The following is a 57671-nucleotide window of genomic DNA, read 5'->3' as shown; positions in this document are numbered from 1 at the left end:
GCAGCCGTGTGCGCACCCGTCCCCGCTAGGCGGCCGGGGCGACGAGCCGGTAGCCGACGCCGCGGACGGTCTCGATGAGCGCGGGCAGGCGCAGCTTGGCGCGCAGGGAGGCGACATGCACCTCCAGGGTGCGTCCGGTGCCCTCCCAGCTGGTCTGCCAGACCTCGCTGATGATCTGCTCCCGCCGGAAGACCACACCGGGGCGCTGGGCGAGCAGCGCCAGCAGGTCGAACTCCTTGCGGGTGAGCTGGACGACGGAGCCGTCCACGCTGACCTGGCGGTTGGGCAGTTCGATCCGCATCGGGCCGAGGTGCAGCAGGTCCTCGCCGGTCTGGGCGGACTCCTCGTGGGCGGTGCGTCGGCTGACGGCGTGGATCCGGGCGAGCAGTTCCCCGGTGTCGTACGGCTTCACCACGTAGTCGTCGGCGCCCAGGTTGAGCCCGTGGATGCGGGAGCGGACGTCGGAGCGCGCGGTGACCATGATCACCGGGGTGCTGGTGCGCTTGCGGATCTTGCCGCAGACCTCGTAGCCGTCCTGGTCGGGCAGGCCCAGGTCGAGCAGGACCACGCCGAAGCCGTCGCTCTCGGGGACGAGCGCGCGCAGGGCCTCCTCGCCGTTGCGCGCATGGGTGACATCGAATCCATGCCTGGTCAGGATCGCGGACAGGGCCGCGGCGACATGGTTGTCGTCCTCGACGAGCAGCAGTCTCATTCCGGCCCCCTCCGGTTCAGTGGTCGTACGGACATTGTTTATCCGCCTTGCAGATCATGTGCCCGCGCGCGTGCATCATGGCAGTGACGCCGATGGAGCAGGACGCCGTCAAGAGGGTTCCGGTTGCCCGTCGCTTCCGTTATCCGGCCGATACGCATCCGGGCGGGTACCGCTACGACATGTGTACGGCGGCTACCGGATCGTGATGCTCAGATCTCCCTCAGATGTGATGACGCAGGTCACAGCCCCTCATTACTGTCCTCCGAAACCGAGGAGGACGGAGCCGTGAAGCGATGACCGAAGTATCGGTGGCCAAGGAGGACAAGGCCGCTTCCGACGAACTGGTCGTCCTGAAGAGCGTCAACAAGCACTTCGGCGCGTTGCATGTGCTCCAGGACATCGACCTGACGATCGACCGCGGCGAGGTCGTGGTCGTCATCGGGCCCTCCGGGTCCGGCAAGTCGACCCTGTGCCGCACCATCAACCGCCTGGAGACGATCGACTCGGGCACCATCACGATCGACGGCAAGGCCCTGCCGCACGAGGGCCGGGAGCTGGCGCGGCTGCGCGCCGACGTCGGGATGGTCTTCCAGTCCTTCAACCTCTTCGCGCACAAGACCGTGCTCGAGAACGTGATGCTGGGCCAGATCAAGGTCCGCAAGGCCGACAAGAAGCAGGCCGAGGAGAAGGCGCGGGCCCTGCTGGACCGGGTCGGCGTGGGCACCCAGGCCGACAAGTACCCCGCCCAGCTGTCCGGCGGCCAGCAGCAGCGTGTCGCCATCGCCCGGGCGCTGGCGATGAACCCGAAGGTCATGCTCTTCGACGAGCCGACCTCGGCCCTCGACCCCGAGATGATCAATGAAGTCCTGGACGTCATGCGGCAGCTGGCGCGCGAGGGCATGACGATGATCGTCGTCACTCACGAGATGGGCTTCGCACGGTCGGCCGCCAACCGGGTGGTCTTCATGGCGGACGGCCGGATCGTCGAACAGGCCGCGCCCGAGCAGTTCTTCAGCAACCCGCGCAGCGACCGGGCCAAGGACTTCCTGTCCAAGATCCTGCACCACTGAGGCCGCGGGCGGCCGTCGCAGGCGCCTTGATCGATTTCTCCCGACGGGCCTCGTCCCGCACCACTTCGAAGGATGTTCAGCATGCAGCTCCGCAAGGTCACCGCCGCCTCGGCCGCCGTCCTCGCCCTCAGCCTCGCCGCCACCGCGTGCGGCGGCGGCAAGAAGGACGACAACGGCTCCTCCGGCGGCAAGAAGATCGCCGTCGGCATCAAGTTCGACCAGCCCGGTCTCGGCCAGAAAACGCCGCAGGGCTACGCGGGTTTCGATGTCGACGTGGCCACCTATGTCGCCAAGAAGCTCGGCTACGGCCCGGACCAGATCGAGTGGAAGGAGTCGAAGAGCGCCGACCGCGAGACCATGCTCCAGCGCGGTGACGTCCAGTTCATCGCCGCCACGTACTCGATCACCCCGGAGCGCGAGCAGAAGGTCGACTTCGCCGGCCCGTACCTGCTGGCCCACCAGGACGTGCTGCTGCGCGCCGACGAGACGGCCATCAAGGCGCCGAAGGACCTGAACGGCAAGAAGCTGTGTTCGGTCTCCGGCTCGACCTCGGCCCAGAACCTCAAGGCCAAGCTGAACCTCAAGACCGACCTCGTCACGTACCCGACCTACTCGGCGTGTCTCTCCGGTCTCCAGAGCGGCGCCATCGACGCCCTCACCACGGACGACTCGATCCTCGCCGGTTACGCCGCCCAGGCCCAGTTCAAGGGCAAGTTCAAGCTCGGCGCCTTCAAGATGACCAACGAGAACTACGGCATCGGCGTCAAGAAGGGCAGCGATCTCAAGGCGAAGATCAACAAGGCCCTCGAGTCGATGGTGTCCGACGGCTCCTGGGCCGCGGCCGTGAAGAAGAACTTCGGCCCGGCCGACTACAAGAACGAGCCCGCGCCGAAGATCGGCGACGTCAAGAGCTGAGGCAACGCCCTGCCGGTGCGCCGCCTTTGACGAAGGCGGCGCACCGTGGGCATCCCTACACGCGGAAGCGCGGGAGATCGTGTTCGACTTTCTTGGACATTACGACGTACTGGGCGCCTTCTGGACGACGGTGCAGCTCACCCTGCTGTCGGCCGTGGGCTCCCTGGTCTGGGGCACCCTGCTGGCGGCCATGCGGGTGGGCCCGGTACCGCTGATGCGCGGTTTCGCCACCGCCTATGTGAACATCGTGCGGAACATCCCGCTCACGGTGATCATTCTGTTCTCCTCGCTCGGTCTGAACCAGACGCTGGGCATCAGTCTGGGCGCCAAGGGCTTCGACGCGATCAACTTCCGGCTGGCCGTGCTCGGTCTGATCGTCTACACCTCGGCCTTCGTGTGCGAGGCGATCCGGGCCGGCATCAACACGGTGCCGGTCGGCCAGGCGGAGGCCGCACGGGCCATCGGCCTCAGCTTCTCCCAGGTGCTGGGCCTGGTCGTGCTCCCGCAGGCCTTCCGCGCGACCGTCGGGCCGCTGACCAACGTACTGATCGCGCTGACGAAGAACACGACGGTGGCCGCCGCGATCAACGTGGCGGAGGCGGCCCTGCTGATGAAGAAGATGATCGAGAACGAGGCGCAGCTGATGTCGATCTCGGCGGTCATCGCCTTCGGCTTCGTCTGCCTGACCCTGCCGACCGGCCTGATCCTCGGCTGGGTGGGCAAGAAGGTGGCGGTGAAGCGATGACTTCCGTCCTGTACGACGCTCCGGGACCCCGCGCCAAGCGGCGCAACGTCCTGTACACGGCGGTCTTCCTGGTCGTCCTCGCGGCCCTCGTCTGGTGGGTTTACAGCGCCCTCAGCGACAAAGGCCAGCTGGACTGGGCCCTGTGGAAGCCCTTCTTCTCCGGTTCCGAGGCGTACACCACGTACATCTGGCCGGGCCTGCAGAAGACCCTGGAGGCGGCGGCGCTCGCGATGGTCATCGCGCTTCCGCTGGGCGCGGTCCTCGGCATCGCGCGGCTCTCGGACCACGCCTGGGTACGGGTGATCGCCGCGGTCCTGGTCGAGTTCTTCCGCGCGATCCCCGTGCTGGTCCTGATGATCTTCGGGCTCGCGCTCTTCGCCCAGTACACCGATGTGAGTTCGGACGACCGGCCGTTCTACGCGGTCGTCACCGGGCTGGTGCTGTACAACGCGTCGGTGCTCGCGGAGATCGTCCGCGCGGGCATCCTCTCGCTGCCCAAGGGCCAGTCCGAGGCGGCCCTGGCGATCGGTCTGCGCAAGGGCCAGCTGATGCGGCTCGTGCTGCTGCCGCAGTCGGTCACCGTGATGCTCCCGGCGATCGTCAGCCAGCTGGTGGTCATCGTGAAGGACACCGCCCTCGGTGGCGCGGTCCTCACCTTCCCCGAACTGCTGGCCTCGGCCAACACGATGAGCGGCTACTACGGCAACTTCATCGCCTCGCTCACCGTCGTGGCCGTGATCTACGTGCTCATCAACTTCTCGCTGACCTCCTTCGCGCACTGGCTGGAGGGCCGGCTGCGGCGCGGCAAGAAGTCGACCGGCACGGTGCTGGGCGCGCAGGACGTGGCGGACATCGCGGGCACGGCGGCGACCGGCGCGGATCCGGCCGGCCATCCCTCCGGCATCGGCGACCTCAACCGCACCAAGAAGTGACGATCATTCAAGTCTCATGATTCGGCCGGGGGCGGTGGCGCGACGCCACCGCCCCCGATGGTCACTTGACGCATACTCTGCCAATGGGTTGCATACGTTCTGTGATCGTGCACCCGGCCTCACCTTGCTGTTCACCCACCGCCGTCGAGGCATCGCCGCGGACAGGGGGCGCCGCGCCGTGGACCCGGTGATCATCGTCGGAGCGGGGCCCGTCGGGCTCACGCTCGCCCTGGCGCTGGCCCGCCAGGAGGTGCCCTCCGTCGTCCTGGACGAGGGCCCCGGCAAGGAGGAACCCCGCCCGGCGCGCACCGCCGTACTGCGCGAGGACACGGCCGCGCTGCTGGCACGGCTGACCGGGACGGCCCTCGACCAGCACGGCGTGCGCTGGACCGGCTGGCGCTCGATGCGCCGCCGCCAGGTGGTGAGCGAGATCGCCTTCGCCCCGGACGAGCCCGCCCCGGTGCACATCGCCCAGCATGTGATCTCGGGCCTGCTGCGGGCGGCCGCCGCCGATCAGCCGCTGGTGGAGCTCGCCGCCGACAGCCGCCTGGACTCGATCGAGCAGGAGCCCTCCGGCGTCACCGCCCACACCCGGGGCCCCAACGGCACCTACTGGCGCGGGAGTTACCTGGTGGGCTGCGACGGCACCCGCTCGACCGTGCGCAAGCTCCAGGACATCCGCTTCCCCGGCCGTACGGCGGTGGAGCGGCACGCGGTCGCCGCGCTGCGCACGGAACTCCCCTGGGAGGGGCAGGCGTTGCTGCACCGGATGCCGCCGTGGCGGTCGTCCGGACCCTTCGCCGGGGAGGTGACCGCCCGCCCCCTGCCGGACGGCGCCTGGCGCCTGGACTGGCTGCTGCCGCCCGGCAAGGACCTCGTCACGCCCGAACTGCTGGTGGCCCGGATCCGCGAGACCCTCGCGGGCTGGACCGACGGCTCGACACCGCCGTACGACCTGCTCGACACCGGCGTCCACACGGTGCACCACCGGCTGGCCCGGCGGTGGCGCGACGGCCGTGTCTTCCTCGCCGGTGACGCGGCGCATCTGCTGGGCGCGCTGGGCACACAGGGGCTTGACGAGGGGCTGCGGGACGCCGACAACCTCTCCTGGAAGCTGGCGTCCGTCTGGCACCACGGGCCGCACGAGGCGCTGCTCGACAGCTACCAGACGGAGCGGCGCGCGGTGGTCGCCGCCCGGCTGCGCGCCACCGATCAGGCGCTGCCGGGGCTGCGCGGCGGGGGCGGGCTGCGGCACATCGTCCCGGGCACGGCCCGCGGCCGGCGGGCTGCGGCACATCGTCCCGGGCACGGCCCGCGGCCATGACGCCCTGCTCACCGACGGCCATCTGGGCCGCGGGGCGCTCGGCGCGCCGGGCGCGTACACCGCCTCCCCGCTCGCGCCCCGCCGCCTCCAGGGCGAGATCCCCGTCGACACCCCGCCCGGCGCCCCGGTGACCGATGTCCGGGTCACGGCGGAGGACGGCTCCTTCGTCCGCCTGCGCGACCGCCTCGGCCGCGGCAGGCTGCTCGTCCTGCTGATCGCCCCCGGCACCGGCGTCTGGGACCGCAAGCACTGGGTCTCCGCGGGCGTGATGCCCCGCCTGGCCGCCGCGGTGACGGCCCTGCCGCACCCCGCCGAACTCCTCGTCGCCGAGAGCTACCCGGGCGCTCCGGCCCACAGCGTCCTTCTCGTACGCCCCGACGGCCACCTGGTCACCGCCCTGACCGGCGTCCGCCCCGCCGACCTGTACGCGGCGGCGGAGGCGACCGTGGGGGGAGCGGTGGAGGAGGGGGCGGGGGTGGAGGCGGGGGTGCGTTGACGGGGTGCGCTGACGGGGGTGCGTTGATGGGGGCGGCAAGGGTCGGTAGGGCGCGGGGCGCGTTCACCGTCCGGCCCCTTGCTCCTCCGACGCTCCCTCTCACTCCCCCGTGCGCCGTCACCCTCCGTCCACATCGTGACCGTCTGTTGACCGCCTTTTCGCCCGCGTGCTGTACTCCCGTCGTGACCGACACCTGTGTGCGCCTGTGGCGGAGGGTCCATATGGACCTCCTCCGCTATGCGGGCTGTGTGTGTCGGCCGTCCTGCTGAATTCGCATCCCTTTTTTCTCCGGGCGCCGTCGTGCGCCCGTTCCGCGAACCCTCTTCAGGACGGTGCACGTGTCCCTCTCGTCCCCTTCGACGTCTCCTACGGCGTCCCCTGCCACCGGCTCCGCGCCGACCCAGGCGGACCTTCTCGCATTCGTACGGCGCACCGCGGCCGACGCCGGGCTGCTCGCCTCTCTCCCGCTGGATCCGGAGGGCCGCACCTGGGTACGGCTGGAGGGTCCCGGCGGCAGCGAGGCCTGGCTGATCGGCTGGCCGCCCGGCACCGGCACCGGATGGCACGACCACGCCGAGTCCGTCGGCGCCTTCCTCACCGCCTCCGGCGAGCTCAAGGAGCACTCGCTCGCCGCCCGGCTGCCCACCGACGGCTGGCGGACCCTGGAACTCACCGAGGGCGTGGACCGCGAGCGCGCCCTGCCCGCGGGACAGGGCCGCGCCTTCGGCCGCCACCATGTGCACGAGGTCCTCAACGAGTCCCCCGACCGACACGCGATCTCCGTCCACGCCTACCACCCACCGCTCCCCCGCATCCGCCGCTACAGTCGCTCGGGCCAGATGCTGCGCCTGGAGCAGGTCGAACGCCCGGAGGACTGGCAGTGAGCGCCGCCCCGCACCAACACCCGGTCGGCATCGACGAGTTGCTGGAGCGGGTCCGCACCGGCTACCGGCGCGTCGAGGCGCGGGAGGCGTACGACACGGCGCGCACCGGTGAGGCCCTGCTGGTCGACATCCGGTACGCGGCCCTGCGCGAGCGGGACGGGCTGATCCCCGGCGCCGTCGTCGTCGAACGCAACGAGCTGGAGTGGCGCCTGGACCCCCGGGGCAGCCACCGCCTCCCCGAGGCCACCGGCCACGATCTGCGCGTCGTGCTGATCTGCAACGAGGGCTACGCCTCCTCCCTTGCCGCCGCCTCCCTCCACCAACTCGGCCTGCACCGGGCCACCGACCTGGTCGGCGGCTTCCAGTCCTGGCGCTCGGCCGGCCTGCCGGTGACCCCGGCGGGAACCTGACCGCGCGGTCGCGACGACGACGCCCGGGAGCGGCGCGACGGCGACCGCCGCCCGCCCGGTCATCCCGGCGCGGGACGGGTTCTCTTCCGGTGGACGGCGGCAGGGCCGCGCGGACCGCCCCGATCGGTCTGCGCGGTGCTCCGGGGGCGTGCCTCCAGGCTCCTGGATCCAGGGGTGTCGGCACAGTGCGGCGACCCGGTGTCCTGGACCGGGGGTGATCCCCCCGTCGCCGTCCCAGCCGGCCCGTCCCGCCGCCACGGCCTCTCGTCGGCGCCCCCATCAGCACGTCCCGCCGCGGCATCTCACCGGCACACCTCGCCGAGCCAGGGCCAGAGCCGGGCCGGGTGCCCGACGGCCCGCCCCCGCCGTCCCTCAGCCCGCCCGACAGCCCGTCGACTCGCCCTCCGGGCCCTTGTCACACCCCTCGCACCACCGGCTCGTCCGTCGGCCCGACGGAACGCCCCGGCGCCCCTCGTCCCACGCGTCGCCCCCATCGAGGCTCCCCCGCAGACGCCCCGTCAGAAGTCGGACTCGGACTCCCCGAGAAAGTCCGCGTCCTCGCCCTCCTCCTCCAGAGCCCGGCGGACGACGCGCAGGGACATCCCCTCGGGATACCCCTTGCGGGCGAGCATCCCGGCGAGGCGGCGGATGCGCTTGTCGCGGTCGAGCCCCCGGGTGGCCCGCAGCCTGCGGGCGACGAGTTCCCGGGCGGTCTCCTCCTCCTGGTCGGAGTCGAGTTGTCCGACGGCCTCCTCGATCAGCGTCGAGTCGACCCCCTTGGTACGCAGCTCCCGGGCGAGGGCCCGCCGGGCCAGCCCCCGGCCGTGGTGCCGGGACTCCACCCAGGCGTCCGCGAACGCGCCGTCGTCGATCAGTCCGACCTCCTCGAACCGCGACAGCACCTCCTCGGCCACCTCCTCGGGGATCTCCCGCTTGCGCAGGGCGTCCGCGAGCTGCTTGCGGGTGCGCGGGGTCCCAGTGAGCAGGCGCAGGCAGATCCCCCGTGCCCGCTCAGCCGGGTCCCCCGAAGACTCCCCCCGCTCGGCCCTCGACGAGGAGGGAGCGCCTTCGTCCTCACCGGCACCGGACGGCTCCCCGAAGCCGCGCCGTCGACGCCCCCGCCGCCGGCCGCCCCGGGAGCCGGGACCGAACGAGTCGCCCCCGTACGGCTCACCGCTCCCGTCGCCCGGCGGGGTGCCGCCCCCGTATGCGTCGTCTCCACCGGCCGCGTACCCGTCGTCACCGCCCGGGGCATACGCCGGGTGGTCCCCGGTGCCCCTCCCCCGTGAGGCACCGGGGGTGGCGTACTCGTACTCGGACCAGTCGGTTCGTCGTGTCACGGTCAGCTCTTGGCAGCGGCGGCCTTGGGCTTGGTGGCCTTGACGGCCGGGGCGGCGGCCGTCTTGGCGGTGTCGGCGGCCGCCTTGGCGGCGTCCTCGGCCGGGGCGGCACCCGCGGCGTCCGCACCGGGCTCGGCCGACGGCTCCTCCGGCCGGACACCCACGCCCAGCTTCTCCTTGATCTTCTTCTCGATCTCGTTGGCCAGGTCGGGGTTGTCCTTGAGGAAGTTGCGCGCGTTCTCCTTGCCCTGGCCGAGCTGGTCGCCCTCGTACGTGTACCAGGCACCGGCCTTGCGCACGAAGCCGTGCTCCACGCCCATGTCGATCAGACCGCCCTCGCGGCTGATGCCCTGGCCGTAGAGGATGTCGAACTCGGCCTGCTTGAAGGGGGGCGCGACCTTGTTCTTGACGACCTTGCAGCGGGTGCGGTTGCCGACCGCCTCGGTGCCGTCCTTCAGGGTCTCGATGCGGCGGATGTCGATACGCACCGAGGCGTAGAACTTCAGCGCCCGGCCACCGGTCGTGGTCTCCGGGGAGCCGAACATGACGCCGATCTTCTCGCGGAGCTGGTTGATGAAGATGGCGGTGGTCTTGGACTGGTTGAGCGCGCTGGTGATCTTCCGCAGCGCCTGGCTCATCAGACGGGCCTGGAGACCGACGTGGCTGTCACCCATCTCGCCCTCGATCTCCGCGCGCGGCACGAGCGCGGCGACGGAGTCGATGACGATCAGGTCGAGCGCGCCGGAGCGGACCAGCATGTCCACGATCTCCAGCGCCTGCTCGCCGTTGTCCGGCTGCGACAGGATCAGGTTGTCGATGTCGACGCCCAGCTTGCGCGCGTACTCGGGGTCGAGGGCGTGCTCGGCGTCCACGAACGCGACCTGGCCGCCGGCCTTCTGCGCGTTCGCCACGGCGTGCAGCGTCAGGGTCGTCTTACCGGAGGACTCCGGTCCGTAGATCTCCACGACACGGCCGCGCGGCAGGCCGCCGACGCCGAGAGCCACGTCGAGGGCGGTCGAGCCGGTCGGGATGACCTCGATGGGCTCCCTCGACCGCTCGCCCATGCGCATGACCGCGCCCTTGCCGAATTGTCGTTCAATCTGTGCGAGTGCGGCGTCGAGCGCCTTCTCGCGGTCGGTTCCTGCCATGGGTTCCACCCGGTTTGCTTGAGTCGATCGCTTCACGTCAAAGACGCTAACGCCTGCCACTGACAATGCGCCCCGACGCCGGTCCGGCCTGTGGATAACCGGGGTGCATATCTACCCGAACCATGACCAAACCCCCGGTCCACAGCCCCGCCGGAGCCTTCATGGGAATGGATGTTCGATTTTCGTGTCAAGCGACACCCCGTCGTGTCGGGGTGCTGCTTCAAAGCCGCAGTGCGGGAGAGCCGCTACCGTCGAGCGCGCGCGGCCCTGAGTCGCGCGAGCACGCCGGAGCCGCCCTGCGCCCGCACCCGATGCCCGTTCACGCGGGGGTCGTCGGTGACGTCGTACCGCTTGACGTAGGCACCCAGGAACGCCTGGAGGGTGGCCACGGCGGGGATGGAGATCAGCGCGCCGACGGCGCCCAGCAGGGCCGTGCCCACGATGACCGAGCCGAAGGCGACGGCGGGGTGGATGTCGACGCTCTTGGCGGTCAGCTTGGGCTGGAGCATGTAGTTCTCGAACTGCTGGTAGATCACGACGAAGACCAGCACCCACACCGCGTACCAGGGGGCGACGGTGAACGCGATCAGCATCGGCAGCGCGCCCGCGAGATAGGTGCCGATGGTCGGGATGAACTGCGAGACCAGCCCCACCCAGACGCCGAGCACGGGTGCGTACGGCACGCCCAGGGCTTGCAGCAGGATGTAGTGCGCGACGCCGGAGACGAGCGCCATGAGGCCGCGCGAGTAGAGGTAGCCGCCCGTCTTGTCGACGGCTATCTCCCAGGCGCGCAGCACCTCGGACTGGCGCGCGGGCGGCAGTACCGAGCACAGGGCGCGGCGCAGCCGGGGGCCGTCGGCGGCGAAGTAGAACGAGAACAGCGCCACGGTCAGCAGCTGGAAGAGGCCGCCGAGCACCTGCTGGGACACGTCGAGGACACCGGCGGCGCTGTTCTGCGCGTACTTGCGCAGCCAGTCGGAGTGCAGCAGTCCCTCCTGGACGTCGACCCGTCTGAGGTTGGCGTGGAAGGTCTGGTTGATCCAGTGGATGAGCGAGTCCAGGTAGTCCGGGAAGCCCTCGATCATCCTGATGATCTGACCGGCCAGCATCGACCCGAGCAGGGTGACGAACCCCGCGGCGGCGACGGTCAGGAGGAAGAAGACCAGGAAGGTGGCGAGCCCCCTGCGCATGCCGCGGGCGGCCATCCGGCTCACGGCGGGCTCGACCGCCAGGGCCAGGAAGAACGCGATCAGGATGTTGATCAGCAGCCCGGTGAGCTGATGGAAGGCCCAGCTGCCCAGCTGGAAGGCGGCGATCAGCGTGAGCGCGAGCACCATGGCGCGCGGCAGCCAGCGCGGCATGCGGCCGTCCGGCGTGCGAGTCTCCGGCATAACACCGTCCTGGGTGACGGCGCCCGGCGTGACGGCGTCGGCGACCGGTGGCCGGTCGGTCGTCGCCGTCGGGCCGGTCGGTTCCGCGGGCCGGGTCAGCTGCTCGGTGTCCTCGTCAGTGCGTGCCACGCGCCAAGTCTCGCCCACTCCACCGACAAGCGGCGCCCACCTGCGGCTTTCGTGACCGATCGGTGCCGTAGCGTCGACTTCACATCGGGCGTACGGGGCATTTCGCCCCATGGAGCGAGTCGACCCGGGGCGTCTTCAGCGCCGTTCCCCCGGCACGTCCATGACCGTGCACACCACGCGCCACACATCCTTGGCCGCCCAGCCGGCGTCCAGCGCCTCGTTCACCGTGCGCCCGCCCAGCTCCGACATCACGTGATCGCGCGCGAAGGTCTCGGCGTACCCCGGACCGAAGTGCTCCGCCATCCGCTGCCAGAAGACCGTCAACCGCATGAATCCCGCTCCATACCCGCTATGACCTGCACGTTTTCCGCCTCTCGCACCCCGCCTGCCCGCGTCGGGCAGGAAGCGCGCGTACGTACGCAGCGTAGAACCAGAGCGGGCACGCCCAGGCGGGTGGGCGAGAGGGAGGCGGTGCAGACGGCCGATCAGCGTGCCGGGGACGAGCGGGGCACCAGGAGCGGTTCCGGGGAGGAGCGGACCTCGCGGCGGACATGGCTCGCCGGGCCCAGGCCGTTCATGATCCGGCCGATCTCCCGCCGCCCGCGGCCGTCGGGCGTGGCGTCCACGAGGGTGATCGTCGCCGCGTCGATGTCCTGCGGGCGCAGGCTCGTCGGCGTCGTGACGTCATGGACCCGCAGCTTGGCCTCGGCGGCCTGGGAGACGGCCGTACGGACGGCGGGGGCCGAGCGGCGTCCGGCGACCAGCAGGGCGTCGGACTGGCTCAGCGCCGCGGCGACCGCCGTGTGGAGGTCCTCCATGGTGTAGCACCACTCCGACGGGTGCTGGCCGCGCAGCCGGGGGTAGCGGCGGCGCAGCACCTTGAGGACGGCCGCCACCTCGGAGACCACGGACCCGGGCGTCACCACGAACGCGAGGCGGTCCGGATCGCCGACGGCGACGGACTCCGCCTCCTGCCGTGAGCGCACCGCGACCGGCGCGGCGCCGGTGGTCCGCGCCTCCCAGGGCGGCGGTCCCGCGGCCTGGGAACCCACGACGACGACTTCGTCCCCCCGGTCCGTGAACCGGTGCAGCGCGCTGTTCGCGTTCCGGGTCGCGGGGCACGCGCGGGTCGCCGGGCATCCGCACGACTCCCAGGAGGGGGCGGCGGCCGTCTGCGCGGGCACGGAGCCCGCGGGCACCCGGCCGTCGGCGATGGCCGTCGGCGCCATGACGTACAGCAGCCGGCGCGTGCGCAGCACGGCCCGGAAGGAGTCGATCTGCCGGCCCGCGAAAGCCAGCGCCGCCGCGTCCTTCGCGTCCGCCGCCAGGGCCAGTCCGTGATGGCCGCCCTCGGGTCTCTCATAGGTGACGGCGAAGACCGTGGTCGCCGCGTCGGGCAGGTGCTCGTGCAGACACGCGGCGGGCAGGGCCCGGCTCCGCGGCACGAGCCCGCTGTTGCGGGTCAGTGCCGCGAGCAGGCCGTGGGCGGGGCAGTCGACCCGGCCACGCGCGGGGTGGGTGAAGGACGTGGCGACCGTGAGGGTGCCGGGAGGGACGCGCAGGGTGGCGCGGAACACTTCGGACAGGACGCTGCGGTTCATTTTCCTGCTGTCATACGAAGGGAATGAGTGACCGGGGTACGGCGCTGCCATCCAACCGGCGAGATCGTCCGTCCCTCCACCGCCGATCCCGTTTTCACTCTGCTGGAGCAGTCGGGCCGGGACGCGGGCGGGTTCTCGTGCTATGGGATCAACGATCGTTCCCAGACGGGTCGTTGCCATTGCTATTGCTATTGCTATTGCCATTGCTGTTGCTGTTGCTGTTGCCGTGCCGGTGGTCGTGGGCGGCCCGGGAGTGCATCACGCGGGCGCGGGCCAGGACCGCCGCCGCGGCGGGGTGGGCCGAGTGCGGCCGGAGCGCGGCGTGCAGTCCGCGCAGCCGGTCGTCGGCGCGGGCGCTGCGGATGTGCGGGTAGACGTCGAGGAAGTCCTGCCAGGTGTGGCACGCCTGGTCGAGGTGGCCGGCCGAGAGCTGGGTCTCGGCCAGTTCGGCGGCCCCCAGCGCCGCGGCCCGCCACTCCTCGGCGGGCCGGTACCGCCGGGACAGCTGGAGGGCCCGGACGGCGCCGCTGAGGTCGCCGGAACTCCTGGCCACCACGGCCTGCTGGAGCGCGAGCGAGCCCTGGTGGAAGGCGCCGACGGAGGTGGCGCCGCTCGCCGATCTCTCCAGGCACCGTTCGGCCGAGGTGAGCAGGCCGACGGCGCCGGACCCGCCGGCCGCCGCGCGCGCCACCGCCAACTGGCCGTAGAGGAAGGCCTGCTGGTGCGGTGGCGTGTACCGGGCGCCGACGCGTACGGCGTCCTCGGCCAGGTCCTGGGCCTGCGCGAACCGCCCCAGGGCGTGCGCCTGCACACTCAGACCGCGCAGTCCGAGCGCCTGCCCTATCGGATCGCCCGCCTCCTGGGCCAGCTGAATGCTCGTCAGGTAGAGGCGTTGGGCGGCGGCATGGTGGTTCATGTCGAAGTGGGCGAACGCGCACAGGTAGGCGAGCTGTGCGGCCACGGTGAACAACTCCCGTCGTACGGCGGGTTTCATGTCGCATCTCAGCCAAGGCAGCAGCGTGGTCGACAGGTACTGGCGCAGGGGGACGCGGACCGAGCCGGAGCCGAAGGTGCTGTCCGTCCGTGAGAAGAGGGTCAGAAGTTCCTGGGCGGAGGCCACCTGGCTCATGCCGACACGGGTCGGCGGGCCGGGCGCGGGGGCGGGGGGCCGCGATTCGGTGAGCGGGGAGTCGTACGGTCCGCCCGCCGCCAGCAGGGCGTAGGGGTCGGCCAGGGCGAGACCGCATCGGCAGGTGCCGTGCAGTATCCGGTCCAGGCGTGCCACGGCGCCTCCTTCGCCCGTGCTCTCCCCGTCGGGGCTCGGCCGGCCGGGGGCGAGGAGCCCAGTGTCCTCCGCGCGTATCCGCCTGTCGAGGCGTCGCGAGAGGGCCTGCGCGACGAGCTGGGGCACGGGAGGGCGCGGCCGGCTGCCCGTCAGCCAGTGGGCGACCGTGGTGCGGTCGTAGTGATACGGGGTTCCCTGGGCGGCACCCAGGGCGTTGACCTCGCGGGCGAGCCGGGCGCCGCTCCAGTCTGCCTCGGCCAGCAGGATCCGCAGGGCCTGGTTCGGAGTACGGGGCGATCGCACGTTGCTCTTCCTGTCCCGAGCGACCGGTCGTCAGTACGAACGTTCAACGCCATTTCGGGTTCAACAAATCCGCCCCCTTGCGGAGCCATATTCACGCGTTCGGTTCCGGCAGGCTCGGAACGCGCCAAGAGCCGCGGCGACCACAGCCCCGCGGGACCCCCACCACTCGTCCCGCGCGCATCGCCCCCTTGATCGAAGGAAAGTGCCCGATGTCCACCCGTTCCACCCACGGACTTCCTTCCCGGCCCTCAGGGAAGCGTCCCGTTCATCTGTTCCCCGGGCAAGGTGACTTCTCCGTCACTTCTCTGGTCCGCGCCGTACGAACCGCCGACGTCGTGCGTGACGCCGTGGGCGAGGTTTTCGGACAGCTCGACGACATAGCCGCCGAACACGATCTGCCCCTTCTCGCGACACGTTTACTGGGCTCCCGGCCGCCAAGCACGCGCGAACTCGCCGAGGCACCCGCCGGAACCCTCCAACTCGCCGGGTACGGCGCCTCGCTGGCCGTCCACCACGCCCTGAGCCGCGTCTACGGACCACCGGCCGCGGTCGTCGGCGTCAGCTTCGGGGAGATCGCGGCGGTCGCCGCCGCCGGTGTGCTCACGGTGGCGGACGGGGCACGCGCGGCCCTCGATCTCACGCGGGTCCTGGCCCTCTGCCCGGGCGGGCTGACCGTGCTCGGCTGCGCGGCGGACCACGCCGCCCGGCTGCTCGCGACGGCCGGCGCCGCGGACACCGTGGTGGCGGTGCTCAACGACGACCGCACGGTGGTGGTATCCGGCCCCTCGGCCGACCTGATCCGGGTGGAGAAGACGGCCGGGGAACGGGGCATGTCCGCCGTCCGGCTGCGGCTGCCGTTCTCCTCGCACCACCCCGCGCTCGCCCCGCAGGCCGAGGCGTTCGCCGCCCTGCTGCGCGCCCGTTCCTGGTCCAGGGCCCGCTGCCCGGTGTTCTCCGCCGTGGCCCAGCGCTGCTACCGCCCGGACGACGATCTGCGCCTCGGCCTGGCCGACTGCCTGGTCAAACCCGCCGTCGTACCCACCGTGCTGCACCAACTGCACACCTGCCGCCCGGGCGTGCTCCTCGAAGCGGGCACGGGCGACGCGTTGGCGACCGCGGCGCGCCGGGTGCTGGACCCGTGCGGCGGGCCGCCCGTGCACGCGCCGCTCACGGATCCCGACTTCTCCTGGTGACACCCCCCTTCCTCCAGCAACACCCTCTCCCCCGGTGACCCCCCTCTTCCCCCGGAGGCCCACCCATGCTCACCGACACGCTGCCCGTCACCGCGTGCGCCGAACTGCACCGGATCCTGCACGGCCCGTGCCCTCCCGAAAGCCTCTCCAGGCCACGCACCGGCACCGGCACCGGCCCGTCCGGCGGCGCCCAACTGCTCCGCGACCTCGGCCTGATGGGCCAGGCCCTCCCCGCCCCGGAAAAGATCTTCGAGGACCCGGCGCGGCTCGCGGCCGTCCATGCCTGGGCCGCCGTCACCGATCCGCCGCTGTGCCTGGCCGCGCTGGTGCACCACACGCTCTGCCTCGGCTCCATGACCCAACTCGGTCCCGATCCGGCTTATCTGGCGGAGCGCATGGCCGCCCTGACCGCCGGCCGCGCCAAGGGCGTCTACCTGATCACCGAGGCAGGCCAGGCGAACAGCCATCTGGCGACCCGGACCCGTGCCACATGCGACCTGGCGACCGGGGAGTTCGTCCTGGACACGCCGGACGCCGAGGCCGCCAAGTTCGGCAGCGCGGGCACGCTGGACGTCCCCCAGACGGCGGTGGTGCTCGCCCGCCTGTTCACGGACGGCACCGACCGGGGGGTCTTCGGCTTCGTGGTCGACCTGACCGACCGCACGGGTCCGCTGCCCGGCGTCGAGCTGTCGTCGCCGATCGGCCTGGGCGCGCTGCCCCTGGACTACGTCCTCGTACGGTTCCGGCGGCTGCGGGTGCCCGCCGCCCACTGGCTGGCCGACGGGGCGGTCATCGGCGCGGACGGCGCCTTCCACGACCCGGCCGGATCGACCGAGCGCCGGCTCCAGCGCACCCTGCGGGTGGGCCAGGGGCTGTGGGCGCTCATGCCGGCCGTGGCCGCCGCGACCGCCCGCCAGTCCGCCGTACAGGCGGTCAACTACGCGCGGCAGCGCCGTACCCAGAGCCGACTGGCGCCGGGCGCCCCGCTGCTGTCGTACCGGACCCAGCAGCGCGCGGTGCTCGGCGCGCTGGCCGATGCCTTCGCGCTGACCTGCGCCGCGCACGGGGCGCGCGCCCTGTGGACGAAATCCCTCGCCGCGCCCTCGGGCGGCGACGACACCGACGCGATGGGGTTTACCCCGTGGACGGCCGTCAACCGGCCGCTCGCCGCCTACAAGGCGGCCTCCGTACGGCTCGCCACCGAGGTCAGCGCGGAATGCCAGCGCAGGTGCGGCTTCTCCGGTCATCTGGACGTCAACCGGCTGGCCGGATATCACGGCTTCCACCACGCCTTCGACGCGGCGGGCGGGGACAGCCAGCTCATCCTGTACGACATCGGGCGCTCCCTGGTCGAGGAGAGCGCGGACACGCCCGCCCCGGCCACCGGCGCGGCGCGACCCCTGGCCACTTCCCCGTCCTGGTGGCCGGAAATCGCCCGCACCCACCGGGCCGGGCTCGCCGCGCACCTCGCGGACCGCCTGCGTGTCCTGAAGCACGGTTCCCCCTTCGACGCCTGGAACCCGCTGCTGGAGGACGCGGGCCTCCTGGGCGAGTTGTACGCCGACGGCTTGATGGCCGAGGACGTCGTACACGTGCTCGGCGAGGTCCGCGACAAGAGCGCGCACACCGTCCTGAGCGCGCTGGCCACCCTGCACGGGGCCATGGCCGCCCGGCGCTGGTCCGCCTCGCTGCTCGCGCACGAGACCCTGCGGCCCGCGGACGTCCAGGCGCTCACCGACGTCATCGACCGCCTCTGCGACGAACTGCGCCCGCATCTGCCCCTGCTCACCGAGGCGTTCGTGCACGGCGACGGGGCGACGGACGCCCCGCTGGCGGCGGCCGACTACAACGCCGCGCTGCGGGCCACGCTCACCTGGACCCGAGGAGCCATCACATGACGTACACCCGCCCCATCGGTGTCCTGGGCATGGGCACCTATCTGCCCTCCACGGTCCGCACCAACGCGGAGGTGGCCGCGGGCGCCGGTGTCACACCGGAATGGATCAGCGAACGCACCGGCGTCCGCGAACGCCATGTCGCCGCCCCGGGCGAGGCCGCCTCCGACCTGGCGGCGCACGCGGTCCGTTCGGCGGTCCGGGCCGCCGGTCTCGACATGGCCGACGTCGGCCTGCTGATCTGCGGCACCTCGACCCCCGACGAGCTGGGCCCGGCCACCGCCTGCCGGATCCAGACGCTGACCGGAGCCGGCCGCGCGGTCGCGCTCGACGTCAGCGCCGCCTGCTCGGGCTGGCTGTTCGCCGCCAAGGTGGCCCACGACTGGCTGCGTACGGCCGAGGAGGGCACCCGGTACGCGGTCGCCGTCGGTGTCGAGGCGTACTCCCGGTTCCTCGATCCGGCCGACCGGGGCACCGCCGTCCTGTTCGCCGACGGAGCGGCGGCCGCCGTACTCGGGCCGGTGGCCGAGCCCGGGGGGTTCGGGCAGTTCAGCCTGGGCTCCGACGGCGCGCTCGCCGACCGGGTGCTCATTCCCGCGGGCGGCAGCCGCCGCCCGGCCAGCGCGGCCACGCTCGCCGGCCGCGACCACTTCATCCGCATGGACGGCCGTGCCATCGGCCGGTTCATCACAGACGTCTTCCCCCGTCTGATCACCGACGCCCTCGACCGGGCGGGACTGGCCCTGGCGGACGTGGACTGTGTCGTCGCCCACCAGCCAAACCCCGTACTGCTGCGGCGGATCGGGGCCGACCTCGGCATCCCCGACGACCGCCTGGTGGTCGTCGGGGACGAGGTGGGCAACATCGGGGCCGCCAGCACGCCCTACGCCCTGGCGCGCGCCGTCGGCACCCGGCCGCTGAAACCCGGCGACCGGATCCTGCTGGCCGCCTTCGGCGCCGGCATGACCTGGGGCAGCGCGCTGCTCACCTGGAGCGGCGCGCCCGCCGTCGCCGCGGACCCCGCGCCCGGCCCGCGATCCGCACCGTCCGCCGACCGGCCGGCCGGACGGCCCACCTCACAAGGAGCCGCTCGATGAACGTCATGGACCTGTTCCGCCTGGACGACGCGCGCGCGTTGGTGACCGGCGCCTCCCGGGGCATCGGCAAGGCGGTCGCCGAGGCACTCGCCGACGCCGGATGCGATCTGGCACTGACCGCGCGGACCCTGCCCGCCCTGGAGGACACCGTGCGCGCCGTACAGGAACGTGGCCGCAAGGCCGTCGCCCTGGACGGTGACCTCGCCCGGCCACATGTCGCCGAGGCGCTGGTCGACCGGGCGAGCGCGGCGCTGGGCGGCCTGGACATCGTCGTCCACAACGCGGGCACCCTGCCGACCGCGGCGGACGGCAGCCCCTTGATGGCCCCGCTCCAGCACGCCCGCCAGGAGGACTGGGAGGCGGTCGTCGCCGTCAATCTCAACGCCACGGCGGCCCTGTGCCGGGCGGCGCACCCGCACCTGGCCGAGTCCGCGCGCGCCAGTCTGATCCTGATGTCCTCGGCCGCCGGGATCGTCGGCGCCCCGATGATGGAGGCGTACGCCGCGACCAAGGCGGCCCAGATATCGCTCACGCGGAGTCTCGCGGTCGGCTGGGCACGGCAGGGCATCCGCGTCAACGCGCTGTGCCCCGGCTGGACCCGCACCGACATGACCGCCTTCGCCAGCGCGCCCGGCCCGGTGTCCGACTGGCTCACCAGCCATGTGCCGATGGGCCGTTGGGCCGATGCGGACGAGGTGGTCGGCGCCGCGCTGTTCCTCGCCGCCCCCGCCTCCTCCATCGTCACCGGGCACGCGCTCGTCGTGGACGGCGGACTGTCCGTCGCCGACGGCGGCCTGGCCGGCCACCCCAAGCCCCCCTCGCCCTTCGCCGCGAAGTGAGTGACCACCCTTGGACGAAACCCTCAGCACCCCCGTGCGCCCCCCGGTCACCGGTTCGCCGGACGGCACCACCGCCGTCACCACCGCCGTCATCACCGGCATCGGCGCCTGCCTCCCGCCGCGGGTGGTCGACAACGACACCGTGATCGCGCGCGGCGGGCTGCGCACGGACGACACCTGGATCAGGGAACGCACCGGCATCGCCCGCAGGCGCCACGCGGACGCCGGTACCAGCACCGGGGACCTCGCCGTCGGCGCCGGACGGGCGGCCCTCGCCTCCGCCGGGGACCGGCGCCCCCAGATGCTGCTGCTGGCCACCGGCACACCCGACCACCCCTGCCCGGCCACCGCGCCCACCGTGGCACACCGGCTCGGCCTGGACGGCATACCGGCCTTCGACCTCTCCGCGGTGTGCTCCGGCTTCCTGTACGCCCTGGCCATGGCGACCGCGCTGATCCGCGCCGGTACCTGCGCCACGGTGCTGGTGATCGCCTCGGACACCTACACCACCATCGTCAACCCGCTCGACCGGGAGACCGCGCCGATCTTCGGCGACGGCGCGGGCGCGGTCCTCGTCACCGCGGGCCACACGGCCGAACCCGGTGCCGTGGGCGCCCTCGACCTGGGCTCCGACGGCAGCGGCGGCGATCTCATCACCATCCCCTACGGCGGCTCCCGGCACCCCCGCGAGCTGCCCGGCACCGACCCGGCCGGGCACTACTTCCGTATGCGGGGCCGCGCGGTCTACGCGCACGCGGTCCGCCGGATGACCCGGTCCGCCGACTCCGCGCTACGAGGGGCCGGTTGGGCACCGGAGACCGTACGGGCCTTCGTCGGCCACCAGGCCAATCAACGCATCCTGGACTCGGTCGCGGACCGGCTGGGGATCGCGCCCGCCCACCGGTTCGGCAACATCGGCGAACTCGGCAACACGGCCGCCGCCTCCATCCCGCTGGTGCTGGCTGACCCCTCGGTCCACGCCCGCGTCGAACCCGGTGAGCGTGCGCTGCTGACCGCGTTCGGCGGCGGACTCACCTGGGCCTCCGCCGCCCTCAACTGGCCCGACGTCACCCCTTTGTCGGAACAACCGCCGTCCGCCGACCATCCCTTCGCCTCTTCGAGGAGCGTCTTGTGAACCGTGTCCACAGCCGTCTCGCGTCCCTGCTGCGCAACAAGTTCGAGGTCCCCGCCGACCGCATCGTGCCCACCGCCACTCTCGGCGAACTCGACCTGGACTCCCTTGCCGTGGTGGAGCTCTACGTCACCCTCCAGGAGGAGTGGGGCATCCCACTGGACGACTCGGGGGCGTCCGCCGAGCTGACCGTCGCGGAGGTGGCCCGCGCGGTGAGCGAGCAACTGGCGCTACGGGACGAGCCGGTGCCGCACGACGGACCCGGGCGGTGAGCGACCGGATCGCCGTCACCGGGCTCGGACTGGTGACCCCGGGCGGGATCGGAGTCGGCCCCACGTGGGAGACCCTGTGCGCGGGCAGGCCGGCGGCACGCACCGATCCCGCCCTGCACGACGGCCCGGTGACCATGTCCTGCCGCGTGCCCCCGCCGGACGCGGGCCCTGGCCGACGCTGGCGGTTCGACCCCGCCACCCGCTTTCTGCTCACCGCCGCCCAGGAGGCCCTGGATTCCGCCGGTCTGGACCCCGGGGAATGGGACCCGGCGCGGGTGGCGGTGGTCGTGGGCACGGCGGCGGGCGGGGTCGGCACGCTGGAGGCCCAGCACCGCAAACTGCTCACCGCCGGTCACGGTGTTCTCTCGCCGATGACCCTGCCCGCGTTCCTGCCCAACATGGCGGCGGGCCAACTGGCCCTGGAACTGGGCGTCACGGGCCCCTCCCTCCAGACCTCCACGGCCTGCGCGTCGGGCGCCACGGCCGCCGTCACGGCCGCTCTGCTGCTGGCCACCGGCGCCTGTGACATCGCCGTCGCCGCGGGGACCGACGCCATGGTGACCCCGCTGTGCGCGTCCGCGTTCGCCAAACTCGGCGCCCTGTCGCGCCGGGACCATGAACCCGAACGTGCCTCGCGCCCGTTCGACAAGGACCGCGACGGCTTCGTCCTGGGGGAGGGCTGCGGTGTGCTGCTCCTGGAGCGCGAGCCGCACGCACGGGCGCGCGGGGCCGTGCCGATGGCGCTGCTCACGGGCCATGGCAGCACCGGTGACGCCCACCATCCCACGGCGCCGCATCCCGAGGGGACGGGGCTGCGGGCGGCCACCATGACGGCTCTGGCGGGGGCGGGCGCGCGCCCCGAGGACGTGGACCACGTCAACGCCCATGGGACGAGCACGCGCCTCAACGACGCCGTGGAGGCGGCCGTGATCAGGGATCTCTACCCCCGCAGGCCCCCCTCGGTCACATCGGCCAAGGGCGTCCTCGGGCACACCATGGGAGCGGCGGGCGCGATCGAGGCCGCCGTCACCGTCCTGACCATCGCGCACGGCACCGCGCCTCCCACGGCGAACTTCTCCGCCCCCGACGACACCACCGCCGGCCTGGACATCGTCACCCGCGCGCCCCGCCCCCAGACCGTCCGCCTGGCCCTCAGCCACTCCCTGGGCTTCGGAGGCCACAACACGGTCCTCGCGTTCGCGGCGCCCTCGTCCATGTGACAAGCCTCGTACATGTGACAAGGAAGGGAGAACATGCCCGAAGCCATGTCCTAGGAGACCGTCAACCGCGTGTAACCGGTATTCCGCCCCTGAGAGTGGGCCCCGCCCGGGACCGCTTGCCAAGGCCGCATTCCGTCCTACGGTCTGACGCATGGCCGAAACCGGAGCTTCCCCACTCCCCTGCACGCCCCCGGCGCGCTCCCCGCTCTTCAGCGCCGAACAGTTCATGTGGCTCACCGCGCGCGTGCTGGAACAGCGCCTTTTCGCGTACCACTTCCTGCGCGGCGCCCCGGACGCGGTGGAAGCGGCGCTGGACGCCTATCGCAACGAGGACGGCGGATACGGGCACGCCCTGGAGCCCGATCTGCGCGGGCCGGTGAGCCGGCCCCTGCACACCGCGCACGCGCTGCGCGTCCTGGACGCCGTCGGGCGCTGCGGCGGGCAGCGCGTGGAGCGTGTGTGCCGCTATCTGACCTCCGTCTCCACGGCGGACGGCGCGCTGCCGGTGGTCCATCCGAGCGGGCGCGGGTATCCGGCGGCGCCACTCGTCCAGGGCTCTCCCACGGGGTCGGACACACCCGCGCAGGCGGCCTCCCGCGGCTCGCTGCCGGCCACCGGCCCCGTGGTGGGGCTGCTGCACCGCAACGAGGTGTGGCACGCCTGGCTGTTCCGGGCCACCGACTTCTGCTGGGGGGCCGTCGCGAACCTGGAACAGCCGCGTCCGTACGAGGTGCTGGCCGCCGTCGCCTTCCTGGACTCCGTTCCCGACCGCCCGCGCGCGGAGGCCGCCGCGGACCGGCTCGGGCGCCTGGTGCGCGCGCAGCGGCTCGTGGCACTGGGCCCGGACCGTCCGGTGGCGGGAGAGCGCCGGGTCCCCCAGCAGGCGGCGCACCGGGGTGATCCGGGGCCGGGCCCGCACCACTTCCCGCACGATTTCGCCAAGAGCCCCGCATCGCTCGCGCGCGCCTGGTTCACCGACGACGAGATGACCCGATCCCTGGACCACCTGGCCGCCGGACAGCAGGAGGACGGCGGCTGGCCGGCCCGCCGCCGCCCGTGGGCACCGGTCCCCGCGTTCGAGGCGCGCGCCATGGTGACGATCGAGGCGCTGTGCACGCTGCGGGCGTACGGCCGCTTCGTGGGCTGATCAGGATCAAACCCGGCGCGGGTTCGGGACCGGCGCAGGTTCGGGCCTGATGCCGGTTCGGGCCCGGTGTACGGACGCTCAGGGGGTTGAGGGACATCGGAACGAAAACCGGCGCTGAGCCTCCGTCGCCCCTGGTGGGCGGCTGACGGAGCGTCGGTCGCGGGACCGGTCTGAAGTCGTCCCACGGATAACGCCCTTTTATCTGCGGGAGCATGGTTTGTGAGCTGCGGTGATGCTCTCCGGGCCGCGCGTGAAGCGGCCCTGTTATCTGTAGCAAGGGGAGAGCGGTGCCCACCCTCGTGCAACTGCCGGCCGGGAAGGCGTTGACCGTCCGTGCGGTGGTGGATGCCTTCCTCGACTCGCTCCGGAACCGAAACACGGTCCGCAGCTACGCGACCGGCGTCGGCAAGACGGCCGAGCGGATCGGGGAGGGCCGCCCGCCGGGTGGCGGTGCTGTCGTGGCTGGGCTGGTGCGCGGAGTACGGCTATGACGGCCCGGCGGTCCCGGCCTGGACGAAGCGGTTGGCGGTGCCGGACTCCGAGACCCCGGCCCGCTCGAAGATGGCCGTGGACCGGCTCATCGCCCGGCGCGAGGTCCACCTGCGGGAGAAGACGCTGTGGCGGATGCTCTAGAAGACCGCCGCCCGCGCGGAGGAGATCCTTGGGGTGAACATCGAGGACCTGGACCTCGCCGCGCGCCGCTGTCCCGTGAAGGCCAAGGGCGCCCGGAGCAAGGCCCGCCGGGGCCAGGCGCGCGAGGACTTCGTGCTGGAAACCGTCTACTGGGACGCCGGCACCGCCCGGCTCCTACCCCGGCTACTGCGCGGCCGGACCCGGGGCCCGGTGTTCGTCACCCACCGCCGCCCCGGCCCGGGGAAGGTCGTCAGCCCGCGCGACGTGTGCCCGGACACCGGCCCGGCCCGGCTCTCCTACGGCCAGGCCCGAGCCCTGCTGGACGAGCACACCGCCGTACGCGGGCCGGGCACCGGCTGGGACCTGCACGAGTACCGCCATTCCGCCCTGACCCACCTCGGCGAGCAGGGCGCCTCCCTGCTGATGCTGATGGCGAAGTCGCGGCACAAGAAGCCGGAGAACGTCCGCCGCTACTTCAAGCCGTCCCCCGAGGCGATCTCGGAGCTGACCAGTCTGCTGGCCCCCGGCGACGCGCGCCGCTGACCCTGCTGTCAGCGGTGTGCCCTACCGTGAACCACACCACGGCCAGACGCGTACCGCCGTCCGCCGCCGCTCTGCGCGCCCACGCCGCCAGGGGCGCAGTCGGCCAAGGTCCTCCGGGGTCCGTGCCGGTCGAGTCGGCTCCCAGCGTCGTCGCCGAACTGGCCCGCCGGATCGCACTGATCACGTCCAACGCCGACGGGCGGCACGTGCCGGCCGTCTCCTCGGTCGACCACCTCACCGCAGCGGGCGGCCGGGCGGTCATCGCGGAGAACCGCGCGGCATACATCGCCGAGTACGGCGAACCCGCTTTAGTCACTCGTCGTCGGCGCCGACTGACGCCTGGTCTCGGTCACCGGTCGGTTGTGGCCGCCACCGAGTGGGCGATGTCGCGATGAGCCTCGTGTTCGGCGAGCCGGCCGGTGAGGGCGGCGCGGACGTCTTCGTAGGTGTCGGGGCCGAGCGGGAGGCGGAGCGGGGTCGCGCCGGAGTCGATGAGGTCGACCATCGCGTCCGTGAGCTTCTCCGCGCTGTTGGGCACCGGGAAGTGGCCGCCGAGGAACGCCTGCCGGGTGTCGGCCGCGGGGGTGTTCTCGTACTCGGGCAGGGGCGGTGCGATGTCGAGCGACGTGCCGAAGCCGGTGGGGGTCGCACCCGGCTCGATGATGGTCAGGGCCAGGCCGAACGGCGCGATCTCGTGGGCGACGGTCTCGCAGAACCCCTCGATGCCCCACTTGGAGGCGTGGTAGTAGCCGAGGCTGGGGTAGGTGGTCTGACCGCCCGCGGTGGACACCTGCAGGATGCGGCCTCGGCCCTGGGCGCGCAGGTGCGGGAGGGCGGCACGGGTGACCTGGATCGAGCCGAGCAGGTTGGTGTCGATGACGCGCCGGATCTGCTCGTCGGATGCCTCCTCGACGGAGGCGAGGACGCCGTAACCGGCGTTGTTGACGACGACGTCGATCGTGCCGAGGGTCTTGAACGCCTCGGTGACGACGCGACGCACTTGCTCGGTGTCGGTGACATCGAGCTGGGCGGTCCAGAGCCGGTCGCCGTGCTCGGCGCGGAGGTCGTCGAGAGCCTCGGGCCGGCGGAGCGTGGCGGCGACGCGGTCGCCACGGGCCAGGAGGCGTTCGGTGAGCAGTCGCCCGAAGCCTGAGGAGGTGCCGGTGATGAACCAGGTGGTGGTCATGGTGTGTCCTTCGCTGTGTGGTGCGCGTGGCCGGTCGCGGTGTCGCTGATGCGGACAGGGGTCATCGATGCGACGGCCTGGGCCTGGGCATGAGTCGGCCGGGCTGCTTGCGCTGCCGTGAGGCAACTCGGCCGGACTCGTGAAGGGGTGCCGTCGTCAGCGGGTGCCCGCCTCGGCGCGCGCGTAGAACGCGGCGAGCTCGTGGGGGTTCTTGGTGTAGACGTCGATCTTGCGCACCGTTCCGTCCTCGACCTGGTGGATCTCGACCATGGTCAGCGGGAATTCCTCACCGGTGGTGTGGGCCCTGAGCGTTCCGGTGAGCGTTCCGATGACACCGGCCGGGCCTTCGAACACCTCGGCATCGGTGATGGCGACGTTGGCGTAGCCCATCATCGCGCCCAGGATCGACTGCACGAACACCTCGCGGCCCTGGTGCACGCCGCCGTAGGGGAGCTGGGTCGGCTCGTCGACGATCACCTCAGGGTCGAGCTTGGCCAGGACACCCGGCACGTCGCCCTTGCTCAGCGCGTCATACAGCCCTCGCACGACCTCCGCGGGGCTCCCCGTCACCGTCTTCATCTGGTTGCTCATCTCGCGTGCCCTTCAGGTTTGTTTCCGGTACAAGAACCAAGAAAGGTCGGCCGTCCGGGGGGCCTGCGTCCTCGCACCGGTCGGGCCCCGGGGATCGGGGCACGCACCATGCAACGGCAGACGGCCGTGACCGGGGAGTCTCTGCTGCGAGGGGTACTGGCAGGGACCCCCCACCCCGCGCGCGGCCTGCCTACCCTGGTCGGCATGGACAACCGGGACGCAGTCAGCGCATTCCTCCGCTCCCGACGCGAGAGGATCACCCCCGGGCAGGCGGGTCTGCCGACCTACGGCCGGCGGCAGGTGCCCGGACTGCGCAGGGGCGAGGTCGCCACGCTCGCCGGGGTGAGCGTCGAGTACTACACGCGCCTGGAGCGCGGCAACCTGCGGGGTGTCTCCGACAGCGTGCTGGACGCCCTCGCCCAGGCACTGCGACTGGATGCCACCGAGCGCATGTACCTGTACGACCTCGCCCGCGCCGTCGGACCGGCGCCCAAGGCGCGGGCACGGCAGCGGGAGGTCCGGCCGACGGTGAGGCCGAGCGTGGCGCGGATCGTCGAAGGCATGCCGGGGATGCCGGCATACGTGATGAACAACCGCCTCGATGCGCTGGCCGCCAACCCGCTGGGCCGGGCCCTGTACTCGGAGATGTACGCCGACCCGACATGCGGGGCGAACGTCGCCCGGTTCGCGTTCTTCAATCCAGCAGCCAGGCGGTTCTACACCGACTGGGAGCGCATGGCCCGCTTCGCCGTGGGCGCGCTGCGCGTCGAGGCGGGGAAAAGCCCCTACGACCGGGAACTGTCGAACCTGATCGGTGAACTGTCCACCCGCAGCGACACCTTCCGCGTGATGTGGGGCTCCCACGACGTCCATGTCTTCCGCGAGAGCACCAAACGCCTCAACCATCCGCTCGTCGGCGAACTGGAACTCGATCAGGAGACCATGAGCCTGCCGGACGACAGCGGCCTGAGCGTGGTCGTCTACAGCGCGCCCCCCAAAACCGCCGCCGAGGACGGCCTGAAGCTACTCGCCAGCTGGTCCGCCACGACCAGACAGGAACAGAACGCGCAATCCACCAGCACACCGTCGACCCGGCAGCCCTGACGGGCGGCACCTGCCCGAAGAACCGCTCCAACCGCCTGCGGCCACCTGCGGAGCCCCATGCCGCCCACCCCCGGTGACCGGGATGGGGAATTCCAGGCTCTGTCGGAGATCTCGTTATGCGCACCGCCGGACGTACCTCCTGGCCGTAGCTCCAGGGTCCTCCCATCCGGCGGCGCGGGACCGGGTCATTCCTCGTCGATGGCATCCGGATCGCGCAGCGGACGCAGGCCGCCGGGCAGGCCGGGAAGCTGGAAGGAGTACCGGCCGAGCATGTCGACGTGATGCCGCACGAACGGGGAGAGGCGGGCCACGTCCTCGTCACGGACGTCGAAGCCGTCCGCACGCAGCTGGTTCACCGCGGCGTCCATGTACCGCGTGTTGAACAGCACGAGTGCGTTGAGGACCAGGCCCAGGGCGCCGATCTGGTCTTCCATGCCGTCCTGGTAGCGCTGGTAGAGCTGCCCGGACCGGCCATGGAAGGGTTTCCGGGCGAGGGAGTGGCGACCCTCCTGGAGGTTCGCCTGGCTCTTGATCTGCCGCCGGTAGCCGGGCTCGTCGGCCAGGCGCAGGATGTGCAGGGTCTTGGCGATCCGCCCGTAGTGGGCGATCGCGTCGCCGAGCGGGGTGGGCCGGCCGTCGCGGGACAGCATCCGGATCACGTCGTACGCGCGCACGGCGCCGGTGTGGATGGAGCCGATGATCCGAAGGATGTCCTCCCAGTGACGTTCGATCCTGGCGAGGTCGGCCCGGCCGCGGGCTGCGTCCTGGAAGGCGCCGTAATCGGCGGCGCGGGGGGCTTGCCGCCGTCGCGGTCGTAGAGGACGTCCAACACGTACAGCGAGTCGCGCGGGGTGCTGGCCACCACCTTCCCGCCCAGCCCCGCCGCCTGGTCGTTGATCATGTTCAGCCAGGTCGCCCCGCCCCGGCGCCCGAAGTACTTCGGGTTCGGCCGCGCGTACACCGACGGCACGGGGACGACGAACCGCATGCCGTCCACGGAGGCGACCAGGCCGCCGCCCCAGACGTGCGCGAGCGGGATGGCCGCCTGGTAGTCGATCAGCGTGGCGTTCGCGGCCCGGTACGTCGCCAGCCGCAGATACGTCTGGTCGACATGGGACAGGCGCCCGTACTTCAGCGCGTCCGCGGCCCCGATGACCGGGGTGCAGCCGACGTTGCAGCTGTGCGCGACCAGCAGCGCGGCGATCGTCACGTGCAGACCCTTCAGCCGGGCCTCGCCGCCGGTGACCGAGGTGAACGCCTGGTCGGCGCCGGTCCACGAGAACACCTCCAGCAGGGCCTCCGGCAGGTCGACCCGGGGCAGCACCGCCTCCACCGCCTCTCGCGGCTGACGCAGGGAGGCGGGTTCAGGCTCCGGCTCCAGGGCGGCAAAGTGCAGGCGGCCGTCGTCGTCGAACACGATCTGGGAGTTCACCGGCACCCGCGCGGCGACCTCGCGGTAGGTGCCGTCCAGCAGCGCGGCCCGCGCCGCCAGATGCTCCCCCGCCTCGGCGGGCAGGTTGAGCGAGGCGAGAACGGTTGGCTTGGCCTGCTCCCCCGCGTCTCCGTTCAGCAGCTTCTTGCATCCCATCAGGTCCGGCGGCGGCTTCAACGCCTTCAGGACCGGCAGGCCCTCCGGCGTGGCGCCGAAGTCGACCACCGTCACCAGGAGCTTCAGGAACGGCCGCACGGTGCCGAACCGGGTGACCAGCTGGGCCCGCCATGCCTCGTCGGCGTCCGAGTCGAGCGGCGGGGTCAGCTCGAACAGCGCGGCGATCGCCGCCGCCAGCTCACGCCGGGGCACCACCGGCTCGATCCGCTCCCACATCGCCTCCAGCGTCTCCTCCTCTGGCGGGCTGATCTCCCCGGTGTCGGTGTCGACCTGCTCGCTGGTGGTGTCGAACACGATCTGGAACGCGGCGGCCGGCTTCGCCGACGCCCGCTCCAACGCCCACTTCATCTGCGGCCCGGAGATCCGCACCGGACCCCGGCGCAGCCGGTCCAGCTCCGACACCCGGGCGCCCGGCGGCACCGTCAGCAGGGAGTCCAGCACCGCACGCTGACCGGTGCTCAGCAGCCCGTAGAGGGGTCCCACAGCCTCTGGTTCGCCGCCTCCCTCACCGCGGCCACCAGCTGGGCCAGCGTCGTCACCCCGGGCAGCGGCACCCGCCGCTCACGCAGCCAACCCGCCGCCGCGTCGAACAGGGCCTTGGGCCCCTCCCCGGTCGTCCAGGCCCGCGCGTCCACCCACGCCCGCAGCTCCGCCTCCGCCTCGGCGAACTCATCGTCCAGGAACACCCCGAGGAACCGCACCGTGGTCATCTGCACCGCGAACCCGAGCCGGTTGTGTGCCCGCCGCTTCGGCTCGATCAGCGCCCGATCCGCATCGTCCAGGAAGAAGAACCGCTCCAACTCCGTACGGGACGGCGCCCCGTCATACGCCGCGTACTGCGCGGCTTGCTCATCCGTCAGAAACTCGACCGGCACCCCGGACCTCCAGACAGTCAGTGATCAACACGACTGCCGAAGGCTCCGCCCCCGCCGAACCCCAGGTCACAGCGCTCTCAAGCCCTCCACGGGCTTCGCGCCGGTTTTCGTTCCGATGTTCCTCAACCCCCGCTCAGCCGCCGAGGGCCCGGACGCCCGCCGTCACCAGTACGGCCGCGCCGACGACCACCAGGAACGGCGCGCGCAGCACCAGGGCCACGGCGGCCGCCCCGAGCCCCGCGGCCCTGGCGTCCAGCATCAGCGCGTGCCCCTGGGCGAACGTCTGCTGTGCGGTGAGCGCGGCGAGGAGGGCGACGGGCAGCAGCGCGGCGAGCCGCCGTACGACGGGCCGTTCGATGACATGGGCCGGTACCAGCAGACCGGCGAGCTTGACGGCGTAGCAGCCGAGCACGGTCAGAGAGATCGCGATCCAGGTGTTCACCGGCCCTCCTCCACAGCCTTGTCCTCGGTCTCACGAGGCCCGCGCCGCCCGGACACGAACAGGGCGACCGGCGCGGCCAGAGCCGCCACCAGGACCGGCACACCGGCCGGGAGTACGGGCAGCAGGCCGAGCCCCAGCAGCACCGCGAGGCCCGCGACCGCGCGCTCGGTGGCCGTCCTCAACATCGGCGCGAGCAGGGCCAGGAACACCGCGGGCCCTGCCGCGTCCAGCCCCCACGCGCGCGTGTCGCCGATGGCCTTGGCGCCCAGCGCGCCGAGCAGGGTCGTGAGGTTCCACAGCACGTAGAGGGTGACTCCGGTGACCGTGAAGCCGATCCGGGCGGCACGCCGGGACGGCTGCGCCAGGGTGACCGCCGTGGTCTCGTCGATCACCCATTGGGCGGCGAGGGGCCGCACCGCGCGCGGAAGGGCGAGCAGCTGCGAGAGACGCAGCCCGTAGAAGGCGTTGCGGATGCCCAGGAAGAAGGCCCCGGCCGCCGCCGTGTACGGGTTGCCTCCGGCGGCCAGCGCTCCGACCAGGGCGAACTGGGAGGCGCCGGTGAACACCAGAAGGCTGAGCGCGCAGGTCTGGAGGAGTCCGAGCCCGCCGCCGGCCGAGGTCACCCCGAAGGCGAACCCGGACAGCCCTACGGCGACGCCGACCCCGAGGGCGTCCCGTACGACCGCCGCGTCGGGCTTGGCCGCCCCGCCCGCCCCGCCCGCCCCGTCCGCCATGTCTGCCATGTCCACTGGTGCTGTCCGCTGCTGTGCCACGCCCGGGACGCTACGGGCGAACGTCAGCCCGAGTCTTGTACGTTCTTGCGCCCTCGTACGTCGTTGCGCTCCCGCTGGTAGGCGCCCGGGGGCACGCCGACGATCCGGGCGAAGTGACGGTTGAGGTGCGGCTGGTCGGTGAAGCCGACGGCGACGGCCGCCTCGGCGGGCCGGGTACCGGTGTCCAGGAGGAGCCGCGCGCGCCGCACCCGGGCGTCGGTCAGCCAGGCGTGCGGTGGCATCCCGTAGCTGTCGCGGAAGGCCCGCAGCAGCGCGAACGGGCTGGTCCCGAGGTCGGTGGCGAGCCGCTCCAGGGTCGGCGGCTCGGCCATGCGCTCCTCCAGCACGGCCCGCGCGCGTGCCGCGATCCGGGCCCCGGCCGTGCGTGGCCGCCGCTCGGGCAGGGTGCCGCCGTTGAGCCGGAGCAGCCGTGTCACGGCGACCCGGAGCAGGGTGTCGGCGGCCAGCGCGTTGCCCTCCTCGGCGGCCCGGAGCACCTCGTGGACGAGGCGGACGGTGGCGGGGTCGTCGAGGACGGGGCTGACGAAGCCGGGGGCGCCGCGCAGGGTGCTGGTCTCCGCCGCTATCGCCGCCACCACCTCGGGCGCGGGATAGACCGCGCCGTACCGCCAGCCCTCCGGGACCCCGGCCCGGCCGGTGTGCGGGGTGTCCGGGTTGACCAGCGCGAGGGCTCCCGCGCCCGCGGAGACGTCGGAGCCGCCGTGGTGGAACACTTCGACGCCGTCGGCGATGGCGGCGATGACGAAGTTCTCGTGGGTGTGCCGCACGAAGGTCTTGTGGACGTACCGGGCGCGCAGCAGATCGACGCCGGGCAGTTCCTCGTAGCGCCAGTGCCGCGCCCGCTCCACCGCCCGTCCCGCCCGCTCGCGGGGCGGCCGGGACTCCCGCCGTCCAGCCGTGCCTGCCATGGGTCCATTGTCCGCCGCGGCGAACACGCCCCGCCCCTCGCCCACCTCCGACGGCGGGGCATTTGCCCAGGTCAGCCCGATTGTCAGTGGTCGGGTGCAGGATGGACGCATGGTCAGCTCCGCACATCGGGCCCTCGACGGCTTCTCCCCCGCGACCCGCGGCTGGTTCACGGGGGCGTTCTCCGCGCCCACCGCGGCCCAGGCGGGCGCGTGGGGTGCCATCCAGGCGGGTTCGGATGTGCTGGTGGTCGCGCCGACCGGCTCCGGCAAGACACTGGCCGCGTTCCTCGCCGCCCTGGACCAGCTGGCCGCGACCCCGCCCCCGGCCGACCCGCGAAAGCGCTGCCGGGTGCTGTACGTATCACCGCTGAAGGCCCTCGCGGTCGACGTCGAGCGCAATCTGCGCAGCCCGCTGACCGGTATCCGCCAGGAGTCCGTCCGCCTCGGCCTGCCGGAACCCGAGATCAAGGTCGGCATCCGCTCCGGCGACACCCCGCCCGCCGAGCGCCGCGCCCTGTCCACCCGCCCGCCGGACATCCTGATCACCACCCCCGAGTCGCTCTTCCTGATGCTGACCTCGGTCACCCGCGACGCGCTCACGGGCGTGGAGACGGTGATCCTGGACGAGGTGCACGCGGTCGCGGGCACCAAGCGCGGCGCGCATCTCGCGCTCTCCCTGGAGCGCCTCGACGAACTGCTCCCGAAGCCGGCCCGCCGGATCGGCCTGTCGGCGACCGTGCGCCCGGTGGACGAGATCGCCCGTTACCTCTCGCCGCGCCGCAAGGCGGAGATCGTCCAGCCGGAGTCCGGCAAGGAGTTCGACCTCTCGGTGGTCGTACCGATCGAGGACATGGGCGAGCTGGGCGGCTCCCCGGCCACCGACGCGGCCGACGGCGGGGAGCGGCCGTCGATCTGGCCGCATGTGGAGGAGCGGATCGCCGACCTGGTCCAGTCGCACCGCTCCACCATCGTCTTCGCCAACTCCCGCCGCCTGGCCGAGCGCCTGTGCAACCGGCTCAACGAGATCGCGTACGAGCGGGCGACGGGCGAGCCGCTGGCGGAACACCACTCCCCCGCCCAGCTGATGGGCGGCTCGGGCGCGGCCCAGGGCGCGCCCCCGGTGATCGCCCGCGCTCACCACGGCTCGGTGTCCAAGGAGCAGCGCGCGCTGGTCGAGGAGGACCTGAAGGCGGGGCGGCTGCCCGCCGTGGTCGCCACCTCCAGCCTGGAGCTGGGCATCGACATGGGCGCCGTCGATCTCGTCGTCCAGGTGGAGTCGCCGCCCTCGGTGGCCTCCGGGCTCCAGCGTGTCGGCCGCGCCGGACACCAGGTGGGCGCCGTCTCCACCGGCGTGGTCTTCCCCAAGTACCGGGGCGATCTGGTGCAGGCGGCCGTGGTGACCGAGCGGATGCGTTCGGGCGCCATCGAGTCCCTGCGGGTGCCCGCGAACCCGCTGGACGTACTCGCCCAGCAGCTCGTCGCCATGACGGCCCTGGACACCTGGCAGTTCGACGACCTGCTCGCCCTGGTCCGCCGCGCGGCCCCCTTCGCCTCGCTCCCGGAATCGGCGTTCACCGCGGTCCTCGACATGCTCGCGGGCCGCTATCCCTCGGACGCGTTCGCGGAACTGCGCCCCCGGGTGGTGTGGGACCGCGTGGCCGGCACCGTCACCGGCCGCCCCGGTGCCCAGCGGCTGGCGGTCACCTCCGGCGGCACCATCCCGGACCGCGGTCTGTTCGGGGTCTTCCTCGCCGGGAGCGACCCCAAGAAGGGCGGCGGCCGGGTCGGCGAGCTGGACGAGGAGATGGTCTACGAGTCCCGGGTGGGCGACGTCTTCACGCTGGGCACGAGTTCCTGGCGCATCGAGGACATCACCCGCGACCGGGTCCTGGTCTCCCCCGCGCCGGGCGTGCCGGGCCGACTGCCGTTCTGGAAAGGCGACCAGCTGGGCCGCCCGCTCGAACTGGGCCGCGCGGTGGGCGCGTTCCTGCGCGAGGTCGGCTCGCTGCCCGAGGACGACGCCCGGCTGCGGCTGCTCGCCGCGGGCCTGGACGCGTGGGCGGCGGACAACGTACTGGCGTATCTGCGGGAGCAGCGCGAGGCCTGCGGCCATGTCCCGGACGACCGTACGATCGTCGTGGAACGCTTCCGCGACGAACTGGGCGACTGGCGGGTCGTCGTCCACTCCCCCTTCGGCGCCCAGGTGCACGCCCCCTGGGCGCTCGCGCTCGGCGCCCGGCTGTCCGAGCGGTACGGCATGGACGCCCAGGTGATGCACGCCGACGACGGCATCGTGCTACGGCTGCCCGACGCCGACCTGATGGGCCTTGACCTGCTCGACCAGGAGCCCATGAAGCCGGGCGCGCCCTTCCCCGCGGACGGCGAGCAGCCGCCCGTGGGCGCGGCGGACGTCGCCTTCGACAAGGGCGAGGTCGACCAGGTGGTGACCGAACAGGTCGGCGGTTCGGCCCTGTTCGCCTCCCGGTTCCGCGAGTGCGCCGCGCGCGCCCTGCTGCTGCCGCGCCGCAGCCCGGGCAAACGCACCCCGCTGTGGCAGCAGCGTCAGCGCGCGTCCCAACTGCTCCAGGTGGCGAGCGAGTTCGGCTCGTTCCCGATCGTCCTGGAGGCCGTACGCGAATGCCTCCAGGACGTCTTCGACGTGCCGGGCCTGGCCGAGCTGATGGGCGACATCGAGTCCCGCAAGGTGCGCCTGGTCGAGGTCACCACCCCGGAGCCGTCCCCCTTCGCCCGCTCCCTGCTGTTCGGGTACGTCGCCCAGTTCCTGTACGAGGGCGATTCCCCGCTGGCCGAGCGCCGGGCCGCCGCGCTGTCCCTGGACTCCCGGCTGCTGGCCGAACTGCTCGGCCAGGCGGAGCTGCGCGAACTGCTCGACGCCGAGGTGCTGACCGAGCTGGAGCGCGAACTCCAGTGGCTCGCCGAGGACCGCCGGGTCAAGGACGTGGAGGGCGTCGCCGATGTACTGCGGCTGCTCGGCCCGCTCACCGAGGCCGAGTTGGTCGCGCGGGGCGCCGATCCGCACTGGGTGCGGGAGCTGGCCGGGGCCCGCCGGGCGATCAAGGTCCGGATCTCCGGCGCCGACCACTGGGCGGCGATCGAGGACGCGGGCCGGCTGCGCGACGCGCTCGGCACCGCGCTGCCCGTCGGCGTGCCGGAGGCCTTCACCGAGCCGGTCAAGGACCCGCTGGGCGACTTCCTCGCCCGCTATGCCCGTACGCACGGCCCGTTCACCTCGGCCACCGCCGCCGACCGCTTCGGCCTGGGCGTCGCGATCACCGACGGCGCCCTCCAGCGGCTCGCCGCGAGCGGCCGGGTGGTGCAGGGCGAGTTCCATCCGGCGGGCATCGGCCAGGAGTGGTGCGACGCCACGGTGCTACGGCGCCTGCGCCGCCGCTCCCTGGCGGCCCTGCGGCACGAACTGGAGCCGGTACCGCCCGCCGCGCTCGGCCAGTTCCTGCCGCAGTGGCAGCACATCGGCAAGGGACACGGTCTGCGCGGCGTGGACGGACTGGTGCGCGCGATCGAGCAGTTGCAGGGCGCCTCGGTGCCCGCCTCCGCGCTGGAGAAGCTGGTCCTGCCGTCCCGGGTGGCGAACTACACGCCGTCGATGCTGGACGAGTTGACCGCGGCCGGCGAGGTGGTGTGGGCGGGCGCGGGCGCCCTGCCCGGCAAGGACGGCTGGGTCTCCCTCTATCTGGCGGACGCGGCACCCCTGTTGCTCCCCCCACCGCACCCGCTGGAGCCGACCGCGCTCCACCAGTCCGTCCTGGACGCGCTGTCCGGTGGCTACGGCCTGTTCTTCCGGCAGATCGCCGACCAGGTCCGCGCCACCACGCACCCCGACGCCACCGATCCCCAACTGGCCGACATCCTCTGGGACCTGGCCTGGTCGGGCCGGCTCACCAATGACACGCTGGCGCCGATGCGTTCCCTGCTGGGCTCGGGCCGTACGGCGGGTTCGACCGCCCATCGTGCCAAGCGCGCGGTGCCGCGCGGGCGCTACGGCTCCCTGACGGCTGCGGCGCGTACGGCCTCCCGTACCGGCCCGCCGACCGTCGCGGGACGCTGGTCCCTGCTGCCCGCGGCCGAGCCGGACCCCACGGTGCGCGCGCACGCGCTGGCGCGCACCCTGCTGGACCGGCACGGCGTGGTGACCCGGGGCGCGGTCGCCGCGGAGGGCGTGGAGGGCGGCTTCTCGGCGGTGTACCGGGTGCTGTCCGCCTTCGAGGACAGCGGCCAGGCCAGGCGCGGTTATGTGGTCGAGGGGCTCGGCGCGGCCCAGTTCGCCATGGACGGCGCGGTGGACCGGCTGCGCGCGGTGTCCAACGCGCGGGACCGGGGCGAGTCCCTGGCCGCCCCGGCGGCCGGCTTCCCCGCGCCCTTCCCGGCACTCGGACCCACCGATCCGAACGGTTTCCCCGGCACCGACGGCGGCCCGCACGGCCACAGCCCGTCCCCGTCCGGCGCCGACGCGGGCTTCGCCCACCCCGGTCTCGACGGCGACTTCACCTGGCCGCCGACCGATCCCGGCGGCCATGGCTCTCCCCGTGACCTCGCCGACCCCTTCTCCGCCCCCGGCTACGGCGGCCCCCGGGGCGGCGCAGGGTCCACCGGCCACGGCTCGGGCTCCCCGTGGGGGGACCGGGGCCCGCAGCGGAGCCACGGCCGGGACCGTTCCGCCGACTCCCGTGCCGTCGTCCTCGCCGCGGCGGACCCTGCGAACGCCTATGGCGCGGCCCTGTCCTGGCCCGAGCCGCCCACCGGCGCCGGGCACAAACCGGGCCGCAAGGCGGGTTCCCTGGTCGTCCTGGTGGAGGGCGAGCTGACGCTCTACATGGAGCGCGGCGGCAAGACACTCCTCGCCTGGCCCCTCACCCCGGACACCACGGCCACGGACGACTCCCGGCTGCGAACGGCCGCCGAAACCCTGGCCGCCGCCGCCCGCGCCGGCTCCCTCGGCACGGTCACCGTCGAACGGATCAACAACACCCCGGCCCTCACCTCCCCCATCGGAACCCTGCTGGAATCGGCGGGCTTCGTGGCCACACCACGGGGGCTGCGCCTGAGGGCGTGAGCCGGGGCACGCGAGGGGGCGCGAGACTGGGCGCTCCCGGCCGACCTCCGGCCGGGCCGCCCGGCCAAGACGGATGGAGTCCCCGGGCATGGAGCCCGGAGCGAGTGCCGCCGCACCGAGGCACCGAGGCACGGACCCGCCCCTGCCCCGGGTCCTCCACCGATCCCGCCGGCCCTCGCGCCCCACCCTCATCGACGCTCTGCCGACGCCCTCTCCCCATCCACCCCGCCTCCCCCCATGGCACCCTTGACCCATGCCCGAAGGTGACACGGTCTGGCAGGCCGCGCGGCGGTTGCGTGAGGCGCTCGCGGGTGAGGTGCTGATCCGCAGCGACTTCCGGGTGCCGAGGTACGCGACCGTCGATCTCACCGGCCGCCGGGTGCTGAGCACGGTTCCGCGCGGCAAACATCTGCTCACCCGTATCGAGGGCGGCCTGACCCTGCACACGCATCTGCGGATGGAGGGCGCGTGGAAGGTGTACGGCACGGGCGAGCGCTGGCGCGGCGGTCCCGGGCACCAGATCCGTGTGATCCTCGGCACCGACGAGCGCACGGCCGTCGGCTACCGCCTCCAAGTGCTCGAACTGCTGCGCACCACCGAGGAGGAGCGGGTGGTGGGCCACCTCGGTCCCGATCTGCTCGGCCCCGACTGGGACCCGGAGCGCGCGCTGGCCAATCTGCGCACGGACCCCGCCCGTCCCCTCGGCGAGGCCCTGCTCGACCAGCGCAATCTGGCCGGGATCGGCAACATCTACAAGAGCGAGCTGTGCTTCCTGCTCGGCGCCACCCCCTGGCTGCCGATCGGCGCGCTCCCCGCGGACCGTGCCGAGAAGCTCCCCGGCCTCGCCCACCGGCTGCTGGAGGCCAACCGCGACCGCCCGGTCCGCCAGACAACGGGACTGCGCCACCAGGACCTGTTCGTGTACGGCCGGGCGCCCCGCCCCTGTCTGCGCTGCCACACCCCGGTCCGGGTGGCCGACCAGGGCGACGGCTCCCAGGACCGCCCCACCTACTGGTGCCCCGGCTGCCAGACCGGTCCCGCCCCGGCGCCGGGCTCCCCCCAGCGCTGGCGCGAGCGACACCGTCGTACCCCCACCTGACGCACTGTCGTACCCGCCCTGAAGCACCCGCCGAACCCGACTGCTCACGGGCCCGGGACTCGCCCCGAACACCCTTGCGAAGGCAGTCCGTCGGCATCGACATCGGCGCCGACGCCGGTCTTCCCCGCCCGCCACGCCGCGGCCCACCGCCCCGGCTCCAGCTCCCCCTCCGCCTTCCCCCTCGGCGCGCAGTGCACCGGCAGCACGCTGAGCCCCCATCCGCCGGCCGCGACGGCGGCTTCCAGCACGCCCGCGCCCTGCCCGAGGGCGAGCCGCAGCACGGCCCACCACCAGAGCCCGCCGCAGACCAGCGCCAGCGTCCGGCGCACCGCCCGCCCCGTCATGCGCACCACCTCCCGCCGGACGCCGGCTCGCACCCGCTACCCGGCGGCACCGGCGGACGCTACGCGTTCTCCGCCTGGAACATCCAGTGATGCTTCTCCAGGTCGGCGGTTATCTGGATGAAGATGTCCTGGGACACCGGGTCCGGCTCCTCGGTCGTGTGCACGCGCTCCCGCATCCGGGTGATGACGGAGCCGAGGGCGTCCACCATCGCCCCGACCGCGTCCCCGTCCTTGATCCACCCGGACGGCGTGGTTTTGATGCCGCTGGTCGAGGAAACCGTGGCGGCACGGCCGTCCGGCGGGACACCCAGCGCCGAGGCGCGCTCGGCCACCGTGTCGGAGTGGATGCGGGCGGAGGCGACGACCTCGTCCAGTTGGAGGTGGATGGAACGGAAGCGGGGCCCGACGACGTTCCAGTGGATCTGCTTGGCGACCAGGGACAGGTCCACCAGATCGACCAGCGCGCCTTGCAGCGCCTCGGCCACGGTCTTCAGGTCCGCGTCGGCCAACGGGCTCTTCACGACGTACATCCGCTTCCTCCGGCGCTCCGGCGGCCCTCATGGCCGACATGTCCCTCCACCATGACCGCCCCACCGATACCGGGCAAACGGACGCATAGGAGCGCATACATACACACATACGGATGTACAGCATCAGGCGCATACGGGCGCACAGCACGAGGCCCCGGCCGCGCTCCCTCGGGGATCTTCCCGAGAAGCCCGGCCGGGGCCTCGTGCATGTCTGGCTGTGTCTGGCTGTGCCCGTCGGGCGCGGCGCCGCGTATGTCAGGCGGCGACCACGTCCACCGCCTTCGCGGGCGCCTTGATGGTCACCCGTTCCGGTGGCACACCGGTCACCGAGACGGAACCCAGCATCGGACGGACCGGCGTGGGTACGGGCTCGGTGGCCGCGGCGGACTGGGCCAGCTCGGCGAGCGCCAGTTCGTCGCTCACTTCACGCATGAGTTCCGACATCCGTACGTCCAGCGCGTCGCAGATGGCGGAGAGCAGCTCGGAGGAAGCCTCCTTCTGCCCCCGCTCCACCTCGGAGAGATAGCCGAGTGAGACTCGGGCGGACGAGGAGACTTCGCGCAGAGTACGGCCCTGGCGTTGGCGCTGCCGACGCAGCACGTCACCCAGCAGGCGACGGAGCAGAATCATCGGTGGCTCCCTCCTCGGACCGCGTAGCCGCATCCTTCACGCCCCACCGTACCGCCTCGCGCTGCGGCCGTGCGGGGAGCGATGTCGTGTTCACTCAGGGCTGCAAACATCAAAACCCCCCGTTCCGTTCCGTATCCTGTGCCCGCTCATTTCCGAACTGTTCGCCCGCGATCCGCTCCAGGAGCAGGGCGAGTACGCTCCGTACACTCTCCCTACGGATTTCCGTACGGCTGCCGTTCAACCGCAGGGCCTCCACTTTTCCGCCACCGGCGGAAGGCGCGGGCGGCGTCAGCGGCCCGTCAGCGGCCACGAAGACCGTGCCGACCGGCCGGCCGTCCTGCGGGTCGGGGCCGGCGACCCCGGTGGTCGCGATGCCCCAGTCGGCGTCCAGAGCCTTGCGTACCCCGGCCGCCATCTGGGCCGCGACCTGCGCATCCACCGCTCCGTGCCGCTCCAGCAGGGCCGCGTCGACGCCCAGCAGCCGGTGCTTGAGTTCCGTGGCGTAGGCGGTGACCGAGCCCCGGAACACCTTGGAGGCCCCGGGAACCGCGGTGATCTCCGCCGCGACCAGACCACCCGTGAGCGACTCGGCGACCGCGAGGGTCTCGCCCCTCACTGTCAGTAGTCGCACCAGTTCGGTGGTCGGGGAACTCACGCTTCCGTCTCCTCCAACGCCGCCGCGCGCTCGGCGATTCCCTGCCTGCGCAGCACAATGGCTTGTCTTACGTAGTCGAGGCCGGTGACAACGGTCAGGACGACCGCCGCGGCCATCACCCAGAACCGGAGTGTGGCCAGCCATCCGGTGAGCGCCAGCACATACATGCCGACGGCCACGCCCTGGGTCAGGGTCTTCAGCTTGCCGCCGCGGCTGGCCGGGATCACGCCGTAGCGAATGACCAGAAAACGCATCAGTGTGATGCCGAGTTCCCGGCCGAGGATCACGATCGTCACCCACCACGGCAGATCGCCGAGGGAGGACAGACAGATCAGCGCAGCCCCCATGATCGCCTTGTCGGCGATGGGGTCGGCGATCTTGCCGAAGTCGGTGACCAGGTTGTAGGTGCGCGCGAGATGACCGTCGAACAGGTCGGTGATCATGGCAATGGCGAAGGCCGCCCAGGCCAGCGAGCGCCAGGCCGGGTCGTAGCCGCCGTTCGCCAGCATCAGCGCCACGAAGCCGGGCACCAGGACCAGCCGGAGCATGGTCAGCAGATTGGCGACGTTCCACACACTCGCCTGGTTGACCGCCGCAGCCGTGATCTTGCCGCCGCGCGCGGGCCTGCCGTCGGCCGCGGCGTCGGCGGCGGACCGGCCGACGGCGGCTTCACCACGTGCGGAAGCAGAACCGGAGACCTCGGACGCAACGCCGTCGGCAGCGGCGGCGGTGCTCCGTGCGCCCTGCGCGCCGGAGGAGCCGCCCGCGGCGGATGCCGGGACTCCGGTCATCTGCCCGCCTCCTCACTACACGCGAGCGAGCCGGTCAGCGGCTCGGCCACCAGGTCGACACCCTCCGTACCGACCACCTTCGCCTCGACCATACGTCCCACGGCGAGGCCCTCGCCGCTCGTGAGCAGCACCTGGCCGTCGGTCTCGGGCGCCTGGTGCGCGGCGCGGCCGTACACACCCTCCGCCTCGTCCACCGACTCCACCATGACGTGCACGCTCTGGCCGACGCGCTCCTCGGCGCGCTGCGAGACCAGCTCCTCGGCGAGCCGGGAGATGTGGGCCAGCCGCTCGGCCACGACGTCCTCGTCCAGCTTGTTGTCGTAGGTGGCCGCCTCGGTTCCCTCTTCGTCCGAGTAGCCGAAGACGCCGATGGCGTCCAGGCGGGCGCCGGTCAGGAAGCGCTCCAGCTCGGCGAGGTCCGCCTCGCTCTCGCCGGGGAAGCCGACGATGAAGTTGGAGCGCACACCGGCCTCGGGGGCCTTGGAGCGGATGGTGTCGAGCAGCTCCAGGAAGCGGTCGGTGTCGCCGAAGCGGCGCATGGAGCGCAGCACGGCGGGCGCCGAGTGCTGGAAGGAGAGGTCGAAGTACGGCGCGATCTTGGGCGTCGAGGTCAGTACGTCGATCAGCCCGGGGCGCATCTCGGCCGGCTGGAGGTAGCTCACCCGGACCCGCTCGATGCCGTCGATCCCGGCCAGTTCGGGCAGCAGGGACTCCAGGAGGCGGATGTCGCCGAGGTCCTTGCCGTACGACGTGTTGTTCTCGGAGACCAGCATGATCTCCTTCACGCCCTGCTCGGCCAGCCAGCGCGACTCGTTGAGCACATCGCTGGGGCGGCGGGAGATGAAGGAGCCGCGGAAGGACGGGATGGCGCAGAAGGAGCAGCGCCGGTCGCAGCCGGAGGCGAGCTTCACCGAGGCGACCGGGGCGCCGTCCAGCCGGCGGCGCAGGGGCGCGCGGGGGCCGGAGGCGGGCGCAAGGCCCTCGGGCAGGTCGGTGGGGCCGTGGCCGGGCAGCGCGACCGAGGCGGCCGAGTCCTGGCGCTCGGCCGGGCTGATCGGCAGCAGCTTGCGGCGGTCGCGCGGGGTGTGCGAGGCGTGGACGCCACCGGCCAGGATGGTCTGCAGGCGGTCGGAGATGTCGGTGTAGTCGTCGAAACCGAGCACACCGTCGGCCTCCGGCAGCGCCTCGGCCAGTTCCTTGCCGTACCGCTCGGCCATGCAGCCCACCGCCACGACGGCCTGGGTTCTGCCATGACCCTTGAGGTCGTTGGCCTCGAGGAGGGCGTCGACGGAGTCCTTCTTGGCGGCCTCGACAAAGCCACAGGTGTTCACGACGGCGACGTCGGCGTCCTCGGCGTCCTCGACCAGCTGCCAGCCGTCCGCCTCCAAACGGCCTGCGAGCTCCTCGGAATCCACCTCGTTACGAGCGCAGCCGAGAGTGACGAGTGCGACGGTACGGCGTTCAGGCATGGGCTCAAGAGTACTTTGTCTCACCGACAGCCCATGTCGACGGGGTTGGCCGAACTCGGCCGACCCCGTCGGCGGGGCGCGCGGCGGGCCGGATCAGCCCGCGACCGGGTCGCCCTTGGTGTACGTCAGGCGCTCCACCGCGCCGGGCTTGAAGCTGTCCTCGATCTTCTTGCCGTTCACGTACAGCTCGATCGCGCCGGCGTCACCGAGGATCAGGTTGATCTTGGCGCTGTCCTGGAAGGTCTTGGACTGGCCCTTGTCCAGCAGGCCGTCGAAGAGCATCCGCCCGTTGTGGTCCTTGGCCGAGATCCAGCTGCGTCCGTTGGGCGCGCTGACCTGGACGGTGACCTTGTCCTGCGGGGCGGCCGCGATGGCGCTGTCGGTGGGCTCCGGGGTCGGGTCGGCGGGCTTGTCCCTGGTGGGCGCGGGCGAGGCCGCCTTGCTGGTGGCGGGCGTGGAGCCCTCGGCGAGCTGCGACTTGGAGTCGCTGCCGCCGTCGCCGCCCTTGACCGCGGTGAAGCCGACGAAACCGATCACCACGACGATCGCGGCGACCATCGCCGCGGTCCAGTTGGGGCCCCGGCGCTCGGGACGGATCCGCTCGGCCTCGAACAGGGGCGCCGCGGGAGTCGGCGCGGGCCGGCCGCCGTGTTCGGCGTCGTACTGGGCGACCAACGGCTCGGGATCGAGATGGACGGCCCTGGCCAGGTTTCGGATGTGGCCGCGCGCATACACGGCGCCGCCGCAGGGGCCGAAGTCGTCCGCCTCGATGGCGTGCACGATGGCGAGGCGGACACGAGTGGCGCTGCTGACGTCGTCCACGGTGAGCCCGGCCGCGATCCGCGCCTGCTGGAGGGCACGGCCCACGGAGATTCGGGCTTCCTGGGACTGGTCTGGGAAGGGACGCTCGTCTTCAGGGGAGTTGCCGATGGACACGGGGGCGCCTTTCGAGCGTGTAGCCACCTGTGCTGGAAGCTCAGTCTAGGGGGGGTACGAAAGGGTGGGGCAACCGGGCGGTAGGAACTTCTACGCCATCGGAATGGCCCGACACTCCGAGGGCTGGACAGGCGGATACCCCAAGAAGGGACGCTCACCTGTCCTCTCGCTCAACTTGACGTAGGACAAAGGGAAACGGTTGCCCACCGCTCTCTAACGGGTGGATCACGGCGGGCGGAGACGCAGCACGACGGCACGGCCGGATCACGCCGGAACGAACGCGGCACGGCGTACCTCCGCCCGGTGTTCGTCGTGCGGAACCGGGCGGCTCTTATTACTATCCCTCGGATTCGCCGCGAATCACGGCGAGCACGCCGTCCAGTTCGTCGGGTTTCACCAGAACGTCACGCGCCTTGGACCCCTCGCTGGGCCCCACGATGTTGCGGGACTCCATGAGGTCCATCAGCCGGCCGGCCTTGGCGAAGCCGACGCGCAGCTTGCGCTGGAGCATGGACGTGGACCCGAACTGGGTGGACACGACGAGTTCGGCCGCCTGGCACAGCAGGTCCAGATCGTCGCCGATGTCCTCGTCGATCTCCTTCTTCTGCTTGCTGCCGACCGTGACGTCCTCGCGGAAGACCGGGGTCATCTGCTCCTTGCAGTGCCGTACGACCTCCGCGACCTCCTCCTCGGTCACGAAGGCGCCCTGCATACGGGTGGGCTTGTTGGCGCCCATCGGCAGGAAGAGGCCGTCGCCCTTGCCGATCAGCTTCTCCGCGCCGGGCTGGTCGAGGATGACGCGGGAGTCGGCCAGCGAGGAGGTGGCGAAGGCGAGCCGGGAGGGCACGTTGGCCTTGATCAGACCGGTGACCACGTCGACGGAGGGGCGCTGGGTGGCGAGCACCAGGTGGATACCGGCGGCGCGCGCGAGCTGGGTGATGCGCACGATCGAGTCCTCGACGTCGCGTGGGGCGACCATCATCAGGTCGGCCAGCTCGTCCACGATCACCAGCAGGTACGGGTACGGCTGGAGCTCGCGCTCGCTGCCCTCCGGCGGCTTGACCCGGCCCTCGCGCACGGCCCGGTTGAAGTCGTCGATGTGCCGGAAGCCGTAGGCCGCGAGGTCGTCGTAGCGCAGGTCCATCTCGCGCACGACCCACTGGAGCGCCTCGGCGGCCCGCTTGGGGTTGGTGATGATCGGTGTGATCAGGTGCGGGATGCCCTCGTAGGCGGTCAGCTCGACCCGCTTGGGGTCGACCAGGATCATCCGCACGTCCTCCGGGGTCGCCCGCATCATGATCGAGGTGATCAGACAGTTGATGCAGGACGACTTGCCGGAGCCGGTGGCACCGGCGACCAGCATGTGCGGCATCTTCGCGAGCGAGTGCATGACATAGCCGCCCTCGACGTCCTTGCCGAAGGCGACCAGCATCGGGTCGTCGTCCTCGGCGGACTCCGCGAGCCGCAGCACATCGCCGAGGTTGACCATCTCCCGGTCGGTGTTGGGGATCTCGATGCCCACCGCGGACTTGCCGGGGATGGGGCTGATGATCCGCACGTCCGGGCTGGCGACCGCGTACGCGATGTTCTTGGCGAGCGCGGTGATCCGCTCCACCTTCACGGCCGGGCCGAGCTCGACCTCGTAGCGGGTGACCGTCGGACCACGGGTGAAGCCGGTGACGGCCGCGTCGACCTTGAACTCGGTGAAGACCTGGGTGAGCGAGGCGACTATGGCGTCGTTGGCCTCGCTGCGCACCTTGCCGGGTCCGCCGCGTTCGAGCAGGTCCAGGGCGGGCAGCGAGTAGGTGATGTCGCCGGCCAGCTGCAGCTGCTCCGCGCGCGGGGGCAGGTCGCGCGGCTCCTCGGGGGCCTTCTTCGTGAGATCGGGTACGGCCGAGCCCCTGCTCTGCTCGGGGCGGGCGGCCGGGACCGGCTTGGCGGGCGCAGGGGCGGCCTTGGCGGCGGCGGGCTCGGGGTCCGCGGTGGCGGGCGCCTCGGGGACCGGGACCGGGGTGGTCTCCTCGCGGTCGCCGACGCTGACGCCCTGGGTGAGGTCGGCGACCAGCGGGGAGGGCGGCAGGCCGTGCTGCACGGCGCCGTCGAGCGCGGCGGCCGCGGCGGCGGCCACGTCCACGGCGTCCATCCGGCGCCGCGGATCCGGCTGGGGCACCGCGGAGCGCCTGGGACGCCCGCGACGGCTGGAGAGGGCCTCTTCCTCGGCCTCGTCGGGGTCGTACGCGCGGGGGCCGCCCGAGCGGCCGCGGGAGCGCGCGGGCAGCGCCTCGCGCCACTGCTCCTCGTAGCGCTCGTCGTCCTCGCCGAACTCCTCCGGCTCGTGTTCGTGCAGCACGCCGAGGCGCACCCCGAGGGCGCGCAGCCGCTGCGGGATGGCGTTGACGGGGGTGGCGGTCACCACGAGCAGCCCGAAGACGGTCAGCAGCACCAGCAGCGGCACGGCGAGCATCTCGGTCATGGTGTACGTCAGCGGGGTGGCCGCCGCCCAGCCGACGAGGCCGCCGGCGTCCCTTATGGCCTGCATGCCGTCGCTGCGGGCGGGCGAGCCGCACGCGATGTGGACCTGGCCGAGCACCCCGATCAGGAGCGCGGACAGGCCGATCACGATCCGCCCGTTGGCCTCCGGTTTCTCCGGGTGCCGGATGAGGCGTACGGCGATCACCGCGAGCAGTATCGGCACCAGCAGGTCGAGCCGGCCGAAGGCGCCGGTGACCAGGACCTCCACCAGGTCGCCGACGGGGCCCTTGAGGTCGGCCCAGGTGCCGGCGGCGACGATCAGCGCGATGCCGAACAGCAGCAGCGCCACGCCGTCCTTGCGGTGGGCCGGGTCCAGGTTCTTGGCGCCCTGCCCTATGCCGCGGAAGACGGCGCCGACCGCGTGCGCGAGCCCGAGCCAGAGGGCGCGCGCCAGGCGGTACACGCCCCCGGTGGGGCTGGGCGCCGGTTTCGGCGGCGCCTTCCTGGCTGCGGCCTTCCGGGCGGGCGCCTTCTTGGCGGGTGCCTTCCTGGCCGGGGCCTTCTTCGCGGCGGCGGCCTTCTTCGCCGGACCCTTCGCGGGAGCGGCAGCCTTCTTCGCGGGCTGCTTCTTGGCTGCGGAGGGACGTGAGGCCATGGGTGTGAGGTTACCGGTGGAGACGACGGCGGACACGTGTGCCCACAGCTTCACCCGTTCGTGTCGCCCCTGCCGGGGCGCGGAACTGACGGGGGCTCATGGGCAACGGGAGCCTCAGGGCGCCTCAGTTGGCCGGTGACGCCGCGGGACCGCCCGCGCCGGTACCCGGCTCCAGGGCGTCGAGCGCGCGGCGCAGTCCGGTGAGTTTGCGCTCCAGATGGGCCGCCGTGGCCACCGCGGCCGCGTCCGCGGAGTCGTCGTCGAGCTGCTTGGACAGCGCCTCCGCCTGCTCCTCGACGGCCGCGAGCCGCGCGGACAGCTCGGCGAGCAGCCCGGCCGACTCCTTGCCGCCGACCGCGCCCTTGCCGCCGCCCTCCAACTGGAGCCGCAGCAGCGCCGCCTGCTCGCGCAGCTGGCAGTTCTTCATGTACAGCTCGACGAACACCGAGACCTTGGCGCGCAGCACCCATGGGTCGAACGGCTTGGAGATGTAGTCCACCGCGCCGGCCGCGTAACCCCGGAAGGTGTGGTGCGGGCCGTGGTTGATCGCGGTGAGGAAGATGATCGGGATGTCCCGGGTCCGCTCGCGCCGCTTGATGTGCGCCGCTGTCTCGAACCCGTCCATGCCCGGCATCTGGACGTCCAGCAGAATGACCGCGAAATCGTCCGTGAGCAGTGCTTTGAGCGCTTCCTCCCCGCTCGATGCCCGCACCAGCGTCTGATCGAGCGCAGAGAGGATGGCCTCCAGCGCCAGCAGATTCTCCGGCCGGTCATCGACCAGGAGGATCTTGGCCTTCTGCACCATGGCCCGCCCTCCTCGCCCCGGCGGTACACCGGGCGCCGCCCCAGGGGACGACTCCCTTTCGCCGCCCGTCCTTGTGCCGGTCATCGTAGCCGCACCCCGCTTGTCGCCACACCCTGTCACCGCGATGTCACCGTGCACACAAGGGAAACGCGGCGGGAACCCGGATGGTTCCCGGAACCCCACGTTCCCATACGTCCCCAGCCACCTTAAGCGCACAACTCCGCGCACCGGCCGGGGGTTCCCCGGGTGTTCACACCATGGTCGGCCGATCCGGTCACTTCCCCCCCATCCACTGCTGGAGCGCGCCCAGCAGATGGTCCGAATCCACCGGCTTGGTCACGTAGTCGGAGGCGCCCGCCTCGAGCGCCTTCTCCCGGTCGCCCTTCATCGCCTTCGCGGTCAGCGCGATGATCGGCAGCCCGGCGAACTGCGGCATCCTGCGGATCGCCGTGGTCGTCGCGTAGCCGTCCATCTCCGGCATCATGATGTCCATCAGGACGACCGCCACGTCGTCGTGCTGCTCCAGGACCTCGATGCCCTCGCGGCCGTTCTCGGCGTACAGCACCGAAAGGCCGTGCTGCTCAAGGACGCTGGTGAGCGCGAAGACATTGCGGATGTCGTCGTCGACGATGAGCACCTTCTGGCCGCCGAAGCGCACCCCGCGCGCGGACTGCGGCGCGCCGTCCTGCTCGGGGGCCGCCGCCCACTGCTCGGCGCGCTGCTCGCCCTGCGGCAGGCTCCGCCTGCGGCGCCGGAAGAGCGCGGCGGGCCCGTTCTGCATCTCCAGGTACGACTTGACCTCGGCCGGCGTCTCGATCTCGGGGGCGGACAGCTGCGAGGCCTGCTCCGCCGCGGCGGCCGCGAGGTCGCCGGCCTCCAGCGGGGCCACCGACTGCTGGTAGCCCTGCGGCGGCAGCTCGCTCGGGTACAGCGGCAGGTACAGCGTGAACGTGGAGCCGCGGCCGGGCTCGCTCTGCGCGTGGATCTCACCGCCGAGCAGCTGCGCGATCTCCCGCGAGATCGACAGACCGAGGCCCGTGCCGCCGTACTTGCGGCTGGTGGTGCCGTCCGCCTGCTTGAACGCCTCGAAGATCACCCGCATCTTGCTGGCCGCGATCCCGATCCCGGTGTCCGTCACCGAGAACGCGATCAGCTCGCCGTCCGGATCGGTGAGCGACCCGGCCTCCAGCAACTGCTCCCGGATGTTGCGCGGCACATCCGCGCCCGCCGGCCGGATGACCAGCTCCACCGACCCGGAATCGGTGAACTTCACCGCGTTGGACAGCAGATTGCGCAGCACCTGGAGCAGCCGCTGCTCGTCGGTGTGCAGGGTCGCGGGCAGCTCCGGGGAGACCCGCACCGACAGGTCCAGGCCCTTCTCCGCGGTCAGCGGCCGGAAGGTGGCCTCCACGTAGTCCACGAGCTGGACGAGCGCGATCCGGGTCGGCGAGACGTCCATCTTGCCCGCCTCGACCTTCGCGAGGTCCAGGATGTCGTTGATCAGCTGGAGCAGATCGGATCCCGCGCCGTGGATGGTCTCGGCGAACTCGACCTGCTTGGGCGACAGATTGCCCTCGGCGTTGTCGGCGAGCAGCTTGGCCAGGATCAGCAGCGAGTTCAGCGGCGTCCGCAGCTCGTGCGACATGTTGGCCAGGAACTCGCTCTTGTAGCGCATGGACACCGCGAGTTGCTCGGCGCGCTCCTCCAGGACCTGCCGCGCCTCCTCGATCTCGGTGTTCTTCACCTCGATGTCCCGGTTCTGCCGGGCCAGCAGCTCGGCCTTCTCCTCCAGTTCGGCGTTCGAGTCCTGGAGCGCCTTCTGCCGGTTCTCCAACTCCGCCGAACGCTCGCGCAGTTGCTCGGTCAGCTCCTGCGACTGCTCCAGCAGCTGCTCGGTCTTGGTGTTGACCGAGATGGTGTTGACGCTGGTCGCGATCACCTCGGCGATCTGGTTCAGGAAGTCCTTCTGGATCTGCGTGAACGGCGTGAAGGAGGCCAGTTCGATCACACCGAGCACGGTGTCCTCGAACAGCACCGGCAGCACGATCACCTGCGCGGGCGGGGCCTCGCCGAGCCCGGAGGAGATCTTCAGATAGCCGTTCGGCGCGTCCGAGACCAGGATGGTGCGCTTCTCGTGGGCGGCCGTACCGACCAGCGCCTCGCCCGGCCGGAACGACGTCGGCATGGAGCCCATCGAGTAGCCGTACGAGCCCAGCATGCGCAGCTCGTAGGCGTCCCTGCCCTCGCCGGCGTCCTTGCCCTCCATGCGCGACATCGCCAGGAAGAACGCGCCGTGCTGCGCGGAGACCACCGGCGTCAGCTCGCTCATGATCAGCGAGGCCACGTCCTGGAGGTCGCGGCGGCCCTGCATGAGTGCGGAGATGCGGGCCAGGTTGCCCTTGAGCCAGTCCTGCTCCTTGTTGGCGATCGTGGTGTCGCGCAGGTTCGCGATCATCTTGTTGATGTAGTCCTGGAGTTCCTGGATCTCGCCGGACGCGTCGACGTCGATCTTCAGGTTCAGGTCGCCGCGGGTCACCGCGGTCGCCACCCGCGCGATGGCGCGCACCTGCCGGGTCAGGTTCCCGGCCATCTCGTTCACCGACTCCGTCAGGTCCCGCCAGGTGCCGTCCACGTCCCGCACCCGCGCCTGACCGCCCAGCTGGCCCTCGGTGCCCACCTCGCGGGCCACCCGTGTGACCTCCTCGGCGAAGCTGGACAGCTGGTCGACCATCGTGTTGATCGTCGTCTTCAGCTCCAGGATCTCGCCCCGGGCGTCGATGTCGATCTTCTTGGTCAGGTCGCCCTTGGCGATCGCCGTGGTGACCATCGCGATGTTGCGCACCTGGCCGGTCAGGTTGGACGCCATCTGGTTCACCGACTCGGTGAGGTCCTTCCAGGTGCCCGCCACGCCCGGCACATGCGCCTGCCCGCCCAGGATGCCGTCCGTGCCCACCTCACGGGCCACCTTGGTGACCTGGTCGGCGAACGAACTCAGCGTCTTGACCATCGTGTTGATGGTGTCGGCGAGCTGCGCGACCTCACCGCTCGCCTCGATGGTCACCTGCCGCGTCAGATCGCCGTTGGCGACCGCCGAGGCCACCTGGGAGATGTTGCGCACCTGCATGGTCAGGTTGTTGGCCATCAGGTTGACGTTGTTGCTCAGGTCCTTCCAGATGCCCGTGACACCCGGCACGTGCGCCTGGCCGCCGAGCATGCCCTCGGTACCCACCTCGCGGGCCACCCGCGTCACCTGCTCGGCGAACGACGACAGCTGGACGACCATGGTGTTGACGGTCGTGACCAGCTCCAGGATCTCGCCCTTGGCGTCGACCGTGATCTTCTTCGACAGATCGCCCTTGGCGACCGCGGTCGTGACCTCGGCGATGTTGCGCACCTGGATCGTCAGGTTGTTCGCCATGAAGTTCACCGACTGCGTGAGGTCCTTCCAGGTGCCGGAGACCCCCTGCACCTCGGCCTGACCGCCCAGGATGCCCTCCGTGCCCACCTCACGGGCCACCCTGGTGACCTCCTGGGCGAACGACGACAGCTGGTCCACCATCGTGTTCAGGGTGTTCTTCAGTTCCAGGATCTCCCCGCGCGCGTCCACGGTGATCTTCTGGGAGAGGTCACCGCCCGCCACCGCGGTGGCGACCTGCGCGATGTTGCGCACCTGGGCCGTCAGGTTCCCGGCCATGCCGTTCACCGAGTCCGTCAGGTCCCGCCACACCCCGGCGACGCCGGGCACCTGCGCCTGACCGCCCAGCCGGCCCTCCGTGCCCACGTCCCGGGCCACCCGGGTCACCTGGTCGGCGAAGGCGGACAGCTGGTCGACCATGGTGTTGATCGTGTCCTTGAGCTCCAGGATCTCGCCGCGCGCGTCCACGTCGATCTTCTGCGACAGATCGCCGTTGGCCACCGCCGTCGTCACCTGGGCGATATTGCGCACCTGGGACGTGAGGTTTCCGGCCATGAAGTTGACGGAGTCCGTCAGCTCCTTCCAGGTGCCCGACACGCCGTCCACCTGGGCCTGACCGCCGAGCCTGCCCTCGGTGCCCACGTCCCGCGCCATCCGCGTGACCTGGTCGGCGAAGCTCGACAGCTGGTCCACCATGGTGTTCACGGTGTTCTTCAGCTTGAGCATCTCGCCGGAGACGTCCACGGTGACCTTCTGCGACAGATCACCGTTGGCCACCGCCGTCGTCACCTGGGCGATATTGCGCACCTGGCCGGTGAGGTTTCGGAACGCGGTGTTGACGGAGTCCGTCAGGTCCTTCCACGTCCCCGCCGCGCCCGGCACCTGCGCCTGGCCGCCCAGCTCGCCCTCGACGCCGATCTCCCGGGCGACCCGCGTCACCTCGGCACCGAAGGACGACAGCTGGTCCACCATCCCGTTGACGGTGTTCTTCAACTCCAGCATCTCGCCGGCCACGTCCACCGTGACCTTCTGCGACAGATCACCGTTGGCCACCGCGGTCGTCACGGCGGCGATGTCCCGCACCTGGGTCGTCAGGTTCCGGAACACCGTGTTGACCGAATCCGTCAGGTCCTTCCAGGTGCCGGCCGCGCCCGGCACATTCGCCTGGCCGCCGAGCCGCCCCTCGGCGCCGACCTCGTTGGCCACGCGCGTGACCTCGTCCGCGAAGATCCGCAGCGTCTCGGTCATCTGGTTGATCGTCTCGGCGAGCTGCGCCACCTCGCCGCGCGCCTGCACCGTCACCTTCTGCGACAGGTCACCGTTCGCCACCGCCGTGGTGACCTGCGAGATCCCGCGCACCTGGGCGGTCAGGTTGCCCGCCATCGTGTTGACGGAGTCGGTCAGCTCCTTCCACACGCCGGCCACCTCGGGCACCTGCGCGCGGCCGCCGAGGATGCCCTCGGTACCCACCTCCCGGGCCACCCGCGTGACCTCCGAGGAGAAGGCCGAAAGCTGGTCGACCATCGTGTTGACGGTGTTCTTCAGCTCCAGCATCTCGCCCGCGACATGCACGGTCACCTTGCGCGACAGATCACCCTTGGCGACCGCCGTCGTCACCAGGGCGATGTCCCGCACCTGCGCAGTGAGCCGGTCCGCCATCGTGTTGACGGACTCCGTCAGGTCCTTCCAGGAACCCGACATGCCCCGCACCCGGGCCTGACCGCCCAGCTTGCCCTCGGTACCGACCTCGCTGGCCACCCGGGTGACCTCGTCGGTGAACGTCGACAACTGGTCGACCAGGTTGTTGACCGTACGGCCGACCTTCAGGAACTCGCCCCGCAGCGGATGCCCGGTGCCGCCGTCCGGCGCCTGCGTCCGCAGCTCCATGCGCGGCGACAGATCGCCCTCCGCGACCGCGGTCAGCACCCGGCCGACCTCGGAGACCGGTCGTACGAGATCGTCCACCAGCGCGTTGGAGTGGTCGATCGCCGTCGCCCAGGAGCCCTCGCAGGCCCCCGTCTCCAGCCGTTCCGTGAGTTTTCCCTCACGGCCGACCATGCGCCGCACCCGGGACAGCTCCCCGGTGAGATGCAGATTGCGGTCGGCCACCTCATTGAAGACCGCCGCGATCTCCGACATCACGCCGTCGCCGGAGACCGTCAGCCGTTTGCGGAAGTTCCCGTCACGCATCGACACAAGGGCCGCCAGCAGCCGGTTCAGGGCGGCGGTGTCCACCTCGGTGGTGCCGCCACTCCTGCCCAGGGACGGTCCGCCCTTCGCGCGCGTCTTCGTGCCACGCGTCGCTGCGCCAGACTCCACTGTGTCCCTCCCGGGGGATCGACCCTTGCTGCCATAGCGGGACGCTTCCGTCCGGCATACCGGTCTTCGGCATACCGGTTACTTCCGCGTACCGGTTACTGCTGCGTATTTCTGCCAGATGAGATCCGGCCACACCAAGGGCTGCTGCCCGCCGTTCACGGAACGCACGCGGCGCGACCCGACCTTCATCAGAAGCTTGCCCAGTGTTTCACCCTGCCCGAACCAGGCCATAACAGTTCGGCAGCTTCGCACATCGTCCGCACACCCTGGGGGGTAAACACCGGCGACCGGCACCCGCTCGGACGGCGAAGGTAAGTAACCTTGCATCCGGCTGTCCAGCCGCACCGGTCCCGTCCGGCCTGGGCGGTGGCACCAGCACGAGCGGGCATCGGAGGGGCGGCCGCAGACCATGACCACCGGACTGATCCCGGGGGGACAGCCCCCGGAGCAGCGGCCGACCGACACGCCGATGCCGCAGCAGCGGCTCGGCCCGGCCGGCCCGTCCGCCCTGCCCGCCGACAACCGGCCGAGGAGTTCTGTGATCACCGCGCGCGCGGCCGCCAGTTTCGAGCCCGTCGGACGATCCGTGGCGACCGCCCGGTCCTTCGTCCGCGACACACTCCAGGGCTGGGGCTTCGCCGACATCGTCGACGACGCCGTCGTCCTCACGAGCGAACTGGTGACCAACGCGGTCGTGCACGCCGGCACCCACGCGGAGGTGCTCTGCCTGCGCACCGAGGACGGGGTGCGCATCGAGGTCTCCGACCACTACCCCGAGCGCGAGGTCCCGCTCCAGACCTCCGCCAGCCCCATGGCCAGCCCCGACCGCGAGGGCGGCCGCGGCCTCCAGCTCTGCGCCGCCCTGGCCACCCGCTGGGGCGTCGACTACACGCCGACCCACAAGCACGTCTGGTTCCAGCTCAACCTGCCCGAACGCCCGGTCGGCACCCGCACCGCGGGACCCGCGCTCCCCGCCGACCTGCTGCCGGTGGCCGACGGCCGGGTCCGCGTCGCCGTCCTCCAGGTCGACCGCAAGGGCACCGTCACGTCCTGGAACGAGGACGCGGAGGACCTCTTCGGGCACCCCGCCGCCGAGGCCGTCGGCAAGCCGCTGACCGAACTCGCCGCCTGGCCGCACACCCCGGGCACCAGCACCGGCGTCGCCGAGGCGCTCCAGCTCTCCCGCTGGGAGGGCAGCTACGGCATCCGCGGCGCCGACGGCCGCGTCGTCCAGGTGTACGCCTCCCACCTGCGGGTCCGCGACACCGGCGGCGAGCCCTCCACCGTGTGCCTGCTGGTGCGCGACCACGAACGCGCCGTGCTCCAGACCCCCACCCGGGTCCCGGCCGGCGACCAGAACGCGGCGCAGGACGGCCAGAGCACCGACCCCTTCGAGGTCTTCATCGGCTCCCCCGCTCCCGACGACCTCGACGGACTGCTCCAGCGCACCGTGGAACGCGCCCGCGACATGCTCGACGGCGACTCCGCGTTCCTGCTGCTGGCCACCGACGACGAGACCGAGCTGGAGGTGCGCGCCTCCACCGGGCTGCCCTCCGCCCGCCAGCGCTTCGCCCGGGTCCCCGTGGAGGCCGGCCCCGGCCGCTACGGCTCCGCGCGCATGCCCGCCGTCCATGACGACCTCAACGCCGTCCCCGGCGCCGTCCCCCTGCTCGGCGGCACCGGCATGCGCTCGGTCGTCACCGTCCCGCTGAAGGTCGAGGGCCGTCTCACCGGCTCCCTCGGCGTCGCCGCGGAGGCGTCGGGCAGATACTCCAACGAGGAGGCGCTGCGCCTCCAGTTCGCCGCCGACCGCATCGCCCTGGCCGTGGAGTCGGCGCGCCTCGGCGAGCTGGAGCGGCTGCGGCGCGGCTCCCTGAGCTTCCTGGTCGAGGCGTCCGACCTGCTGGCAGGCACCCTGGACCGCGACCAGACGCTGGCCCTCATGGCCCAGATGACGGTCCCCACCCTCGCCACCTGGTGCGCCGTCTACACCATCGCCGACCAGGCCTCGGACCCGTATCTGTCGTACGTGCTGCACGAGGACGAGGAACTCATCGACGGCATCAAGTCGTTGCTGTCGAAGATCGCCCCGCCGGATCCGGTGCCCACGCCCGGCGCGCGCGTGTGGACGACCCCCGGCGAGGTCGCCCACCAGGCCGCCCTGCGCACCTCCATGCGCACCCTGGGCCTGGCCGGCGGGCCCACCCACCGGATCGCCGCGGGCATCGGCCCGACCCTCGCCACGGCCTCCGCGGTCGGCGGCGAAACGGTCGTTCTGCCGCTCGTCGCCCGCAACCGGGTCATCGGCATGCTGGTCCTCGGCAAGCCCACCGACGAACACTTCCGCCAGGAGATCCTGGAACTGGCCGAGGACCTGTCCCGCCGGGCCGCCCTCGCCCTGGACAACGCCCGCCTGTACTCGGAGCGCACGGCCATCAGCCAGGCCCTCCAGCGCAGCCTGCTGCCGCCCGGCACCCCGCACATCGACGGCGTCGAGGTGGAGGTCATCTACCGCGCGGCCGGCGAGGGCAACGAGGTGGGCGGCGACTTCTACGACCTCTTCCCCATCGGCAACGGCGCCTACGGCTTCGCCATCGGCGACGTCTGCGGTACGGGACCCAACGCGGCGGCGGTCACCGGCCTCGCCCGGCACGCCCTGCGCCTGCTGGCCCGCGAGGGACTCAGCGGACCCGCCGTCCTGGAGCGGCTCAACTCGGCCATCCTCGACGAGGGCGACCGCAGCCGGTTCCTGACGCTCCTTTACGGCGAGCTGCGGCCCCAGCCGGACGGCAGCGCCGAGCTGAAGGTGGTCTGCGCCGGCCATCCGCTGCCGCTGCGCCTGCGCCAGGACGGCACGGTCACCCCGGCCGCCGAACCGCAGCCCCTGCTGGGCGTCATCGAGGAACTGGAGCTGTACGAGGAGAGGGTCACCCTCGATCCGGGCGATGTGCTGCTCTGTGTCACGGACGGCGTCACCGAGCGCCGCGAGGGCTCCCGCATGCTGGGCGACGACGGCCTCGCCGATGTCCTCACCACGTGCACGGGCCTGACGGCGGGTGCGGTCGCCGCCCGCATCATGCGCGCGGTGGAACGCTTCGCTTCCGACGCCCCGTCCGACGACATGGCCATTCTGGCGATGCGGGTCCCGGGCCTCCAGCACAACGAGGGCTGATCCGGGGCGGCTCGGGGCCGCCCCGGATATACGAAAAAGGCCCCACCCGAAAGGGTGGGGCCTTTATTGCTGAGCCCCCAAACGGAATCGAACCGTTGACCTTCTCCTTACCATGGAGACGCTCTACCGACTGAGCTATAGGGGCCTGTCGTTTTCGAGGTTTCCCTCGCGGCGACAAAGAAACTGTACCCCGAACCGGCCCGACTTCCCAAATTCGTTCGGGAGCCGGTCAGAAGGCGGGCTGGAGCAGTCCGCCGAGGGCGTTGCAGGCCGCGGCGACGCGCTGCATCTCCCGCTTGGTCAGCGAGGCGTCGACAGGCAGCGCGAGCGTCTCGTCGGCGGCCAGTTCGGTCTGCGGCAGGGACACGCACCGGCGGAACTCCGGCAGCCGGTGCACGGGCGTCTTCACCGGCACCCGGCACTCGACTCCCTTGGCCCGCAGGGCGCGTGCGAAGGCGTCCCGGTCCGGCCGGCCGTTGCCGGGCACCCGCACCACGTACTGCTGGTAGGTGTGCCCGTCCCCGCCGTCCGGGGTCCGCACGCCCTTCAGCTTGGTGTCCAAGTAGGCGGCACGCTCCCGCCGTTGCGCCGTCTCGTCGAGCGCCTCCTCGGACTCGCCCTGCTCCAGGACCAGCAGCTTGTGCCGCTGTCCCAGCGCGTGCAGCCGCCCGATGTCGGCGCGCCGGCCGAAGCGGTGGACGACAACGACGGCCGCGGTGCGGGAGGTTACGGCCGCCTCGACCGCCTCGGGGTCCAGGCAGTAGGTCACGGGGTCTATGTCGGCGAACACGGGGAGCGCGCCGACCAGGGTCACTGCCTCGGCGACCTCGACGTTCCCGAAGGCCGGTACGACGACCTCGTCACCGACTCCGACGCCGGCCGCCCTGAGCATTGCGGAGGTTCCCATGTACGGGATGCTCGGCGCACAGGGTGAACGACACGTTACGCGGAACAAAAAAAGGTCGGACCCTGAACCGAAGTTCAGGATCCGACCTTTTGAAAAATTGTTCGGCGGCGTCCTACTCTCCCACAGGGTCCCCCCTGCAGTACCATCGGCGCTGAAAGGCTTAGCTTCCGGGTTCGGAATGTAACCGGGCGTTTCCCTAACGCTATAACCACCGA

44 protein-coding genes, 1 tRNA gene, 1 rRNA gene and 3 pseudogenes (1 of these 49 running past the window's edge) are annotated in these 57671 nt (G+C 71.9%); 22 read left to right on the top strand and 27 right to left on the bottom strand.

Features of this window, described 5'->3' with window-relative positions; all coding sequences use genetic code 11:
• Together ACLF5H_RS34705 and ACLF5H_RS34700 are read right to left on the bottom strand one after the other, a co-directional pair.
• Window positions 1-16, bottom strand: partial view of an ATP-binding protein gene (locus ACLF5H_RS34705; protein ID WP_421679980.1) — the beginning only. Its footprint begins 1385 nt before the window's first position; the window shows 16 of its 1401 coding nt (coding positions 1-16); its start codon is at window positions 14-16; its stop codon lies beyond the left edge, outside the window.
• 9 nt (window positions 17-25) lie between these two features.
• Window positions 26-712 (bottom strand): response regulator transcription factor, encoded by a 687-nt coding sequence (locus ACLF5H_RS34700; protein WP_421679979.1) that lies wholly within the window; start codon window positions 710-712, stop codon window positions 26-28.
• A gap of 293 nt (window positions 713-1005) precedes the next feature.
• Here ACLF5H_RS34700 and ACLF5H_RS34695 point away from each other — a divergent pair, with 293 nt between their 5' ends.
• The 8 genes and pseudogenes from ACLF5H_RS34695 (at window position 1006) to ACLF5H_RS34660 (ending at window position 7488) form a co-directional block, all read left to right on the top strand.
• On the top strand, window positions 1006-1782 hold the full coding sequence (locus tag ACLF5H_RS34695; RefSeq protein ID WP_421679978.1) for an amino acid ABC transporter ATP-binding protein: 777 nt from the start codon (window positions 1006-1008) through the stop codon (window positions 1780-1782).
• Window positions 1783-1863: 81 nt separating this feature from the next.
• Complete coding sequence (locus tag ACLF5H_RS34690; RefSeq protein WP_421679977.1) at window positions 1864-2697, top strand: glutamate ABC transporter substrate-binding protein; 834 nt, start codon at window positions 1864-1866, stop codon at window positions 2695-2697.
• Between the two features lie 79 nt (window positions 2698-2776).
• Window positions 2777-3442 carry an amino acid ABC transporter permease gene (locus ACLF5H_RS34685; RefSeq protein WP_037663273.1) on the top strand — a complete coding sequence of 222 codons (666 nt, stop codon included), beginning with the start codon at window positions 2777-2779 and terminating at the stop codon, window positions 3440-3442.
• Window positions 3439-4374, top strand: coding sequence for an amino acid ABC transporter permease (locus ACLF5H_RS34680; RefSeq protein ID WP_421679976.1), 936 nt, complete (start codon window positions 3439-3441; stop codon window positions 4372-4374). The genes ACLF5H_RS34685 and ACLF5H_RS34680 overlap by 4 nt, the downstream gene beginning before the upstream one ends.
• Before the next feature lie 178 nt (window positions 4375-4552).
• Window positions 4553-6194, top strand: a pseudogene (locus tag ACLF5H_RS34675) (FAD-dependent monooxygenase).
• A gap of 26 nt (window positions 6195-6220) precedes the next feature.
• Window positions 6221-6463, top strand: coding sequence for a putative leader peptide (locus tag ACLF5H_RS34670; RefSeq protein WP_421679975.1), 243 nt, complete (start codon window positions 6221-6223; stop codon window positions 6461-6463).
• Window positions 6464-6526: 63 nt separating this feature from the next.
• Window positions 6527-7078, top strand: coding sequence for a cysteine dioxygenase (locus ACLF5H_RS34665; RefSeq protein ID WP_421679974.1), 552 nt, complete (start codon window positions 6527-6529; stop codon window positions 7076-7078).
• Window positions 7075-7488 (top strand): rhodanese-like domain-containing protein, encoded by a 414-nt coding sequence (locus ACLF5H_RS34660; RefSeq protein ID WP_421679973.1) that lies wholly within the window; start codon window positions 7075-7077, stop codon window positions 7486-7488. The genes ACLF5H_RS34665 and ACLF5H_RS34660 overlap by 4 nt, the downstream gene beginning before the upstream one ends.
• Before the next feature lie 518 nt (window positions 7489-8006).
• On the opposite strand, the gene recX is transcribed toward ACLF5H_RS34660, so the two are convergent.
• The 6 genes from recX to ACLF5H_RS34630 form a co-directional block, all read right to left on the bottom strand.
• Window positions 8007-8828: a recombination regulator RecX gene (recX, locus tag ACLF5H_RS34655; RefSeq protein ID WP_421679972.1), complete on the bottom strand. Its 822-nt coding sequence runs from the start codon at window positions 8826-8828 to the stop codon at window positions 8007-8009.
• 2 nt (window positions 8829-8830) lie between these two features.
• Window positions 8831-9976: a recombinase RecA gene (gene recA, locus ACLF5H_RS34650; protein WP_421679971.1), complete on the bottom strand. Its 1146-nt coding sequence runs from the start codon at window positions 9974-9976 to the stop codon at window positions 8831-8833.
• Between the two features lie 245 nt (window positions 9977-10221).
• Entirely contained in the window at window positions 10222-11496 is a 1275-nt protein-coding gene (locus tag ACLF5H_RS34645; protein WP_421679970.1) for an AI-2E family transporter, read from the bottom strand.
• A gap of 135 nt (window positions 11497-11631) precedes the next feature.
• Window positions 11632-11826: a DUF3046 domain-containing protein gene (locus ACLF5H_RS34640; RefSeq protein WP_085566876.1), complete on the bottom strand. Its 195-nt coding sequence runs from the start codon at window positions 11824-11826 to the stop codon at window positions 11632-11634.
• Window positions 11827-11981: 155 nt separating this feature from the next.
• Complete coding sequence (locus ACLF5H_RS34635) at window positions 11982-13097, bottom strand: 4-hydroxy-3-methylbut-2-enyl diphosphate reductase (protein WP_421679969.1); 1116 nt, start codon at window positions 13095-13097, stop codon at window positions 11982-11984.
• A gap of 148 nt (window positions 13098-13245) precedes the next feature.
• Window positions 13246-14685: a hypothetical protein gene (locus ACLF5H_RS34630; protein ID WP_421679968.1), complete on the bottom strand. Its 1440-nt coding sequence runs from the start codon at window positions 14683-14685 to the stop codon at window positions 13246-13248.
• A gap of 335 nt (window positions 14686-15020) precedes the next feature.
• Between ACLF5H_RS34630 and ACLF5H_RS34625 the strand changes: the two genes are divergently transcribed.
• From ACLF5H_RS34625 to ACLF5H_RS34580, 10 genes and pseudogenes are all read left to right on the top strand, one after another.
• A complete protein-coding gene (locus ACLF5H_RS34625; RefSeq protein ID WP_421679967.1) occupies window positions 15021-15878 on the top strand; it encodes an acyltransferase domain-containing protein in 858 nt (285 codons plus the stop codon).
• Between the two features lie 65 nt (window positions 15879-15943).
• A complete protein-coding gene (locus tag ACLF5H_RS34620; RefSeq protein ID WP_421679966.1) occupies window positions 15944-17776 on the top strand; it encodes an acyl-CoA dehydrogenase in 1833 nt (610 codons plus the stop codon).
• A complete protein-coding gene (locus ACLF5H_RS34615) occupies window positions 17773-18870 on the top strand; it encodes a 3-oxoacyl-ACP synthase III family protein (RefSeq protein ID WP_421679965.1) in 1098 nt (365 codons plus the stop codon). Before ACLF5H_RS34620 ends, ACLF5H_RS34615 begins: the two co-directional genes overlap by 4 nt.
• The gene (locus ACLF5H_RS34610) at window positions 18867-19709 is read left to right on the top strand and encodes an SDR family NAD(P)-dependent oxidoreductase (protein ID WP_421679964.1); all 843 of its coding nucleotides are present in this window, start codon (window positions 18867-18869) and stop codon (window positions 19707-19709) included. Before ACLF5H_RS34615 ends, ACLF5H_RS34610 begins: the two co-directional genes overlap by 4 nt.
• A 10-nt stretch (window positions 19710-19719) precedes the next feature.
• Window positions 19720-20844: a beta-ketoacyl-ACP synthase III gene (locus ACLF5H_RS34605; RefSeq protein ID WP_421679963.1), complete on the top strand. Its 1125-nt coding sequence runs from the start codon at window positions 19720-19722 to the stop codon at window positions 20842-20844.
• Window positions 20841-21113: an acyl carrier protein gene (locus ACLF5H_RS34600; protein WP_421679962.1), complete on the top strand. Its 273-nt coding sequence runs from the start codon at window positions 20841-20843 to the stop codon at window positions 21111-21113. Before ACLF5H_RS34605 ends, ACLF5H_RS34600 begins: the two co-directional genes overlap by 4 nt.
• On the top strand, window positions 21110-22333 hold the full coding sequence (locus ACLF5H_RS34595) for a beta-ketoacyl-[acyl-carrier-protein] synthase family protein (RefSeq protein ID WP_421679961.1): 1224 nt from the start codon (window positions 21110-21112) through the stop codon (window positions 22331-22333). The genes ACLF5H_RS34600 and ACLF5H_RS34595 overlap by 4 nt, the downstream gene beginning before the upstream one ends.
• A gap of 151 nt (window positions 22334-22484) precedes the next feature.
• Window positions 22485-23480, top strand: coding sequence for a hypothetical protein (locus ACLF5H_RS34590; protein WP_421679960.1), 996 nt, complete (start codon window positions 22485-22487; stop codon window positions 23478-23480).
• Window positions 23481-23767: 287 nt separating this feature from the next.
• Window positions 23768-24656 (top strand): annotated as a pseudogene (locus ACLF5H_RS34585) (tyrosine-type recombinase/integrase).
• 122 nt (window positions 24657-24778) lie between these two features.
• On the top strand, window positions 24779-25051 hold the full coding sequence (locus ACLF5H_RS34580; RefSeq protein ID WP_421679959.1) for a hypothetical protein: 273 nt from the start codon (window positions 24779-24781) through the stop codon (window positions 25049-25051).
• On the opposite strand, the gene ACLF5H_RS34575 is transcribed toward ACLF5H_RS34580, so the two are convergent.
• Together ACLF5H_RS34575 and ACLF5H_RS34570 are read right to left on the bottom strand one after the other, a co-directional pair.
• Window positions 25006-25842, bottom strand: coding sequence for an SDR family oxidoreductase (locus ACLF5H_RS34575; protein ID WP_421679958.1), 837 nt, complete (start codon window positions 25840-25842; stop codon window positions 25006-25008). The two genes, ACLF5H_RS34580 and ACLF5H_RS34575, sit on opposite strands and share 46 nt — an antisense overlap.
• Window positions 25843-25998: 156 nt before the next feature.
• On the bottom strand, window positions 25999-26433 hold the full coding sequence (locus ACLF5H_RS34570) for a nuclear transport factor 2 family protein (RefSeq protein ID WP_421679957.1): 435 nt from the start codon (window positions 26431-26433) through the stop codon (window positions 25999-26001).
• Between the two features lie 204 nt (window positions 26434-26637).
• On the opposite strand from ACLF5H_RS34570, the gene ACLF5H_RS34565 reads away from it, so the two are divergent.
• Window positions 26638-27537 carry a helix-turn-helix domain-containing protein gene (locus ACLF5H_RS34565; RefSeq protein ID WP_421679956.1) on the top strand — a complete coding sequence of 300 codons (900 nt, stop codon included), beginning with the start codon at window positions 26638-26640 and terminating at the stop codon, window positions 27535-27537.
• 185 nt (window positions 27538-27722) lie between these two features.
• Here the strand turns inward: ACLF5H_RS34565 and ACLF5H_RS34560 are convergent.
• The 4 genes and pseudogenes from ACLF5H_RS34560 to ACLF5H_RS34545 form a co-directional block, all read right to left on the bottom strand.
• A pseudogene (locus ACLF5H_RS34560) lies at window positions 27723-30021 on the bottom strand (Tn3 family transposase).
• 133 nt (window positions 30022-30154) lie between these two features.
• Window positions 30155-30463, bottom strand: a complete 309-nt coding sequence (locus ACLF5H_RS34555; protein WP_421679955.1) for an AzlD domain-containing protein — start codon at window positions 30461-30463, stop codon at window positions 30155-30157.
• On the bottom strand, window positions 30460-31206 hold the full coding sequence (locus ACLF5H_RS34550) for an AzlC family ABC transporter permease (RefSeq protein ID WP_421679954.1): 747 nt from the start codon (window positions 31204-31206) through the stop codon (window positions 30460-30462). Before ACLF5H_RS34550 ends, ACLF5H_RS34555 begins: the two co-directional genes overlap by 4 nt.
• A 53-nt stretch (window positions 31207-31259) precedes the next feature.
• The gene (locus ACLF5H_RS34545) at window positions 31260-32165 is read right to left on the bottom strand and encodes an AraC family transcriptional regulator (protein ID WP_421679953.1); all 906 of its coding nucleotides are present in this window, start codon (window positions 32163-32165) and stop codon (window positions 31260-31262) included.
• Window positions 32166-32274: 109 nt separating this feature from the next.
• Here ACLF5H_RS34545 and ACLF5H_RS34540 point away from each other — a divergent pair, with 109 nt between their 5' ends.
• Window positions 32275-37257: an ATP-dependent helicase gene (locus ACLF5H_RS34540; protein ID WP_421679952.1), complete on the top strand. Its 4983-nt coding sequence runs from the start codon at window positions 32275-32277 to the stop codon at window positions 37255-37257.
• A 253-nt stretch (window positions 37258-37510) separates the two neighbouring features.
• Window positions 37511-38356 carry an Fpg/Nei family DNA glycosylase gene (locus ACLF5H_RS34535; RefSeq protein WP_421679951.1) on the top strand — a complete coding sequence of 282 codons (846 nt, stop codon included), beginning with the start codon at window positions 37511-37513 and terminating at the stop codon, window positions 38354-38356.
• A gap of 44 nt (window positions 38357-38400) precedes the next feature.
• Here ACLF5H_RS34535 and ACLF5H_RS34530 read toward each other — a convergent pair whose 3' ends face one another.
• The 10 genes from ACLF5H_RS34530 to ACLF5H_RS34485 all read right to left on the bottom strand — a co-directional run bounded on the left by ACLF5H_RS34530 (window position 38401) and on the right by ACLF5H_RS34485 (window position 53377).
• The gene (locus ACLF5H_RS34530) at window positions 38401-38700 is read right to left on the bottom strand and encodes a hypothetical protein (protein WP_421679950.1); all 300 of its coding nucleotides are present in this window, start codon (window positions 38698-38700) and stop codon (window positions 38401-38403) included.
• Between the two features lie 59 nt (window positions 38701-38759).
• On the bottom strand, window positions 38760-39230 hold the full coding sequence (locus ACLF5H_RS34525) for a Dps family protein (RefSeq protein WP_421679949.1): 471 nt from the start codon (window positions 39228-39230) through the stop codon (window positions 38760-38762).
• A 255-nt stretch (window positions 39231-39485) separates the two neighbouring features.
• A complete protein-coding gene (locus ACLF5H_RS34520) occupies window positions 39486-39860 on the bottom strand; it encodes a helix-turn-helix domain-containing protein (protein ID WP_070026017.1) in 375 nt (124 codons plus the stop codon).
• Window positions 39861-39969: 109 nt separating this feature from the next.
• Window positions 39970-40515, bottom strand: a complete 546-nt coding sequence (locus tag ACLF5H_RS34515; RefSeq protein WP_421679948.1) for a CinA family protein — start codon at window positions 40513-40515, stop codon at window positions 39970-39972.
• Window positions 40512-41306 (bottom strand): CDP-diacylglycerol--glycerol-3-phosphate 3-phosphatidyltransferase, encoded by a 795-nt coding sequence (gene pgsA, locus ACLF5H_RS34510; protein WP_421679947.1) that lies wholly within the window; start codon window positions 41304-41306, stop codon window positions 40512-40514. The genes ACLF5H_RS34515 and pgsA overlap by 4 nt, the downstream gene beginning before the upstream one ends.
• Window positions 41303-42775 (bottom strand): 30S ribosomal protein S12 methylthiotransferase RimO, encoded by a 1473-nt coding sequence (rimO, locus tag ACLF5H_RS34505; RefSeq protein WP_421679946.1) that lies wholly within the window; start codon window positions 42773-42775, stop codon window positions 41303-41305. The genes pgsA and rimO overlap by 4 nt, the downstream gene beginning before the upstream one ends.
• 93 nt (window positions 42776-42868) lie before the next feature.
• Window positions 42869-43711 carry a helix-turn-helix domain-containing protein gene (locus tag ACLF5H_RS34500; RefSeq protein ID WP_421679945.1) on the bottom strand — a complete coding sequence of 281 codons (843 nt, stop codon included), beginning with the start codon at window positions 43709-43711 and terminating at the stop codon, window positions 42869-42871.
• A gap of 337 nt (window positions 43712-44048) precedes the next feature.
• Window positions 44049-46838 (bottom strand): DNA translocase FtsK, encoded by a 2790-nt coding sequence (locus ACLF5H_RS34495; RefSeq protein WP_421679944.1) that lies wholly within the window; start codon window positions 46836-46838, stop codon window positions 44049-44051.
• Between the two features lie 124 nt (window positions 46839-46962).
• On the bottom strand, window positions 46963-47643 hold the full coding sequence (locus ACLF5H_RS34490; RefSeq protein WP_421679943.1) for a response regulator: 681 nt from the start codon (window positions 47641-47643) through the stop codon (window positions 46963-46965).
• A 274-nt stretch (window positions 47644-47917) separates the two neighbouring features.
• Window positions 47918-53377 (bottom strand): HAMP domain-containing protein, encoded by a 5460-nt coding sequence (locus ACLF5H_RS34485; RefSeq protein WP_421679942.1) that lies wholly within the window; start codon window positions 53375-53377, stop codon window positions 47918-47920.
• Between the two features lie 409 nt (window positions 53378-53786).
• On the opposite strand from ACLF5H_RS34485, the gene ACLF5H_RS34480 reads away from it, so the two are divergent.
• Window positions 53787-56549 (top strand): SpoIIE family protein phosphatase, encoded by a 2763-nt coding sequence (locus ACLF5H_RS34480; RefSeq protein WP_421679941.1) that lies wholly within the window; start codon window positions 53787-53789, stop codon window positions 56547-56549.
• A 72-nt stretch (window positions 56550-56621) separates the two neighbouring features.
• Here ACLF5H_RS34480 and ACLF5H_RS34475 read toward each other — a convergent pair.
• The 3 genes from ACLF5H_RS34475 to rrf form a co-directional block, all read right to left on the bottom strand.
• Window positions 56622-56694: transfer RNA gene (locus tag ACLF5H_RS34475), tRNA-Thr, on the bottom strand.
• Window positions 56695-56778: 84 nt separating this feature from the next.
• Window positions 56779-57441: a DegT/DnrJ/EryC1/StrS family aminotransferase gene (locus ACLF5H_RS34470; RefSeq protein ID WP_421680163.1), complete on the bottom strand. Its 663-nt coding sequence runs from the start codon at window positions 57439-57441 to the stop codon at window positions 56779-56781.
• A gap of 114 nt (window positions 57442-57555) precedes the next feature.
• Window positions 57556-57671: ribosomal RNA gene (gene rrf, locus ACLF5H_RS34465) — 5S ribosomal RNA — on the bottom strand.

It is taken from the genome of Streptomyces sp. LaBMicrA B280 (assembly GCF_049222185.1).
Taxonomy (GTDB): Bacteria; Actinomycetota; Actinomycetes; order Streptomycetales; family Streptomycetaceae; genus Streptomyces; species Streptomyces murinus.
The sequence above is the reverse complement of the archived record's forward strand: the minus strand, read 5'-3'. Positions and strand labels throughout refer to the sequence as shown.

What these genes read in the sequence shown, in the direction of transcription:
- ACLF5H_RS34535 (WP_421679951.1), top strand. Translation starts at nt 37,511, where the DNA reads ATGCCCGAAGGTGACACGGTCTGGCAGGCCGCGCGGCGGTTGCGTGAG.
- ACLF5H_RS34565 (WP_421679956.1), top strand. Translation starts at nt 26,638, where the DNA reads ATGGACAACCGGGACGCAGTCAGCGCATTCCTCCGCTCCCGACGCGAG.
- ACLF5H_RS34700 (WP_421679979.1), bottom strand. Translation starts at nt 712, where the DNA reads ATGAGACTGCTGCTCGTCGAGGACGACAACCATGTCGCCGCGGCCCTG.
- ACLF5H_RS34490 (WP_421679943.1), bottom strand. Translation starts at nt 47,643, where the DNA reads ATGGTGCAGAAGGCCAAGATCCTCCTGGTCGATGACCGGCCGGAGAAT.
- ACLF5H_RS34610 (WP_421679964.1), top strand. Translation starts at nt 18,867, where the DNA reads ATGAACGTCATGGACCTGTTCCGCCTGGACGACGCGCGCGCGTTGGTG.
- ACLF5H_RS34695 (WP_421679978.1), top strand. Translation starts at nt 1,006, where the DNA reads ATGACCGAAGTATCGGTGGCCAAGGAGGACAAGGCCGCTTCCGACGAA.
- ACLF5H_RS34545 (WP_421679953.1), bottom strand. Translation starts at nt 32,165, where the DNA reads ATGGCAGGCACGGCTGGACGGCGGGAGTCCCGGCCGCCCCGCGAGCGG.
- ACLF5H_RS34620 (WP_421679966.1), top strand. Translation starts at nt 15,944, where the DNA reads ATGCTCACCGACACGCTGCCCGTCACCGCGTGCGCCGAACTGCACCGG.
- ACLF5H_RS34690 (WP_421679977.1), top strand. Translation starts at nt 1,864, where the DNA reads ATGCAGCTCCGCAAGGTCACCGCCGCCTCGGCCGCCGTCCTCGCCCTC.
- pgsA (WP_421679947.1), bottom strand. Translation starts at nt 41,306, where the DNA reads ATGACCGGAGTCCCGGCATCCGCCGCGGGCGGCTCCTCCGGCGCGCAG.
- ACLF5H_RS34670 (WP_421679975.1), top strand. Translation starts at nt 6,221, where the DNA reads ATGGGGGCGGCAAGGGTCGGTAGGGCGCGGGGCGCGTTCACCGTCCGG.
- ACLF5H_RS34550 (WP_421679954.1), bottom strand. Translation starts at nt 31,206, where the DNA reads ATGGCAGACATGGCGGACGGGGCGGGCGGGGCGGGCGGGGCGGCCAAG.
- ACLF5H_RS34495 (WP_421679944.1), bottom strand. Translation starts at nt 46,838, where the DNA reads ATGGCCTCACGTCCCTCCGCAGCCAAGAAGCAGCCCGCGAAGAAGGCT.
- recA (WP_421679971.1), bottom strand. Translation starts at nt 9,976, where the DNA reads ATGGCAGGAACCGACCGCGAGAAGGCGCTCGACGCCGCACTCGCACAG.
- ACLF5H_RS34615 (WP_421679965.1), top strand. Translation starts at nt 17,773, where the DNA reads ATGACGTACACCCGCCCCATCGGTGTCCTGGGCATGGGCACCTATCTG.
- ACLF5H_RS34635 (WP_421679969.1), bottom strand. Translation starts at nt 13,097, where the DNA reads ATGAACCGCAGCGTCCTGTCCGAAGTGTTCCGCGCCACCCTGCGCGTC.
- ACLF5H_RS34640 (WP_085566876.1), bottom strand. Translation starts at nt 11,826, where the DNA reads ATGCGGTTGACGGTCTTCTGGCAGCGGATGGCGGAGCACTTCGGTCCG.
- ACLF5H_RS34575 (WP_421679958.1), bottom strand. Translation starts at nt 25,842, where the DNA reads ATGACCACCACCTGGTTCATCACCGGCACCTCCTCAGGCTTCGGGCGA.
- ACLF5H_RS34530 (WP_421679950.1), bottom strand. Translation starts at nt 38,700, where the DNA reads ATGACGGGGCGGGCGGTGCGCCGGACGCTGGCGCTGGTCTGCGGCGGG.
- ACLF5H_RS34525 (WP_421679949.1), bottom strand. Translation starts at nt 39,230, where the DNA reads ATGTACGTCGTGAAGAGCCCGTTGGCCGACGCGGACCTGAAGACCGTG.
- ACLF5H_RS34540 (WP_421679952.1), top strand. Translation starts at nt 32,275, where the DNA reads ATGGTCAGCTCCGCACATCGGGCCCTCGACGGCTTCTCCCCCGCGACC.
- ACLF5H_RS34480 (WP_421679941.1), top strand. Translation starts at nt 53,787, where the DNA reads ATGACCACCGGACTGATCCCGGGGGGACAGCCCCCGGAGCAGCGGCCG.
- rimO (WP_421679946.1), bottom strand. Translation starts at nt 42,775, where the DNA reads ATGCCTGAACGCCGTACCGTCGCACTCGTCACTCTCGGCTGCGCTCGT.
- ACLF5H_RS34520 (WP_070026017.1), bottom strand. Translation starts at nt 39,860, where the DNA reads ATGATTCTGCTCCGTCGCCTGCTGGGTGACGTGCTGCGTCGGCAGCGC.
- ACLF5H_RS34570 (WP_421679957.1), bottom strand. Translation starts at nt 26,433, where the DNA reads ATGAGCAACCAGATGAAGACGGTGACGGGGAGCCCCGCGGAGGTCGTG.
- ACLF5H_RS34470 (WP_421680163.1), bottom strand. Translation starts at nt 57,441, where the DNA reads ATGCTCAGGGCGGCCGGCGTCGGAGTCGGTGACGAGGTCGTCGTACCG.
- ACLF5H_RS34680 (WP_421679976.1), top strand. Translation starts at nt 3,439, where the DNA reads ATGACTTCCGTCCTGTACGACGCTCCGGGACCCCGCGCCAAGCGGCGC.
- ACLF5H_RS34590 (WP_421679960.1), top strand. Translation starts at nt 22,485, where the DNA reads ATGGCCGAAACCGGAGCTTCCCCACTCCCCTGCACGCCCCCGGCGCGC.